Below are 55829 nucleotides of genomic sequence, written 5' to 3' on the forward strand. Positions count from 1 at the left end.
GCGCGTTAGTCCGGTCATGTTCCAGGTCTCGCGTCTCCCCGCCGCCGCCCGTCTCCTCGGTGCCGCCGCCCTGTCCGTCGTCACCCTGGCCTCTCTGGCCCCCCTGGCCACCGCGCACCCGGCCGCGGCCGGCGGCGGTGAGGCGCGGGCCGCTGATCATCTGACGATCACCGTCCGGGACGCCGGAGCGGGCGCGGACGGCACGTACGAGCTGTACTGCCACCCCCACGGCGGCAGCCACCCCGACCCGGACGGCGCCTGTGCCGTCGCCGAGCGCGACACGCGGTGGGGACAGGACACCTTCGCCCCCGTCCCGCAGGGCGGCGTCTGCACCATGCAGTACGGCGGGCCCGCCACCGCGCACGTCACGGGCACCTGGGCCGGACGCACCGTCGACACGACGTACGACCGCCGCGACGGCTGCGGGATCTCCCGCTGGGACCGCATGGTGCCGCTGCTGCCCGAGGTGGGGGCGCCAGGAGTGTCGTAGCCGTGGCGCGGTCGGTGCCCGGGCGTGGTCCATGCCCGGGCACGGTCCGTGGGCGGGGTGCGGTCCGTGGGCGGGGTGCGGTCCGTGGGCGGGGTGCGGTCCGTGGGCGAGGTGCGGTCCGTGGGCGAGGTGCGGTCCGTGGGCGGGGTGCGGTCCGTGGGCGGGGTGCGGTCCGTGGGCGGGGTGCGGTCCGTGGGCGGGGTGCGGTCCGTGGGCAGAGCGCGACCCGTGCCCGGGGCGGTCGTGAGTGCCCGGTCACACGTTCTACGTCACTTTCTCGTGCGACCTCCGTCGCATCCCACACCGCCCGCCGGGCCCCAACCCTTAGACTCCCTCGCGTGACACGCTGTAGGCCGATTGGCAAGATGGCCCAAGCGGTCGGCAAGTGCGGTAACAGGAGGGAAGCGTCTCGTGAGCAGCAGGCCATCCCGAGGCGCTGCTCGCCTCGCAGCCATACTGGACGCCCTGCCGGACGCGTTGGTACTGGTCAACGCCAACGGCACCGTCGTCAACGCGAACACCATCGCGCTGGAGGCCTTCGAGGCGCCCGGTACCGCGCTGGTCGGGCGCGGGCTGCTGGATCTGCTGCCGCAGTTCGACTCGCGGCTCATCCCCGGGTCCATGCGGCGGCCCGACCACATTGACCCGCGGGCGCGTACCAAGCCGACGCGGATGGTCGCCCGGCGCACCGACGGGAGCGAGTTCCCGGTCGAGGTCACCAGCGCCAACCTGGAGACCGGCCAGCAGGCCTACGACAACTACGGCTCCACCGGCGACGAACTGCTGATGCTCGTCGTCCGCGACCTCTCCGGCACCGTCGACACCGAGGCCGAGCTGGCACGTTCCCAGCGGCAGACCGAGATGATCCTGCGGGCCGCCTCCGAGGGCGTCGTGGGGACCGACACGGACGGGCGGATCGTCCTCGTCAATCCGGCCGCAGCCCAGATACTGGGTTACCGGGCCAGCGACCTCGGCGGACGCGAGCTGCACACCCTCGTCCTGCACTCGCGGGCCGACGGCTCCCCCTTCCCGTACGACGAGTCCCCGCTCGCCGACACCCTGCGTTCGGGCCGCAAGCACCGGGTGCGCGGACAGGTGGTGTTCGCCAAGAGCGGCGACCAGCTGCCGGTCGACCTGACGACCGCGCCCGTCCGCGACGGCGACCAGCTCGTCGGCGCCGTGATGACCTTCACCGACCGGCGCCCCTACGACGCGCTGGTCAAGGAGCACGAGGACGCGGAGCAGCGGCACGCCGAGGAGCTGGAGCGACTCGCCGAGGAGCACGCCTCCGAGCTGACCGCACTGCGCCGGCAGCACACGAGCGAGCTGGAGGAGCTGCGCGACAAGCACGCGGAGGAGACCGCCGCGGACGCCGACCGCTACGCCGCGCTCGGGGAGCGGGAGAAGGACCGTTACGAGGCGATCGCCGCCCGCCACGAGCAGCTGCTCACCCTCCTCGAGGGCTCCCTGCGCGGGCCCCTGGACGAGCTGCGCCAGGAGTTGGCCGCGCTGGCGTCGGACGACGCCGGGCAGTTGTGGCCCGAGGCCAACCAGGTGCTGCACCATCTGTCGGCCGGCTACTCGCGCATCACCACGCTCATCGACAACGTCCTCGGCTACCAGCGTCTCGACGTCGGCAACGAGTCGGTCGCCCGTACGAAGGTGATGCTCGACGCCGTCGTCACCGCCGGTGTCGACGGTGCCGTGGAACTGATCGGGCCGGGGCGGGTGCAGTTCGCCGTGCACGCGCCGCCCATCGAGGCCGAGGTCGACCCCCGGCTGCTGGCCACCGCGCTCGCCCATCTCGTCGCGGACGTGGCGGGTGTCGACGCCACCGGCAACTCGCCCGTGTCGGCGACCGGCGGCTACCTGGACAACACCGTCGTGGTCGCGGCGGCGCAGCGCGGTGCGGTCGTGCGCATCGAGGTGCGCGGGCCGTACGCCGGGGGAGACCCGGTGCACGAGCCGATCGTGCGCGGGATCGTCCGGGCGCACGGCGGCGTGCTGCAGACGCACGAGGTGCCGGGCATGAGCGGCAGCGCGTACGTGCTGGAGGTGCCGATCGGCGGCGGGGCGGGGGCCGTCGCGGCCCAGGCTCCGGACCCGGCCGGAGCACAGGCCGCCGTACGGGCACAGGCACAACCGCGGGCCGCCGAGCTCGAGGGCGCGGCGGGGACGGGCAGTGCCCTGGCCGTTCCGGAGCCGGCTCCCGGGGGCGGGCGGCGGCGCGCCCGGCGGGCGTCCGTGGACGCGTTCCTGGAGAGCGAGGTCGCGGGCGCGGCCGGCGAAGGAGCCGACGGGACCGTCGGCGGTGCCGCGGGCGGGGACGCCGCACCGACCGGGCGACGCAGGCGCCGTGCGGCCCAGACTCAGGAACAGGCCACCCAGGAACAGACCCAGGCCGCGCAGGGACAGGCCGCACAGGGACAGATCGCACAGGCCCAGGCCGCGCAGGGAACGGCCACGCAGGCACAGGCACAGGCACAGGCCGCCCAGGCTCAGACCTCGGCCCCGCTTCCGGTTCCCGCGCAGGCGGGGCCGGGCGAGGGGGCCGGCGGTACGGGGCGCCGGCGCGGGCGGCCCGCGGAGGTCACCGGGGGCACCGGTGACGCCGTCGAGGGTCTGCCCCAGGGGGCGGCCGGGGTGTCCGAGGGCGCCGTCGTCATGGCCGGCGAGCACGGCGGTGGGGCAGCGGCCTCCAACACCGGCCTCGGCGGGACCGTACCGCCGCAGGGCGTGCCCGGGCCCGGTGGCCGGCGCGCGCTACCGGACGGCGGCGAGCAGCAGGCACTGCCTCCGGCGCTGCCCGCGCAGGCCGGCGAGGCGGACCCGGCCGACGCGTCGCAGCCGACCGGGCGCCGGCGCCGTGCCCTGGCCTCCGCGAACGAGCGTGCGGCCGCGCAGGAGGCGGCGCCGCGTCAGGTGTTCGCCCTGCCGCCCGCCGACGCGCACCGGCCGTCCGACGAGGCGGTGGAGCCGCACGGCCGGCCGCACGAGGCGACGGACGGCGAGCCGCACGGTGCGGCGGATGCCCGAGGAGCGACGGACACGTACGTGCCGGCCGGGGACGTGACGGCCGGAGGCGTGACGGCCGGAGGCGTGACGGCCGGAGGCGTGACGCCTGCGGCGTCGCCCACCGGGCAGGTCCGGGTGCCCGGCCCGGCCGTTTCCGGTGACGCCCTGCTCGACGAGGGCCGGCACGACGCCGTGCCGCAGGACCAGGCCGACGACCACACCCCGCCGCAGCCGCACCCGGCCGAAGCACCCACGGGTCGGCGCCGCCGCGCCGGAGCCGCCCAGCAGGCCGAAGGAGCGGTGCCGCTGCCGGTGCAGGGTGGCCCCGCACAAGGGGCCCCCCCACAGGGAGCCCCCGGGCCCGCGCAGAACTCCGCGGACCCGGGCCTGCCCGCCCAGGCCGCACCGGCTTCCGAGCCGGCGCCCGGCCCCGCGGCGGCCGCTCATGGCCAGTCGCCCCGGCCCGCCGATGCGGCCGCCGACGGCGCGCAGCACCCTGCCGCCGGTCAGCCCGTCCCGCAGCCATGGCCCGCCGCGGCCTCGGACGCTCCGGGCGCCGGCGCCCCCGTACCGCCAGGCGGCGTCACCGGCCCCACGCCGACGGCCGCTCCCGGCGCCATCGGGCCCGCGCCCGCCGCGCCTGAGGCCTCGGCGCCCGCGCAGGGCCTCCCTGCCAACACGCCGAGCCGGGGCACCCCGCTGCCGCCCGAGAACGCTCCGGCACCCCGCGCGGCACAGCCCCTGCCCGCCGAGGCGTCCGCGCCCGTCGACCCGAACTCGCCCCAGGGGCAGGCGATCAGCGTGCGGACGCTGGGCCAGGGCGTGCCGTTCAACCGGCAGGCGGTCCAGGTGCAGCGGCCGTCGGCCACACCCGCCCCGCACCAGCCGGGCGGCTCGGGCCGGCGCCGCAAGCTGGGTACGCCGCCCGACCCGGCCGCCACGGGCTCGGAGCAGTCGGCCCGTCCGCATCCGCCGGCCGACCGGTCGCCCACCGCCCCGCAGCCGAGGAAGCAGCCGCAGCCCCAGCCGCACACCCAGGGGCAGGGGCAGCCGCAGGGGCAGGAGCGGCCGTCCCTGGCCGGTCACCAGCCCCGGCGCGCGCCGGTCACCGAGGGCGCCGGCCGGTCGTACGCCATAGGCGCCCCGGACAAGAACGCCGCCGAGGGGCCCGAGCCGCTGGACGGGCCCGGCGGTGCCGTGGAGGTGGCGGATCCGCCGCGTCCGCAGCCGATGGACGACGAGCTGCCGCCGGAGCCGCTGGACAACCCGCGCCGGCTGCTGGTGTGGCCCGCGCCGGACGTCTCCACGCAGCAGGCGCTCAGTGACCGCGGCTACCGGCCGGTGATCGTGCACTCGCGCGAGGAGGTCGACGCGCAGATCGCGGCGTTCCCCGCGGCACTGTTCGTGGACCCGCTGACCGGGCCGATCACCCGTACGGCGCTCCAGTCGCTGCGGCAGGCGGCGGTGGCGGCCGAGGTGCCGGTGCTGGTCACGGCCGGGCTCGGACAGGCCTCGCGCGACGCCGCCTACGGCGCCGACCCCGCCGTACTGCTGAAGGCGCTCGCACCCCGGGACAGCGAGCAGCACCCGCCGCGCGTGCTGCTGATCGAGGAGCACGCGGAGATCGCGCTGGCGCTGACCGCGACGCTGGAGCGGCGCGGGATGCAGGTGGCGCGGGCGGCGAGCGACGCCGACGCGGTGACGCTGGCGGGGCAGTTCCGGCCGAACCTGGTCGTGATGGACCTGATGCGGGTGCAGCGGGGACAGGCCGGGCACACCGGGATCGTCGACTGGCTGCGCGCGAACGGGCAGCTCAACCGCACCCCGCTCGTCGTCTACACCGCCGCCGTCGACCAGGCCGACCTGCCGCGGCTGGCCTCGGGCGAGACGGTGCTGTTCCTGGCGGAGCGTTCCACCAGTGGCGAGGTGCAGTCCCGGATCGTCGAACTGCTCTCGCGGATCGGGACCAACTGACGGTCGCAGTACGCCGCCGGTCGGTACACGCGCGTACGCCGGGTGGGTGGAGCCGGGACTCGGCTTCTCCCACCCGGCGTACGTGCCGGGCGTACACGCCCGGCGTGCGTGCCCGGCGTGCGTGCGCCCGGGCCGTCGTCGGTCAGAGCCGGGTGACGTCCAGGCCACCGTCGGCGTACTGCCTGCGCAGCACCTTCTTGTCGAACTTGCCGACGCTCGTCTTCGGCACCGCCTCGATGACCGTCCAGCGCTCCGGGAGCTGCCACTTGGCGATCTTCCCGTCCTCGGCGAGGAAGGTGCGCAGCGCCTCGAAGCCGACGCTCGCGCCCTCCTTGAGGACGACGGTGGCCAGCGGGCGCTCGCCCCACTTGTCGTCGGGGACGGCGACCACGGCGGCCTCGGCGACGTCCGGGTGGGACATCAGGGCGTTCTCCAGCTCGACGGAGGAGATCCACTCGCCGCCGGACTTGATGACGTCCTTGGCGCGGTCGGTGAGGGTGAGGAAGCCGTCGGGCGAGATGGTGCCGACGTCGCCGGTCTTCAGCCAGCCGTCCTCGCCGAACTTGTCGGCGGGGCGCAGCGGCTCGGCGCCGGGGCCGTTGTAGTAGGCGCCGGCGATCCAGTTGCCGCGGACCTCCAGCTCACCGGCGGACTCGCCGTCCCAGGGGAGCCGCTCGCCGCCGGGGCCGGTGAGCCGGGCCTCGACACCGGCCGGGAAACGGCCCTGGGTGAGGCGGTACGCGAACTCCTCCGGCGTGCCGACCGCGTGCGCCGGCGGTCGGGCGATGGTGCCGAGTGGAGAGGTCTCCGTCATGCCCCAGGCGTGGCAGACCCGCATGCCCAGTGCGTCGAACGCCTCCATCAGGGAGGGCGGACACGCGGAGCCGCCGATGGTGACCTGGGTGAGGGAGGAGACGTCCCTCGGCTTGGCGGTCAGCTCGGCGAGCAGGCCCTGCCAGATGGTGGGGACGGCCGCGGCGTGCGTCGGCTTCTCGCTCTCGATCATCGCGGCGAGCGGGGCCGGCTGGAGGAAGCGGTCCGGCATCAGCATGTTGACGCCGGTCATGAAGGTGGCGTGCGGCAGTCCCCAGGCGTTGACGTGGAACTGCGGAACGACGACCAGCGAGGTGTCCTCGTCGGTCAGCCCCATCGACTGGGCCATGTTGACCTGCATGGAGTGCAGGTAGATGGAGCGGTGGCTGTAGACCACGCCCTTGGGGTCGCCGGTGGTGCCGGAGGTGTAGCACATGGCGGCGGCGGCGCGCTCGTCCAGCTCGGGCCAGTCGTACGTGGCCGGCTTTCCCGCGATCAGTTCCTCGTACTCGTGCACCTGGACGGATGCCCCGGTCAGCAGGGAACGGTCGCCCGGGCCGGTGACGACGACGTGCTCGACCGTCTTCAGGTGCGGCAGCAGCGGGGCCAGCAGGGGGAGCAGCGAGCCGTTGGCGATCACGACGCGGTCGGCCGCGTGGTTCACGATCCAGGCCAGTTGCTCCGGCGGGAGGCGGAGGTTGAGGGTGTGGAGGATCCCGCCCATGGAGGGGATCGCGAAGTAGGCCTCGACGTGCTCGGCGTTGTTCCAGGCGAGCGTCGCGACGCGCTCGTCGCCCTGGACCTCCAGGTCCTCGCGCAGGGCGTGCGCGAGTTGTGCGGCGCGTGCGCCGATCTCGGCGAAGGAGCGGCGGTGCGGCTCGCCCTCACCGGTCCAGGTGGTCACCTGGGAGCTGCCGTGGATCGTCGACCCGTGGGTCAGGATCCTCGATATCAGCAGCGGTACGTCCTGCATCGTGCTCAGCACGGTGTCCTCCCGGGGCGACATTGCCTACGCGGCGGTAAGGGTTGCGCTGATTCTGCGCACATACCGCGTGGTATGTCACTACTCCCGGATGATCGATCAGTGCGGGGGGCCCGACAGGGCGCCCGGCGAGGTCGCCCGCCGACGTCCCGCAGACCGGCTCACTGTCGAACAAACCCCAGCTCAGGGTCCTCGCGGAGCTTGCCGAGCGCCCGGGACACCGCCGACTTGACCGTGCCCACGGAAACTCCCAGCACTTCGGCCGTCCGGGCCTCGCTGAGGTCCTCGTAGTACCTGAGGACGACCATCGCCCGCTGCCGGGCGGGCAGCTTCATGATCGCCCGCCACATCGCGTCGCGCAGGGCCTGCCGCTCCGCGGGGTCGTCGCCGGCGGACACGGGCTCCGGCTCCGGCAACTCGTCGCAGGCGAACTCGTCGACCTTGCGCTTGCGCCACTGCGACGTCCGGGTGTTCAGCAGCGCCCGGCGCACGTAACCGTCCAGCGCGCGGTGGTCCTCGATGCGTTCCCAGGCCACGTACGTCTTGGCGAGCGCGGTCTGCAGCAGGTCCTCCGCGTCGCTCGGGTTGGCCGTCAACGACCGTGCGGTGCGCAGCAGCACCGGCTGGCGGGCCCTCACGTACGACGAGAACGACGGGTACGGGAAGGTCTGCGTCCTCGCCGCGGCCATGGCCGGGCCCTTGGCTGTGGCCATGGCCATGGCCACGGCCACGGCCGGGGCCTTGGCTGTGGCCTTGGCTGTGGCGGCGTTCGAAGCACTGGTGCAGACGGGTGCGGTCATGACTCAACGCTATGAGCGCGGGGGTGTGCGGCGGATCGGCCGCAGGTCCCGAAGCCGAGTCCGCCTCAGGTTGTAGGGGTGGTGTTGGCTGCACCTCCTGTAGGTGGACGAGGGGAGGAGAGGTACTGCGGGTCCCTGCGGGTTCACCCCTGCGGGTCCGCTCCGACGGGTCCGCCCGGCAGGCTCTCCCTCATGGGGCCTCCCGGGGTTCTCCCGGGGTCTCGCCGATGTTCTTCCGGGAGTCTCGCCGAGGCTCCCCGGGAAATCCGCCCCCGGAGGACCCGGCCCTCTCCGGACGCACGCGAAAACGCCTGGGCGGCGATACCGAAGTACCGCCGCCCAGACGCCTTGCGACCCCATCAAGCACACCCGCACAGAGACTGAGGGGCCGACGCGGGAGCCCGCCCGCGCCGGTCCCTCAGCTCACCACCACAGCGGGGAGAAGCTGACGGCCACGTTCTCGTTGCCCTGGTTGATCGCCGTGAACGCGGAGCCGTCGACCTGCGCGGTGTTGCTCTGGTTCGAAGCCCCCGAGCCGACGGCCTGCTGCTGCGTGGTGGCCGAGTTGCCGAGGTTGTCGTCGCCGACGCCACTGCCGAGGATGCCCGCGTAGGCCTCGGAGGCGGTCGCGTTCGATCCGTCGTCCGCGAAGGCTCCGTTGTCCGCCGTCGCCACGCCGCTGAAGAGGGCGGCGGCGAGCGGAAGGGCGGCGACAGCGGCGACGACACGGGCGGTACGGATGCTTGCCATGTTGTTCCTCCAGAACAAGGGCGCACCGGCTTCCAGCCGACAACGCGAGAAGTACGTGAAGCAGAGCTGAGCAGAGCTGAGTGAAGCTGTAGAGCCGAGTACGGCTGAGTGGCACTGAAGTAGCGCTGGTGCCAAGGCAGTTGGCCGACCGCCTCGACGCTGTGCACGACGTCGCGTGATCAGAGTTGCCCACCGAATCCCCTGCGAACCACCCCGGAAGCCCTGATTCGCTCTCAAGCGTGATGACAAGTCGATAAACCCCTTCGCACCACTTCTGACCCAGCCCAGGGCAGTACGGACAGCTCCACCCCAAGCGCCGCAAGAGGTGAAGCGTTCCGGCACCTTTTCCGCCCACCCCTCCTCCCCGGCGCGTCGCGCGCAACACCCTTCCCTTTTTCGAACGCGCGTACGAAAATAGGGTCATGGCCACCACCGACCGGCAGGCCACGACGCTGGCCCTCGCACACGCCCTGTCAGCCGCCGAACGCGGACTGGCCGTCATGCCCCTGTCCCGGACGAAGCTCCCGGCCCTGCGCTCCCCCCACCACCACGACCCGGCGCCCGCCGCCTGCCACGGCGAGTGCGGCCGCTTCGGCCACGGGGTCTACGACGCCTCCACCGATCCGGCCCGCATCCGCGAACTGTTCGCCGCCGCACCCTGGTCGACCGGTTACGGCATCGCCTGCGGCCTGCCCCCGCACCACCTCATCGGCGTCGACCTGGACACGAAGGCGGAGACGGACTCCTCGACCGCCCTGCGCGAACTCGCCCTGCGCCACCTGTTCACGATCCCGCCCACGGTCGTCGTACTCACCCCCGGTGGGGGCCGCCACCTCTGGCTGAGCGGCCCGCCCGACGCCGTCGTCCCCAACTCGGCGGGCCGTCTCGCCCCGGGCATCGACATCCGCGGCGCCGGCGGCTACCTGGTCGGCCCCGGCTCCCGCACCCGGCACGGGGCGTACGCCGCCGCGCCCGGCACGGCCCACCTCGCCCCCGCCGCCTGCCCGCCCGCGCTCCTGCGCCTGTTGCTCCCACCGCCCCGCGCGCACCAGCAGACCCTCCTCCCGACCGAGGCGCACGGCCGGGGACTCGTCCAGTTCGTCCTCGCCGCCCACGAGGGCCAGCGCAACACCCGCCTGTTCTGGGCCGCCTGCCGCGCCTATGAGGACGGCATCGGCCCCGCTCTCGTGGAGCCGCTGGTCGAGGCGGCCCTCGGCATCGGCCTGACCGAACGCGAGGCCCGCGCGACGATCGCGTCCGCGGCCCGCATGACGGGCCACCACCCCTGACCCCGCCCTGACCGGGCCGGACCGCAGCGCACCGAGACGGGCCGCACCGAGACGGGCCGCACGGAGTCGGGCCGGGCAGGGCCGGGCTGATCCGGGTCGTCCGCACCCGGACCAGTACGCGGCCGCCTTCGGCCCAGTCGGGTGCTGCCGGGCCCTGACCTGCGTGGGCTACGAACCCCCGTCCGCGCCACGGCCGGAGGCGACTGCGGTCCCGTACCGGCTGGCACCACGTGACACCACTCGGCACCACTCGGCGCCAGTAGGCACCATCGCGCGCCACTTAGCGTCATCCAGCACCACCCAGCACACTCAGCACCCACGGGCGCCACTGGGCACTACCAAGCGCCGCCGGTCACCACTCCAAGCCGCCAACAAGCCGTTCACCTCATAGATAATCAGGTTCCCGCAGGTCAGAGGCGAGCGCTCGGCGATCGGCCCAGAAAAGCCATCCCACCACTTGCCCATGGCGCCATTCTGATGCCATGATGACGCCATGGACCTCACCCCGTATGTCGACACACTGCGCCGCGAACTCGCGGTGGCCGCCGAAGCCGGCGGGGAAGACGCCCGCGAGCTGGCCGAGAGGCTCACCGCTCCGCTGGAGTCGGCGACCCGGCTGACCATGCTCAACGTGCTCTCCGCCGCGATGGACGAGATCACCCGCGAACTCGCCCCCGGCTCGGTCGACGTACGGCTGCGCGGGCTCGACCCCGACTTCGTGGTGACACCGCCGCCCACCGATGGCAGCACCCCCGCGGAACCGGCCGCACCCGTCGAACCACTCAGCACCCCGGCCCCGGCCGACGGCGACGAGGGCGGCACCGCCCGTGTCAACCTGCGCCTTCCGGCCCACCTCAAGGCCCGCGCCGAGGACGCGGCGACCCGCGAGGGCCTGTCGGTCAACGCGTGGCTGGTGCGCACCGTGTCGGCCGCGGTCGACGGCACCACCCGGCCGCGTACGACGGAGAAGACCCGGACCGTCGGGCAGAGCTTCACCGGCTGGGTCCGTTAACCGCGCCCGACCCGCGCCCGCCCGGGCCGGCCGCACCACCTCACCCGCACCACCTCACCCACACCACGTCCCGTCAACGGGGACGTCCGGAAGACCCAAGAGGACGGGACAGCCATGCCTTCTTTCGACACTCCCGAAGCGATCTCGGCCACGGCGCGCGTGGAGGCCGGATCCATCCAGTTCACCGCGGGCGACCGCCTCGACACCGTCGTCGAGGTGCGTCCCCGCGACCAGAAGAAGGACCTGGACGTGCGGACGGCCGACCAGACCGAGGTCACGTTCGCGAACGGCGTACTGACCGTCAGGACCCCCAAGGCCAGTCTTCTCGGCCGCACCGGCGCCGTCGACGTGACCGTCGAACTGCCCACGGGTTCACGCGTCGACCTGACCGGCGCCTGGACCCAGGTGCTCGGCGAGGGCCGGCTCGGCGAGTGCCGGGTGAAGACCTCGTCCGGAGATGTCCGCCTCGACACGACCGGCCCGCTGAACCTGACCGCGTCGCACGGATCGATCACCGTGGACCGGGTCGAGGGCTCGGCCGAGATCGCCACCAGTTCCGGGAGCCTGCGCGTCGGTCTGGTGGACGGGCCCGCCGTCCTGAAGAACTCGCACGGCACCACGACCATCGGGGCCGTGACCGGCGAACTGCGTGTGAGGGGCGCCAACGGCGACATCGACATCGCGCGCGCCGAGGACTCGGTCACCGCCGCCACCGCCCACGGGACCCTGCGCGTGAGCGACGTGGTCCGCGGCAGCGTCCAGTTGGAGACCTCCTACGGAGCCATCGAGGTCGGCGTCCGCGAGGGTACGGCAGCCTGGCTCGACGTCCACGCGGGCTCCGGCCAGGTGCGCAACACGCTCACCGCCTCCGAGACCCCGCAGAAGTCCGAGGACACCGTCCAGGTTCGGGCCCGCACCCGGCACGGCAACATCGACATCCGCCGCGCCAAGGCCTGAGCGCCACATTCCCCCGGGCCGGACGCCACCCCGGGCCCCGGCCCCTCCTCACTTCTGCCTTCGACCGGAGAGCACCATGCCTTCACCTGTCATGCCCACATCTAGTCAGAGCAACGGTGACACGCCGCCGACCGCCGTCTCCGCCCTCGGTCTGCGCAAGTCGTACGGCGACAAGACCGTCCTCGACGGCATCGATCTGCGCATCCCGGCCGGGTCCGTGTTCGCGCTGCTCGGGCCGAACGGGGCCGGCAAGACCACCGTCGTCAAGATCCTCTCCACCCTCATCACCGCCGACGGCGGACAGGCCCAGGTCGCCGGCCACGACCTCGCCGCCACCCCCCAGGCCGTACGCGCCGCGATCGGCGTCACCGGGCAGTTCTCCGCCGTCGACGGACTGATCACCGGCGAGGAGAACATGCTCCTCATGGCCGACCTGCACCACCTGCCCAAGCAGGAGGGACAACGGGCCACCGCCGAACTGCTGGAGCGCTTCGACCTGGTGGAAGCCGCGAAGAAGCCCGCCTCGACCTACTCCGGCGGCATGAAGCGCCGCCTCGACATCGCCATGACCCTGGTCGGCAGCCCCCGCGTCATCTTCCTCGACGAACCCACCACCGGCCTCGACCCCCGCAGCCGCCACAACATGTGGCAGATCATCCGCGAACTCGTCTCCGACGGGGTGACGGTCTTCCTCACCACGCAGTACCTCGAAGAAGCCGACGAGCTCGCCGACCGCATCGCGGTGCTCAACGACGGCCGGATCGCCGCCGAAGGCACCGCCGACGAACTCAAGCGCCTCATCCCCGGCGGCCACGTCCGGCTCCGCTTCACCCACCCCGCCGCCTACCACAGCGCCGCCACCGCACTGGGCGGGGTCACCCGCGACGACGACGCACTCGCCCTGCAGGTCCCCAGCGACGGCAGCCAGCGCGACCTGCGCGCCATCCTCGACCGGCTGGACTCCGCCGGCGTCGAGGCCGACGAACTCACCGTGCACACCCCCGACCTCGACGACGTCTTCTTCGCCCTCACCGACAACACCGGCATCCCCGCCCAGCCCGACCAGCCCAACCAGCCCGACCAGCCCAAGGAGACCGCCCGATGAGCACCCTCGCCCTCGCCGCACGCGACTCGACCACGATGCTGCGCCGCAACCTCCTGCACGCACGCCGCTACCCGTCCCTCACCCTGAACCTCCTGCTCACGCCGATCATGCTGCTGCTGCTCTTCGTCTACGTCTTCGGCGAGGCGATGAGCGCGGGCATCGGCGACGGCGGCGCGGACCGCTCCGCGTACATCGCCTATCTCGTGCCGGGCCTGCTGCTGATGACCATCGGCAGCACCACCATCGGCACCGCCGTGTCCGTCTCCAACGACATGACCGAGGGCATCATCGCCCGCTTCCGCACCATGGCCATCCACCGCGGCTCCGTACTCGTCGGACACGTCATCGGCAGCGTCCTGCAGTCGGTCGCCAGCGTGGTCCTGGTGGGCGCCGTCGCCGTGGCCATCGGCTTCCGCTCCACCGACGCCACCGTCCTGGAGTGGACCGCGGCATTCGGACTACTGGTCCTCTTCGCCCTGGCGCTCACCTGGGTCGCCGTCGGCATGGGCCTGGTCAGCCCCAACGCCGAGGCCGCCAGCAACAACGCCATGCCCCTGATCTTCCTCCCGCTCATCTCCAGCGCCTTCGTACCGGTCGGCTCCATGCCGGGATGGTTCCGGCCCATCGCCGAGTACCAGCCCTTCACACCCGCCATCGAGACCCTGCGCGGACTCCTCCTCGGCACCGAGATCGGCCACAACGGCTGGCTGGCACTCGCCTGGTGCCTGGCTCTCACCGCACTCGGCTACTTCTGGTCCAAGTCGGTCTTCAACCGCGACCCCAAGTAGCCGGGACGACCACGCGGGCCACCCATGGAACGGAAACGGAGCGGCCGAGGCGACTCAGCCCGTCTCGTCCTTCCGCCAAGCCCGGACGCCCAGCTTCCCCGTGGTGCCGAGATCCAGGTTCGGCGTGACCACCACGGGGTCGGAGCCGGACTCGGCCCGGACCCTGACGTACGGCACGGTCACCGCCTCACCGAACTGCGTGGTGTTGCGCCACGCCAGACCCGACACGGCGGACTCGCCCGGCCGCAGCGTCACCGGCCGGGGCGGCGCGTCGTCGTCTCCGGCCATGGGGATGTCGTTGGTGCCGCGCAGGATGTCGATCCCGTCCACCGGCTGCAGGTCCTCGTCGAGCAACTGCAGTACCGGGTAACCCTCCAGGGAGTACGGGCGACTGCCGCAGTTCTCCAGGTGCAGCCCCACGACTCGCAGCCCCATGGCCGCGTCCCCCTTGTCGGCGGTGAGACGCAGCCCGGACGGCGGGCAGGAACCGGGGGGCGCGGGCGCCTCGTCGGTAGGCACCCGCTTCACGTCGAGGATCCGCACGTGCTCCGCGTCAAGGCGCCGGCTGCCCTGGTAACCGACGTGCTCAAGAGTGCGCCGCACGGTCCGCCCCACCCCCACGGCCGCCACCGTCTCCTCGACGCTCGACATCGCCCTTCCCTGGTCGTCCATCAGGGAGAAGGTGATGGTGTAGGTGAAGGGCTCGGCTCCCTGGTTGGTCACCGAGTACGCGACCACGCACGATGCCCCACCGCCCGCCCCACCGCCCGCGCCGTCGGACTCGCCGTCGGACCGGCCGATCTCCGGCAGCCCGGGAAGACTGTCCGCCGTGACGGACACACCAGGTCGCTCGCCCACCCTGACACCGGGTGAGGCACTCGCCCCGGCGCCGGACGACCCGGCGTCACCGGCCCGCTCGACCATCCCGGTGATCCGTACCGCGTCCTGCTCCTGCCCGGCCCCCGCGTCACCGCCGGTACCAGCGGCGGCACCGGCGCTCGGGCTGTCGCTGCCGCCGGACGCCCCCGCCCCACACCGATCCTCCGACTGGCCTTCCCCGCCCGTTCCGGACGCCGCGGTCTGGGTGCCGCAGGCACCGAGCAGGAGACTGGCGACGAGAGCGCCGGAGACCGCAAGCGGCGTGCGGAGCTGGGGGATACGCATCGCCCCACCCCACCAGCCCGGCCCCGCCTGGGCCGTGGCGGAAGCCACACTTCCGGTCACAGCCCTGTCACAGCCCCGCCCTGGCCTTCGGATACGAGGCCCGGTGATCCCCCGCGCTGCGGCGGCCCCACCGGAAGCGGGGGGACACACGAGATCACCGGTCGAGACCCCGAACTTGTCAGCACCCGAGGCCTCAGCAGCGTAGCCCGGTGCGGCCTGCCCCCCTCAGTGGATCTCACGGTGAAAGCGCATGTGCTCATGACGAAGGCCCCCGACCGTTACGCCTGGTCAGGGGCCGTCAAACACTGCGGTGGGTGTGGGATTTGAACCCACGGTGACTCGCGCCACGACGGTTTTCAAGACCGTTCCCTTAGGCCGCTCGGGCAACCCACCCACGCCCCGTCCACCAGGGACGGAGCGGGTACAGCGTACCGGCCCCGGTCGGTCGGCGGGGGCTGTGGCCCGTACGGAGGCCGCTTGACCCGTGTCCGGCCCTCCGGTGCGCCGACGCGTGGGTCAGTCGTCGCCGACCTTGGAGCCGAGGGTGAGTTCGGTCGTCTGCTGCTTGCCGCCGCGCTCGTAGGTGACCGTGACCTCGTCGCCGGGCTTGTGGGTCCAGATCTCGCCGATCAGCGTCGGGCCGCTGTCGATCACCCGGTCGTCGAGCTTGGTGATGAGGTCACCGGGCTTGAGGCCCGCGTCGGCGGCGGGGCCGCCCGGCTCGACGGGCTCGGCACCGCCCACGCCCTGCTCGGTGAGCTTGGCGCCGTTCGTCGTCTCCTCCAGGGAGACGGAGGCGCCGATCTTCGCGTACACCGGCTTGCCGGTCTTGATCAGCTGCTTGGCGACGAACTCCGCCTGGTTGATCGGGATGGCGAAGCCCAGGCCGATCGAGCCGGCCTGGCCGGTGCCGAATCCGCCGTTGCTCGTGGACTGGATCGCGGAGTTGATCCCGATGACGTTGCCCTGCGCGTCCAGCAGCGGACCGCCGGAGTTGCCCGGGTTGATCGACGCGTCGGTCTGCAGGGCGCTCATGTAGGACGCCTTGCTGCCCGCGCTGCCGTCGCTGGAGGCCACCGGACGGTTCTTGGCGCTGATGATGCCCGTGGTCACTGTGTTGGAAAGGCCGAAGGGGGCGCCGATGGCGATCGTGGAGTCGCCCACGGCCACCTTGTCCGAGTTGCCCAGGGCCAGCGGCTTCAGGTCCGAGGGGGCACTCTCCAGCTTGATGACCGCCACGTCGTAGCCCTGTGCGTGTCCGACCACCTCGGCTTCGTACTTCTTGCCGTTGGGGAAGGTCGCGCTGAGCTTTCCTCCGTCGACCGCCTCCGCCACCACGTGGTTGTTGGTGACGATGTGGCCCTGCTTGTCGAAGACGAACCCGGTGCCGGTGCCGCCCTCGCCGTTGCTGCCCTCGGCCTGGATGGTGACCGTGCTGGGCAGCGCCTTGGCGGCCACGCCGGCGACCGTGCCCGCGTCGCGCTTGACGGAGCCGCCGGTGTCCGAGGCGGAGACCGTGGTGGAGCCGGTCCCGTCGTTGTTCTTGGCCAGGGTGTAGCCGAGTCCGCCGCCCAGACCACCCGCGACCAGCGCGGCGACCAGGAGCGCGGCCACCACGCCACCACGGCCGCGGCTCGGCTTCGGCGCCGGCGGCTGGTACGAGGAGCCCCAGCCGCCGTAGCCCTCGCCGCCTCCCCCGCCGTACGACGGAGTGCCCGGCGGCGGGGGAGGCGGCCAGGAGGCGTCCGGGGCGTTGTGTCCCTGGGGCGCGGCCGAACCGTGCGAAGCAGTCGACTCATGGGAGGCGGCCGGGTGCTGGGGAGCGGTCGGGTCGTGGGAGGCGGCCGGGTCCTGCGGAGCGGGCTGGTTCGGTGCGTGGGTGGGAACGCCTGGAGGGCCGAAACCCTCGTGCGGCTGCGGTACCTCGGGCGTGTGGGACGGCGGCCGGTCCGCGGGCGGCGCGGCCGACGGGGCGGAGGTGGCGGGAGAATCCACCGGCACGGGGGGCGCGGACGGGGCCGGGGGTACCGCGGTGCCCTCGTTCTCGGTGCTCACAGCTTCTCTCCTCGTTCCACGGCTGTTTGTCGGTCACACTGCTCGCGCTCAGCCACGCTCACGCGCTGCTCCACGGTCCGGCGCGACGCAGATGTGCGGTGTTCTCGTATGCCATCAGCTTTTCCCACGGGCCGTCAGAGCACCATAAGCGGTTGCTGTGGGTCCACGATCAGCCTTTATATAGGTCATCCAAGACTAAACGGACGTGCCGCCGAGGACTCCGATGGCACGTCTACCCGCACGCGGTGGCACCATGACGCGGTGACCCACGCACGCCAGCACCGGATCCAGGTCGTCGCCCACCGGGGAGCCTCCGAGGAGGCGCCCGAGCACACGCTGGCCGCGTACCGGAAGGCGATCGAGGACGGAGCCGACGCCCTCGAGTGCGATGTGCGCCTGACCGCGGACGGCCATCTCGTCTGCGTCCACGACTGGCGTGTCAACCGTACGTCCAACGGCCGCGGCGCGGTGTCGGCGCTGGAGCTCGCCGATCTGGCCGCGCTGGACTTCGGCGCCCGCAGGACCCGGGAGTTCTGGCGGACGCGCGACGAGCAGCCCGACTGGGAGCACCGGCCCGAGGACCGGGAGGCAACCTCCGTCCTGACCCTCGAGCGGCTGCTCCAGCTGGTGTCCGACGCGGGGCGGCGGGTGGAGCTGGCCATCGAGACCAAGCACCCCACGCGCTGGGCGGGACAGGTGGAGGAGCGGCTGCTGGTGCTCCTGAAGCGGTTCGGACTCGACTCCCCGGCCTCTGCCGCCGACTCACCGGTCCGTGTGATGAGTTTCTCGGCCCGCTCGCTGCACCGGGTACGGGCCGCGTCGCCGACCCTGCCGACGGTTTATCTGATGCAGTTCGTCTCACCCCGGCTGCGCGACGGACGACTGCCCGCCGGTGTCCGGATCGCGGGCCCCTCGATCCGGATCGTGCGCAACCACCCCGCCTACGTCGAGCGCCTGAAGCGGGCCGGTCATCAGGTGCACGTGTGGACCGTGAACGAGACCGAGGACGTGGAGCTCTGCGCCGGTCTGGGCGTCGACGGCATCATCACCAACCGGCCGCGCGCGGTGCTGGATCACCTGGACCGTCTGGGCCACTGATTCGGCCCGGAGCCCTTGGCCCTGCGGGCCTCCGCCGCATTCTCCCGTCTCGGCCACACCGATGAGATCCAGCCATGTGATTACAGGGAGTGCTCCGGCGCGTTCGATGCGTGTTCGCCCGTGTCGAATGCGTCACTGGGCGGGGACCGGACGGTTTCCGGTTCAGGCCAGGGGGGCATCCACACCGTGGCGTGGGGCGAAGGAGGTCTCGGGGGTGGCGTTGGTGGTGGCACAGGAGGTGCCCACGTCGTCGAGCATGGCCGTGCCTCATGGCCCTGCGGGCGTGGGGAAAGCAAGGCACCGCATGCGCGATGAGCTGCGCAGCGGCGGCGTGTCGGAATCGGTCATCGACGACGCTGTACTGGTCCTTTCGGAGCTCTTGAGCAATGCGTGCAAGCACGGCCGTCCGCTGGGCGACGAGCTGGCCGGAGACGGTGACGTCCGCGCCGCGTGGCAGGTGGACGCGGGCGGCCGGCTGGTCGTGGAGGTCACGGACGGCGGCGGTCCCACCCGCCCCGCCCCGGCGACCCCTTCGGTCACCGCGCACGGCGGTCGCGGGCTGAACATCATCACCGCGCTCGCCGACGCCTGGGGCGTACGGGACGACGTCCGCGGAGAGGTCACCGTGTGGGTGGTCGTCCACGACGACGTCCACGACCCGGACGCCGGGCACCGTCGTGACGACTTCGCCACCCGGATCACCGCACCGGCGGTGTCGGAGATCCCCGGCCTGGGCTTCGCGGACGTCTTCGACGACCTGGGCTGACCCGGCGGCCCGCGCGCAGGGGGTTGAGGGGAGCGACTGGGCGGTGGCCGGCTCCAGGGGGGGGTTGCGGGGGCGCGGGCGGGCAGGGGCGACGCGGGGACGCCGAGGCCGCGAGCAGGCCCGCAGGAGATCGCGGGCCTGCCGAGGAAGCTACGGGCAGACCCGTGAGACCGCGAGCCTGCTCAGGGGACCACAGGAAGACCCTGTGAGACCGCGAGCCTGCTCGGGGGCCCGCAAGCAGACCCGTGGGACCGCAAGCAGACCCGTGGGACCACAGGCAGACCCGTGGGACCACAGGCAGACCCGTAGGCACCGCGGGCCCGCCGCCCAGGCGACCGCGGGGACACCCGGCGGGGCGCCGGGCAACCGCGACGGCAGCAGCCATGGGGAAGCCGGGGCGAGTTGCCCACAGGCGGCCCGTTGTCCACAGGGTCCCGTCGGCCGGGGTGGGAACGGCTAGGCTCGCGCCCGTACGAGATGAGCCGCAACCGGGAGACACCCACGATGGCCAAGAAGCGACCCCAGACGAAGGCCAAGCGCCCGCAGCCCGCCGGCGGTGCCCGTGCCGCAGGCGCTGACGGGAACTTCCCGGCCGTCGGCGCACGCGAGCCCTGCCCCTGCGGCAGCGGCCGCCGGTACAAGGCCTGCCACGGCCGGGCCGCCGCGCAGGCCACGACCGCGCTGGTACAGCGCCCGTTCGAGGGGCTGCCCGGCGAGTGCGACTGGGTGGCACTGCGCGAGCTGGTGCCGGCCGCCACGGTAGAACTGCCCCTCAAGGACGGCCTGCCCGAGGGCGTCCCCTCCGTCACACTGGCCACCGTGCTGCCGATGGCCTGGCCGGCCCTGCGCCGCGACGACGGCTCGGTCCTGCTCGGCCTGCAGAACGACACGGCGTCGGGCGACATCAGCCGCGACCTCGCCGACACCCTCCAGCGGGCGCTGACCGCTGAGCCCGGCACCCCGGTGCAGGGCCGCCGCGCACCGGCCGACGGTCCTCGGCTGCAGGACCTGCTCGCCCCCGAGGGAGCGTTCGAGCCGGACGTCCACGAGGGCTTCGAGTTCTGGGTCCCGGACCCGGAGAACGCCACGCCGGAGGTGACCGCCTCCCTGGAGCGGGCCAACGCCGCGGCCATCCCGACCGTCCGGCTCCAGGGCGTGGACGCCGCCTACTGGTGCGAGACGCCGGACAAGAACCACCTGCGCTGGGTCATGCCGCACGAGGAGGAGCGGCTTCTGGACGCTCTCGCCCGGCTGCACGCCGCGGGCCGGTCGTCACTCGGCGAGGGCACCCGCCTCGTCGGTTCCTTCCGCGCGCACGGGCTCACCGTGCCGGTGTGGGACCTGCCGAGCGAGATCACCGCGCAGGACATCGAGAAGCCGGCGGCCGAGTTCGCCGAGCGTCTCGCCGAGGCCCTGGCCACGGACGCTCCGCTCACCCCCGACGAGCGCCGGGCACGCGGCGGTCTGACCAACCGGCAGGTCACCCTCAGCTGACGCCCAGCCGTGGGGGGGCGGTCCTGGCCGACCGACCGGTCGGCCAGGACCGTGACCCGGACGGGCGTGACTCCGGTCACAACTCCCGCCGAAGACAAGCCAGTCGGTGACCGGAAAACAAGAGATCGAATTTGCTTACCGCCGATCTCTTGTTACCGTTCGAGTAGCCCGGTTGCTGGTGCATCCCCCGTCGCCAGCAACCGGGCCTTTCCATGCGTCCGGTCGCACACGCACCGCAGTCATGATTCAACTCCCCGTTCCCACAGGTGAGTTACCAAACTTCGCCGGTACCGCTCGTAGCGGGGCTGTCCTCCTCGACGGCCCTGCCGTCCCGGGCGGCCCCGTCGCTTCCGCCGCCGCCACGACCGCGCACGTCGTCGCTGTCGCGCTCGTCGCCACCGTCACTCCCGTCGCCGCCGCCATTGCTCCCGATGCGCAGCAGCAGCGGTGCGCTTCCGGCCCGTCCGCGAACTCCGCGACCGCGGTGTACGCCGCCGGCCCGCTCCGAGTGTGCTCTCCGGGCGTCTCGCAGATTCCCGGCGCGTCCTCGGTGCCCACCGCGCAGCGCAGTCCGCGCGCTGTGCCCGCCGGGCCCCATGAGGCTCACCGCGGATTCGAGCGGGTCGCCGGTCGCGTTGCGGCAGTAGGTCCACGCCCAGGTCTCCCCCCTCGGGTCCCGACGCAGGTATGCGCCTCGACACCCTCGGGCGAAGCGAGTGCGTAACCGCAGCGCACGGCGGTGGCCGGGCCGGGATACAGCGGCGAACGGGCGGGCGCGTCCGGGGCCTGTGCGTGACCGGCCCCGTCGGGTGCCTTGCCGTCGCCCCCGCCCTGGGAAAGGTCAGGCACGGCCGCAGGGGCACCCTCCGCATCGTAGCCCGGTGGCCCCGCGGACGCCACGGCGAACGGCAGGACGACCGTGCACACCACCGCGCCGGCGATCCCGTACAGGCGGACCCGCCCCCGGGCCCGCCTGCCGCGGCGCGATCCCGCGCGACGCGACCCCGCACGGCGCGGCCCGAGGTAACGACCCAGAGCGGTACAGCCCAGCACGGCACAGCCCAGAGCGGCACAGCCCAGCGCGGCACAGCCCGCAGCGGTATCGTCCGGCGGCGCGCTGCCCCCAGCATGGAGCGGCATGGGGCGGACGATAACGACACGGGCGTGCGCGGCCCCCCGCGCACGCCCGACACCCCTACAACTCGGGGGCACTCACACCCGTACGAGTGAGTGCGTCGACCACCGCGTCCACCACGGCCTCCACGTCGGGCACCCAGGGCGAGGCGGAACCGGGCAGCGGCGCCCGCTCCCAGCGCACGGTGCCCCCGCCGGTCTCGGACGGCGGCAGCGCGAGATAGCCGCCTTCGCCGTGGAAGCGCAGAGAGCCGGGGACGAAGTCCTTGGCGTAGAGCAACTCGCCCAGCTGCTCCATGGAGTACGGCTTGACCAGCAGCGACCAGCGGGTGGGCGAGGCGACGACCGGGCCGAGCCGCAGACCGGCGCGGTCGAGCGCGGCCAGGGCATGGGCGGCCGGCAGGGCGGGCAGCGAGACGGCGCACGGGGCGCTGTCACCGGTGGCCAGGACGATCGGCGCGGTGGGCCGGTTGGTCCACCACCAGCGCACCATACGTGCGTCGGTGGTGGCCGCGAGGAGCCCGGGGTCGAAGGGATGCGCGCCGGGCACCGTGCACTCCGGGTCGGGGCAGCCGCAGCGCGACCGCGCTCGCGGATCCGCCGCCACACCCGGGAGTACGGGCCACTGCCATTGTGTCGCGTAGGTCAGGGCCGCGCCGATCAGCTCAGGCCGCCCGTCGTCGTGCTGGGACAAGAGCCTGCGTCGCCTTCCGAGGATCTCGCGCATGAGCGCTCGTTCCTTTCCGTTGCACGCCTGGCAACACCGTGGTCACATCACACCATGTGTCGATCTCTTCGCTGTGCGTAGCTGGTGGCGCATCACACCCCGGCAAGAGCATCTCCGCCGAGGGCATCTCTGCCACGGGCAGGGGAAACCCCTGTGGGTCGAGCACTGACTGCGTCCGCGGCGGTTCCGTCCACACTGCGTCTGTCAAAAGCATGGGCGTGGCGCGGGGGTGGCGAAGTCTGGCGTTTACCGTCCCGCGTATTTCTCTCCGCCTCCGCCACGGGAGGATGGGGCACGGTCGTCGGTGGATAGGACGCCCGGGTCCGCCGCCAGGTTCCGGGTGGTCCCCAACCACCCCTGGCCTTCTCCGAGTACGTACCCATCACGACCGCTGTGACGCTCCGTAAAGCACCCCCAGTCGACCGCAACAAGCCGTCCTCCGGGGAAGTTTCAAGCCAATTTCGCTTTTCCGCAAGAGGTCGCGAAGGGGCCGCTCACACCCCATGGACACCAGGAATCCCGGCAGGACAATGCTGGACATCTCCTTACGAGTGCGTGTACATGTGGAGACACTGCTAGCGGCGCAGAATGACATGGGGGTTTGCGATGCTTTTGAGCAGTAACTGCCGGTCGGAAGGCCGGAGGCCATGAAGACCCCGCACCCTGCGAAAGTGGCCGGAATCGATTCAACGGTTCCGTCCCCCGCACACACTGTCGCGTCCGTTGCCCCGGGTACCTCCCCGGCCACCACGCCAAACGCCACAGAGGTCACAGACGCCACAGACGCCTCGGGCGCGCCATGTGCTGCCGGCGCCCTGCTCCAAGACCGGCTGGCCGGCTGGGTATCGGACCTCACGACCCTGCATGAGCTGACCGAACGCCTGGTCCGTACGGACTCCCTCTCCGAAGGCCTCCAGGAGGTGCTGCGCGCCGGAGCCGCCCTGGTGGGCGCCCGGCGCGGACTCGTCGTCCTGGAACCGGCCGACGGACTCGGACCGGACACCACCACCGGCCTCGGCCTGTCCCGCGCCGACCTCGGCCACCTCGAGACCGTCCCCCGGAGCTCCTTGCCCCACGGGCGGATTCTCGACGGACTGCCGGTCGGCGAGAGCGGGATCGCCGAGCCCGACCTGCTCGCGGAGACGGGCCTCGACCCCCGCCACCGCGAAGTCGCCACCCGCCTCGGCTACGCCGCCGGCTACGCGCTCCCCCTGTCCGCGGAAGACGCCGGTCGCCTGGGAGCCGCCGTATGGCTCTACGACGAGCCCGCCGAACCGGGTGAGCGGCAGCGCCACCTCGCCGGCCGCTACGCCCGGTGCGCCGCCCAGCACCTGGCCCGGCTCCTGGAAACCGAGCGCACGCGCGCGTGCATGGCGACGATGGCCGAGGAGCTGCTCCCCTCCCGCCTGCCGCGGGTGCCCGGCGTCCAGCTCGCCGTCCGGCACCGCACCGGTCCGCGTGGCGGCGGCGACTGGTACGACGCGCTGCCGCTGCCGGACGCCGCGCTCGGTCTCGCCGTCGGGTCCGTCACCGGCTCCGGGCCCAGCGCGGTCGCCGCGATGGGGCGGCTGCGGGCCTCGCTTCGCGCGTACGCCGTGATGGAGGGCGAGGACCCGGTCGCGGTCCTGTCCGACCTGGAACTGCTGCTGCGGCTCACCGAGCCCGCCCGCTCGGCCACCGCCCTGTTCGGCTACTGCGAGCCCGCGCTGCGCCGGATCACCCTGGCCGGCGCCGGCCACAGCCCGCCGCTGCTGATCGGGGAACGACGCACGGAGTTCGTCGAGACCTCCGTCTCCGCGCCGCTCGGCATGCTCGCCTGCTGGGAGGCGCCCAGCGTGGAGTTCCAGGCCGAGGCCGGGGAGACGGTGCTGCTGTACACCGACGGGCTGCTGCACCGCACCGGCGACCCGGCCGACCGCGCCTTCGCCCGCCTGCACGCGGCGGCGGCCGGCGTGCCCCGGGCCAAGCGCCACGACCCGGACGCCGTCGCGGAGCACGTCCTGCGCACGGTGCTGCCGGACGGGAAGGCCGACGCGGACTCGGAGGAGGACGTCGTCCTGCTGGCCGTCCGGTTCGAATAACGGGGCAATGACTCCCCGCACGTCATACATAGCGGACGGTAGCGCCTCCATGTAACAGGCCCTACGGCCCTGGGCCCCCTTCCGTACGACCGTACGATGGGGGGTGGTCCAGTGCCGTATCAAGGAGGATGACCGTGTCGGAGGAGCTCACCCCGGACAACCCGGAGACCCCGGAGAATGAGACCGAGGAGCCGATCAAGCAGCGCAAGAACGGCCTGTACCCGGGCGTGTCCGACGAACTGGCCGAGAACATGAAGTCCGGCTGGGCCGACACGGAGCTGCGCGACCTGGAGCCGATCGCCCAGGTCGCCGAGACCGCCGCCCGCCGCGCGGCGCTGTCCGCCCGTTTCCCGGGCGAGCGCCTGGTGATCCCCGCGGGCAATCTGAAGACCCGCTCGAACGACACGGAGTACTCCTTCCGCGCCTCGGTCGAGTACGCCTACCTCACCGGCAACCAGACCGAGGACGGCGTCCTGGTCCTGGAGCCCAGGGGCGACGGTCACACCGCGACGATCTACCTCCTGCCCCGCTCCGACCGCGAGAACGGCGAGTTCTGGCTCGACGGCCAGGGCGAGCTGTGGGTCGGCCGCCGCCACTCCCTCACCGAGGCGGAGAAGCGGTACGGCATCCCCGCCTCCGACGTCCGTGAGCTGGCCGGGAGCCTGCGCGAGGCCACCGGCCCGGTGCGCGTCGTACGCGGTTTCGACGCCGGCATCGAGGCGGCCCTGACCGACAAGGTCACCGCCGAGCGCGACGAGGAACTGCGCGTCTTCCTCTCCGAGGCCCGCCTGGTCAAGGACGAGTTCGAGGTCGGCGAGCTGCAGAAGGCCGTCGACTCCACCGTGCGCGGCTTCGAGGACGTCGTGAAGGTCCTCGACAAGGCCGAGGCGACGTCCGAGCGTTACATCGAGGGCACCTTCTTCCTCCGCGCGCGCGTGGAGGGCAACGACGTCGGCTACGGCTCCATCTGCGCCGCCGGCCCGCACGCCTGCACCCTGCACTGGGTACGCAACGACGGCCCGGTCCGCTCCGGCGACCTGCTGCTGCTCGACGCGGGCGTGGAGACGCACACGTACTACACCGCCGACGTCACGCGCACGCTGCCGATCAACGGCCGCTACAGCGAGCTGCAGAAGAAGATCTACGACGCCGTCTACGACGCCCAGGAGGCCGGTATCGCGGCCGTGCAGCCGGGCGGCAAGTTCCGGGACTTCCACGACGCGTCCCAGCGCGTGCTGGCCGAGCGCCTCGTCGAGTGGGGCCTGGTCGAGGGCCCCGTCGAGCGGGTCCTGGAGCTGGGCCTGCAGCGCCGCTGGACGCTGCACGGCACCGGCCACATGCTCGGCATGGACGTCCACGACTGCGCCGCCGCGCGCGTGGAGTCCTACGTCGACGGCACGCTGGAGCCCGGCATGGTGCTCACCGTCGAGCCGGGCCTGTACTTCCAGGCCGACGACCTGACCGTGCCCGAGGAGTACCGGGGCATCGGCGTCCGCATCGAGGACGACATCCTCGTCACCGCGGACGGCAACCGGAACATGTCCGCCGGGCTGCCGCGCCGGTCGGACGAGGTCGAGGAGTGGATGGCCGCGCTGAAGGCCTGATCCACGGTTCGATGATGGCCGGGTACCGCACGGGTACCCGGCCATCGGCGTGCCCGGGCGCCGCGTCCGTGTCTGCGTATGCGTCCGCGTCCGCGGACGGGCCCCGGGGTTCTGACGCGCCCAGGCGCCGGGGGACGCATTGCGTGGACGACTTCTGGTCCGGCATCGGTGTGGACCTGCGTATGAAGCCCGAGGCCGGGCAGGGGCGCCGGTCCGGGCTCGAACGGGCGCTCCGGGACGCCGTACGGGACGGCAGTGGCTGGCCCCCGGATCGCGGCTGCCGGCGACCCGGCGGCCGGCCGACCAGCTCGGCATCTCGCGGGGCAAGGCGACGACGGCGCCGCCGTCGTCGTCCCCCGGTCTCCCCGTCCCGTAGGTCCCGCCGGACCCGTCAGACCCGTCAGACCGCCATCAGCGGAGTGCCCTCGCGCCACTTGAGGATCTTGTCGAAGCTCACCACCGCACCGGCCCGGCCCGGCGCGCTGCCGATATGGACGTGGTCGGCGAGTTCCCGGATGAGACACAGGCCGCGGCCGTCCTCGGCGTCGTCGGACACCGGTCGGGCCACTCCCCCCGGGCGGCCCGGCGCCGCCGCCGGGAATCCCGGGCCCGTGTCGGCGACCTCGATGCGGCACCGCTCGCCGTCGAGGTAGGCCGTGACGCGGTACGCCTCCGAGGGGCCACCGGGTTCGTCGTCGCCGCCGTGCTCGACGGCGTTCGCGCAGGCCTCGCTCAGCGCCACGGAGAGATCGAAGGAGATGTCGGGGTCCACGCCCGCGGTCTCCATGGTGCCGATCAGCAGGCGGCGGGCCAGGGGCACGCTCGCAGCCTCGCGCCGCAAATGGAGTGACCACCAGATGCTCATGCTCCAGCCTCCCGGCCGCGGCTCGACATACCGATACGTATTGCCCCCCGCGCCGGGGCGTAAGCGCCGTCTTCGCGCGAGACCGTCCAGATGGCGGATGTGACCCTGCCGCCAATCGGTGTATGCAGGACGTCAGCGGCCAGAACAGGACGGCTCGCACCAAGAGGTGATCTTACGGTCCTCTCCCGGTCGTACGGCACCTTGTGGACCTGCCGTACGGCGCGGGGGGTGCCAGTGGGATGATGAGGCGGCCATGACTGCCCCCCACTCGCCCACGGCGCGCTCCGGGAACGACCTCCGGATCCTGCGGGCCGCGGTGTTCGCCGCGGTCTGCGTCGTGCTGGCCGCGGCGGGGCACACCCTCGCCTCCTGCGCCGCCGTTCCCCTGTGGTCACTGGGCGCCGGATTCCTCGGGACGGTCGTGGTCGCCGCACCCCTCGCCGGACGCGAACGCTCGCTGCCCGGCATCGCGGTACTGCTCATCCTCGGACAGACGGCGCTGCACTCCCTGTTCGGACTGGGCCAGCACGGCGCCACGGCGGTCACGGCGTCCGGTACGGCCGTCGCGTCCACCGGCGGGTCCGGCCCGCTGTCCGACGCCTCACTGATCCAGCAGGCCGCACGGCTGGTCTGCGGGACCACCGCGGCGGCGATCAGCCCGGCCCAGGCCCAGCGGATCCTCACCGACGCCAGGATCGCTCCGGACATCGCCGCCGGTCCGGCACACCACCCTGCCGACGCCCTGGCCACCGCCGGCTCCCCGGCCTCGCTGCTGCCGTCCCTGCCGATGCTGCTCGCCCACGTCCTCGCGGCCCTGGCCGCCGGCTGGCTGCTGCGACGAGGGGACCTGGCCCTGGCCCGGCTCGTCGAACTGTCGACGCACTCGGCCCACTCGCTGGCCGAGGCAGCGTTCGTACGCGCCCTGCGAGCGGCGCTCTCGCTGGTCCGCGCCCTGCACGCCGGGCTCGCCGGGGCCCCCGGGACTGGCCCGCGCCTGCCGCACGCCCCCCGACCGGTGCCGGCGCGGTCCCGCACCACCGCACTCCAGCACACGGTGATCAGGCGCGGCCCGCCGAGCGACGCTTTCTTCCTCGCCGCCTGACACGACGCGACCACCACCCCACTTCGGCCCATCGGCCGCTGTCCGGAGGGGCCGCCGTCGTGCGGCACGCGCGCGTGCGCGCATCCCTCCAGTCACTCGTCACCGGCTCAGCACCGGTGCCCCACTCGAAGTGGAGTGCTCGTCCATGAAGGCTTCTCGTATCGCCGCCGCCGGCGCCGTCTCCGGCATCGCCGTCCTCGCCCTGTCCGCCCCCGCCTTCGCGCACGTCAGCGTGCAGCCCGAGGGCGCGGCGGCCAAGGGCGGCTACGCGGTCGTCGGCTTCAAGGTCCCCAACGAACGCGACAACGCCTCCACCACCAAGCTGGAGGTCAACTTCCCCGCCGACCACCCGCTGGCGTCCGTGATGCCGCAGCCGGTCCCCGGCTGGAAGGCCGTCGTCACCAAGTCCAAGCTGGACAAGCCGCTCGAGTCGCACGGCAAGCAGCTCACCGAGGCCGTCACCAAGGTCACGTGGACCGCCGACGGCAAGGGCATCGAGCCCGGCTACTTCCAGAAGTTCCCGGTATCCGTCGGCGCTCTGCCCGAGGACGCCGACCAGCTGGTGTTCAAGGCGCTCCAGACGTACGACAACAAGGAGGTCGTGCGCTGGATCGAGGTGCCGCAGGAGGGCCAGGAGGAGCCCGACTACCCGGCACCCGTGCTGGAGCTGGCCGCCGCCGAGGGCGACGCCCACGGATCGTCGGGCGCGAAGGCCGGGGACGACACCGAGGCGGCGGCGCGGAACACCGCCGCCGACACCTCCGCCTCGTCCGACTCCGGCTCCGGTGACAGCAGCGACACCACCGCACGCGTCCTCGCCGTCGTCGGCATCGTCGTCGGCGCCGCGGGCGTCGCCTACGGCGTACTGGCCGGCCGCCGGCGCGACTCCGGTGCGTCCGCGTAACAGCGCCCGCGCCGGTGCGTCGGCGTAACAACGCCGACGCATCCTCTCGTCCGGTACGCGCCGGGCATCCTCCGTCGGTCCGACGGACCCCGGCGCGCACCGGAGCACCTCACATCTGGGACATTTTTCTATGCGCAAGAAGACGTTCGCCGCGGCCGCACTGCTCGCCGCCGCCTCCCTGACCCTGTCCGCGTGCGGCAGCGGCGCCGACAGCGACAAGCCCGTCACGATGGTCTCCGAGGACACCAGCCGGCAGGCCGCCACCGTCCTCGACAAGCCGTTCGAGAAGCCCGACCTGGTCCTCACCGACACCGAGGGCAAGGAGTACGACCTCCGCGAGCAGACCGCCGGCAAACCCACCCTGATCTACTTCGGCTACACCCACTGCCCCGACGTCTGCCCCTTGACCATGAACAACATCGCCGTGGCCAAGAAGCAGCTGCCCCAGGCCGAGCAGGACAAGCTCCGCGTCGTGTTCGTCAGCACCGACCCGGAACGGGACACCCCGGCCGCGCTCGGCAAGTGGCTCAAGGGCATCGACCCGCAGGTCGTCGGCCTGACCGGCGACTTCGACACCGTCCAGGCCGGCGCCCGCACCCTCGGCATCTCCATCGACCCACCGACCAAGGACAAGAACGGCAAGATCGTCTCGGCGCACGGCACCCAGGTCGTCGCCTTCTCCCCGAAGTCCGACGCGGGCTACGTCCTCTACGGCGAGGACGCCACCGTCCAGGACTACACCAAGGACCTCCCCAAGCTCCTCAAGGGAGAGAACCCGTGAGCAGCCGCCCCGCTCTCGCCGCCGTGACGATGATCGGCGCCCTGCTCCTCGCGGGCTGCGGCGACTCGGACTCCGGATCCGGCTCCTCGGCCGCCGGTGCCGAACTCTCCGTCGACGCCGCCTACATACCGCAACCGGTCTCCGACTCGATGGCGGCCGGCTTCCTCACCATCACCAACGAGGGCGACGCCGAGGACGAACTGACCTCCGTCACCAGCGAATCCGGTGACGTCACCGTGCACGAAACCGTCGACGGGACCATGCAGGAGGTAGACCGCCTCCCGATCCCCGCACACGGCCGACTCGTGCTCGAAAGCGGTGGCAACCACCTGATGTTCGAAAAACTGAAGCAGCGGTTCGAGGAGGGACAGACGGTCCCCGTCCAACTGCACTTCGCCCACTCCGACCCCGTCACGGTCAAGCTGCCCGTGAAGGCGGCCACATACCAGCCGACCGACCACTCGGAACACTCCGGACACTGAGGGAGGGACCACCTTGACGCAGACCATCGCCCCGCGCGTCCGGACCCTGGTGCTGCTGCTTCTGGCCGCGGCCTGCGCGCTGCTCGCCGGCGCGGGGCCGGCCTCCGCGCACGCCGCACTGACCGGCAGCGACCCCCGGCAGGGGGCGGTGGTCGACAAGGCTCCGGCCCAGGTGTCGCTCACCTTCTCCGAGTCCGTCTCCATGGACGACGACTCGCTGCGCGTCCTCGACCCCAAGGGCAAGCGTGTCGACGACGGCAAGCCGTCCGGCACGGGCGGCACGGCGTACTCCGTGAAACTGCACACCGGGCTGCCCGACGGCACGTACACGGTGACCTACCAGGTCGTGTCCGCCGACAGCCACCCCGTCGCCGGCGCCTACACCTTCTCCATCGGCGCCCCGTCCGAGACCTCCGTCTCCGTCTCCGCCACGGAGGCGGGCGGCGGGGCCGTCGGCTGGCTGTACGGCCTCGGACGGTACGTGTCGTACGCCGGGTTCACCGTGCTGGTGGGCGGCGCCGCCTTCGTCCTCGCCTGCTGGCCGCGCGGCTCCGGAGTACGGGCCGTACAGCGGCTCGTCGTCTCCGGATGGCTCGCGCTGACCGCCGCCACCCTGCTGCTGCTCCTGCTGCGCGGCTCCTACACCAGTTCCGGGAAGCTCGGCGACGTCTTCGACCTGAACCTGCTCGGCGACGTGCTGCAGACCAAGACCGGCGCCTCACTGGTCTCCCGGCTGCTGCTGCTCGCGGCGGCGTCGCTGTTCGTCGCCGTACTCTTCGGCGCCTACGACAAACGGGAGGACGACGAGAAGCGGGACCTCACCTTCGGGCTCGCCGTCGGCGGGGCCGTCGTGGCAGCCGGACTCGCGGCGACCTGGGCGATGTCCGAACACGCCTCCGTCGGCCTCCAGACCGGTATCGCCATGCCGGTCGACGTCGTCCACCTGCTCGCCATGGCCGCCTGGCTCGGCGGGCTCACCGCCCTGCTCGTCGCCCTGTACCGGACACCCGCGGACACACCGGTCCCCGCCCTCGCCGTACGGCGGTTCTCGCGCGTCGCCTTCACCAGCGTGGTCGCGCTCGTCGTGACCGGCACCTACCAGTCCTGGCGCCAGCTCGGCTCCTGGACGGCCTTCACCGACACCCGGTACGGACAACTGCTCCTCGGCAAGATCGGGCTCGTGGCGGTGCTGGTCGGCATCGCCTACCTCTCTCGACGATGGACGGCACAGCTGACGGAGGCGGTGCCCACCATCGCCCGTCAACGGGAGAGGGGGCAGGACAGGACCTCCTCCGTCACTACGGCCGAGAAGACGAAGAGCGCCGGGAAGGCGACCGGCGCATCGGAAGCCGCAGGAAAGACGGCCGGGACGGCCGGGACCTCCAAGACCGCCGGGAGAACGGCGGAAGACTCCGAGAAGGCGACCGGGACCGCGAAGGCCGTCGAAGGCACATCCGGTGCGGGTACGCCGGACAGTTCCGGCACCTCCCGGCGGGCCGCCCAGCTCGCCCGGCAGCGCGCGGCCGTGGACGCCGCCCGGCAGAAACGGCAAAGGGACGCCGACCCCCACCGCTTCGGTCTGCGCCGCTCCGTACTCGCCGAGGCGGGCGTCGCCGTCGTCCTGCTCGCCGTCACCACCGTCCTGACCCAGACCGAGCCGGGCCGGACCGAGGAGGAGGCCAAGACCGCCGACTCGTCCTCCGCCTCCACCTCCGCCCCCTCCACCGGGGCGGTCACCCTGGACATCCCCTTCGACACCGGCGGCCAGAACGGCGAGGGCGTCGTACGGGTCGAACTCGACCCCGCGCGGGTGGGCGCCAACGACATGCACCTCTATGTCGAGGGCCCGAGCGGAAACGCCTTCGACATCCCCGAGGTGAAGGTCGCCTTCACCCTGAAGGCCAAGGACATCGGGCCACTGCCCGTCGTCCCCGACCACATCACCACCGGACACTGGTCGGCGAGCGGGGTGCAGGTCCCGATGGCCGGCGACTGGGAGGTCGCCGTGACCGTACGGACCTCCGACATCGACCAGGTGACCGTCTCCAAGAACGCGCAGATCGGCTGAACCGCACCATGTCTGACCAGTCCATCCCGGAGGCCCGTGGCCCCGAGGCACCCCACGGGTCGCCCGGCGGTCCCGAATCCCGCGACGCCGAAGACACCACCGCCCGCGAGGGCATCTCACGGCGGCGACTGCTCGGCACCGCCGGTGCGACCGGGCTTGTACTCGGCGCGGCGGGCGCTGCCGCGGGTTACGCCGCCGCGCCCTCGTCCGCGGCCACGCCGCTCACCGCGCTGGGCAGCGAGCAGGTGATGTTTCACGGGAAACATCAGCCGGGCATCACCACGCCCATGCAGTCCTGCGGCCACTTCGTCGCCTTCGACCTGGCGGCGGGCGCCGGCCGCAAGGAGGCCGCCGCACTGCTGCGCCGCTGGACCGAGACCGCCCGGCGGCTGATGGCGGGGAAGCCCACGGGGGCCCGTGACACGAGCGTGGCCCGGGACGCGGGGCCTTCCTCGCTGACCGTCACCTTCGGGTTCGGGCACAGCTTCTTCGGCCGGACCGGTCTGGAAGAACAGCGCCCGGTCGCTCTCGACCCGCTGCCCGACTTCTCCTCCGACCACCTCGACAAGAAGCGCAGCAACGGCGACCTGTGGGTGCAGATCGGCGCCGACGACGCCCTGGTCGCCTTCCACGCCCTGCGCGCGATCCAGCAGGACGCGGGATCGGCCGCCCGTGTCCGCTGGCAGATGAACGGCTTCAACCGCTCGCCGGGCGCCACCGCCCACTCCATGACCACCCGCAACCTCATGGGCCAGGTCGACGGAACCCGCAATCCGAAGCCGACCGACGCCAACTTCGACCAGCGGATCTTCGTCCCCGAGAACCCCGGGGCGAACGAGGCGTACCAGAACGGGCCGGCGTGGATGGCGAACGGCTCCTACGCCGTCATACGCCGCATCCGCATGCTGCTCGACGACTGGGAGAAGCTCTCCGCCGGGGCGCAGGAGGACGTCATCGGACGCCGGAAGTCCGACGGGGCGCCGCTGTCCGGAGGCACCGAGACGACCGAGATGGACCTGGAGAAGACGGACAAGGACGGGAACCTGATCGTCCCGATCAACGCCCATGCCCGCATCACCCGCCCCGACCAGAACGGCGGCGCGGCCATGGTCCGGCGCCCCTTCTCCTACCACGACGGATTCGACGCGGACGGTGTCCCCGACGCGGGCCTGCTCTTCGTCTGCTGGCAGGCCGACCCGCTGCGCGGCTTCGTTCCGGTACAGCGCAAGCTGGACCGTGGGGACGCGCTGTCGCGGTTCATCCGGCACGAGGCGAGCGGTCTTTTCGCGGTGCCCGGCGGGGCAGCGGAGGGAGAATACGTGGGGCAGCGGCTGCTGGAGGGGTGAAACCGGCTGGAGGTCACCCCTCGGAGCGTGGTGCGCGGGACACGTGAGCCGGGTCTCCCCCGGGCCCATTAGGGTGAGGACATGCCAGCCAGTTACGCGTATCTCGGTCCTGAAGGCACCTTCACCGAAGTCGCCCTGCGCACGCTTCCGGAGACGGCGACCCGGGAACTGGTCCCGTACGTGTCCGTCCAGTCCGCGCTCGACGCGGTGCGCAGCGGCGAGGCCGAGGCCGCGTTCGTGCCGATCGAGAACTCCGTCGAGGGCGGCATCACCACCACCCTCGACGAGCTGGTCGCCGGCCAGCCGCTGATGATCTACCGCGAGGTGCTGCTGTCCATCACCTTCGCGCTGCTGGTCCGCCCGGGCACCAAGCTGTCGGACGTCAAGACGGTCACCGCCCACCCCGCCGCCCAGCCCCAGGTGCGTAACTGGATCAAGAAGCACCTCCCGGACGTCGCCTGGGAGTCGGCCGCATCCAACGCGGACGGTGCCCGACTGGTGCAGGAGGGCCGGTACGACGCCGCGTTCGCCGGCGAGTTCGCCGCGGCCCGCTACGGCCTGGAGGTCCTGGAGGCCGACATCCACGACGCGGAGAACGCCCAGACGCGCTTCGTGCTGGTGGGCCGCCCCTCCCGGCCCGCGGCGCCCACCGGCGCGGACAAGACCTCCATCGTGCTCTGGCAGCGCGACGACCACCCCGGCGGCCTGCGCGACCTCCTGGGCGAGTTCGCCACCCGGGGTGTCAACCTGATGCTGCTGCAGTCCCGTCCCACCGGTGCCGGCATCGGCAACTACTGCTTCTGCATCGACGCCGAGGGGCACATTTCCGACCGCCGGGTGGCCGATGCCCTGATGGGCCTGAAGCGGACCTGCCTCCAGGTGCGCTACCTGGGTTCGTACCCGCGCGCGGAGGTCGAGCCGGCGGATGTGGGCGCACTGCGGCCGGGCACCTCGGACGAGGCGTTCGTCGCGGCGGCGGACTGGGTGACGCGCTGCCAGGACGGCCGGTTCTGACGGCCGGAATCGGCCGTCGACCAGTCGCACCAGTCGCACCAGTCGATTCGCGTTATCCACAGAAGTTATCCACAGGTCTGCTTCTCGACCTGGGGACAAGTCGACAACGAAACGGTATTCAGTCGACATATCCCCCTACAGCCCCCACTCCGTACACAGGCCTTCAGGCAACCCTGCGTCCACCCGTTTCCCGCTCTCCATACTCCGGAGTGACGCCGAGCGCCCGGTTTCCACTCGAAAGTGGGGCCGCAGAGGGTTTGAACAGACCACTCGGGAGTTGGGAACGGGTCGATTTCGCGAGTCCACAGATCTTGCACACAGCCTGTGGATAACTTTTCCGGATCGAGCGCTCCTGTGGACAGTCGAACGCGTCCGGCTACTCAAGTCCGCCTCTTCACAAGGAGATTCGGTCAACCCCCGGCGACCCGCCGTCGACCCGCCGTCCGGACCGTTGGCCCGTTCCGGGGAGGGGAACGCTCTTGACCGACAGGGAGAACGTGGAGCACACGAGGGTCACAAAAGGCTCAATTTCCGCATAACGGAAACCGAAACCCTCGATCGGCAATAGTGAGTCGAGACCCGTCACCGCGCACCGGTAGCCTTGACCGCGTGATTGACCTTCGCCTGCTCCGTGAGGACCCCGACCGTGTGCGCGCGTCGCAGCGCGCCCGTGGAGAGGATGTCGCGCTCGTCGACTCCCTCCTCTCCGCCGACGAGCGGCGCAGGTCGTCCGGCGTCCGCTTCGACGAGCTGCGCGCCGAGCAGAAGGGCCTCGGCAAGCTCATCGGCAAGGCCACCGGAGACGAGAAGGCCGAGCTGCTGACGCGGGCGAGCCGGCTCGCCGCCGACGTCAAGACGGCCGACGCCGAGCGCGACGCGGCCGACGCCGAGACCCAGGAGCTGCTCCAGCGGCTCGGCAACCTCGTCCACCCCGACGTACCCGTCGGCGGCGAGGAGGACTTCGTCACGCTGGAGACGCACGGCACGCATCGCGACTTCGCCGCCGAGGGCTTCGAGCCCAAGGACCACCTGGAGCTCGGCCAGCTGCTCGGCGCCATCGACGTCGAGCGCGGCGCCAAGGTCTCCGGTTCGCGCTTCTACTTCCTGACCGGCGTCGGCGCGCTCCTGGAGCTCGCCCTGGTCAACGCGGCGATCGCCCAGGCCACGGCGGCCGGCTTCACGCCGATGCTGACCCCGGCCCTGGTACGCCCGCAGTCGATGGCCGGCACCGGCTTCCTCGGGCAGGCCGCCCAGGACGTGTACCACCTCGACAAGGATGACCTGTACCTGGTCGGCACGTCCGAGGTGGCGCTCGCCGCGTACCACATGGACGAGATTCTGGACGCCGACCGTCTGCCGCTGCGCTACGCCGGCTTCTCGCCCTGCTTCCGCCGCGAGGCCGGCTCGCACGGCAAGGACACCAAGGGCATCTTCCGCGTACACCAGTTCGACAAGGTCGAGATGTTCTCGTACGTCCTCCCCGAGGACTCGCAGGCCGAGCACCAGCGCCTGCTGGAGTGGGAGAAGCAGTGGCTGACGTCGCTCGGGCTGCCGTTCCGGGTCATCGACGTCGCCTCGGCCGACCTGGGTTCCTCGGCCGCGCGCAAGTACGACTGCGAGGCGTGGATCCCGACCCAGGGCAAGTACCGCGAGCTGACCTCGACCTCTGACTGCACCGAGTACCAGTCGCGCCGGCTGTCGATCCGGGTCCGTGAGGACAAGAAGGTGCGCCCGCTGGCCACGCTCAACGGCACGCTGTGCGCCGTGCCGCGCACGATCGTGGCGCTCCTGGAGAACCACCAGCAGGCCGACGGTTCGGTACGCGTGCCAGAGGTGCTCCGTCCGTACCTGGGCGGCCGGGAGGTCCTGGAACCGGTGGCCAAGTGACTGACACCCTCTCCGCCACGGGGCCCGACGCCGGTTCCGCCGGGAGCTTCCCCTACCGGCTGATCGCGACCGATCTCGACGGCACGCTGCTGAGCAGTGACGACTCGATCTCGCGGCGCACCCGTGAGGCGCTCGCCGCGGCCACCACGGCGGGCGCGGCACACATCGTGGTCACCGGCCGCGCGGTCCCGTGGACCCGGCACATCCTCGACGACCTCGGCTACGACGGGCTGGCCGTCTGCGGTCAGGGAGCGCAGGTCTACCACGCCGGGGAGCACCGGCTGCTGACCTCGGTCACTCTGGACCGTCAGCTGGCCGGGGTGGCGCTGGCCAAGATCGAGGCGGAGACCGGCCCGCTGTACCTGGCGGCGAGCCGCGACGGCCTGGACGGCGACGTGCTGGTGGGGCCGGGTTACGCGGTCGGGGGCAACCTTCCGGCCGTGCCGTTCACCGACGCCTCCGACCTGTGGTCGGCGCCGCTGAACAAGATCTACATCCAGCATCCGACCCTGTCGGACGACGAGCTGGCCGAGGCTGCCCGGCGCACCGCGGGCGGCTTCGTCACGGTGACCATGGCCGGCGCGGGCATCGTCGAGCTGCTCCCCCTCGGCCTGTCCAAGGCCACCGGCCTGTCCCTGGCGGCGCGTCGGCTCGGTCTGAAGGCCGCGGACACGATCGCGTTCGGTGACATGCCCAACGATGTCCCGATGTTCGGCTGGGCGGCACGGGGCGTGGCCATGGCCAACGCTCACGAGGAGTTGAAGGCGGTGGCCGACGAGGTGACGTCCTCGAACGACGAGGACGGCATCGCGGTGGTGCTGGAGCGCCTGGCGTCCTGAGCTCGCGCCCGGGGACGCCGACATCTCGGGCGCCGGACCTCTGAGGCCACCGCTCCAGGAGGCGGGGAGCACAGCCGACCGCACGGTCCGGACGGTGCCGACGTCCCCGTCGGTCGGCCCACGCGAGGCGTCCTCACGTGCTCGAAGCGGCCGTCCGATTCGTCGGCCCCGTCCGGCCTCGTGCATCACCACAGTGCCGGTACGGAAAGCCGGGCGCCACTGATTAAAAGCGGACGTACGCCGCGTCAGCGGCGGCGCCACCCGCGACGCCGGCCCTTGCCGAAGAACCAGCCCGCAGGCGGCTCGTCGGAGCGCCACGGCTGCGGCTCCGGCTTCTCGTCGTGCCAGCGGGCGGCGAGCATCCGGGCGCGGGCCGAAGGCTCGGAGGCCCCGGCGCCGCGTATGAACTCCTCGTCCAGGAGGAGGCCGTCCCCGGTGTCGGCGGCGGCCCCGGCAGCGGCCTCGGGGACGGTTTCGGGAACGGCCTCGGGAACGGTCTCGTCCTCCAAGCCGTCTCTGGTGGCGTCCCCGGCTCTGTCGTCCGGTTGCTCGCGGCCGTCCCGCTGAGGTGTATGGCCCGCCATTCCGGTTCCTCCCAGTCGTGCGCCCCGCCGTTTCCCCCGTGTGCTCCCAGGCCGGCCCCGGCCGGCCCCCTGTGCCTGGGCCGGGGCGGCGGCCCCGTCAGGATCGGGGCCTTCGGTCACTCCTCCCCGGCGAGCGTGAGCGACCGCAGCTTCTGGCCGGCGAACCAGGTCGCGAGCACGGTCACCCCGGCGAGCAGCACCGTCGCGGTCGTCAGGCCGACGTCGGAGGTCACCAGGTTTCCGTCGGCGACCTTCTGGGCCACCGCCAGCGACCACTGCTGGACGCTCAGGGTGCGGGCGCCGGGCACCAGCGAACCGAACAGCGCCTCCCAGACGAGGGCGTAGACCAGCCCGAAGACCACCGCGTGCCGGGACACCGTGCCCAGCAGCAGGAACAGCGCGGCGTAGGCGATGGAGGCGACGAGCGCGGCGATCGTGTAGGCGACGGCGACCTGCTGGCCGTTGCCGTTGAGGATCAGGCCGGCGAGCAGCGTGGGTACGGCGGAGAAGACCATCGTCACGGCGACGGCGACGATCAGCTTGGTGAAGATGATCGTCGGCCGTTTGATCGGCTTGGACAGCAGGTACACCACGGAGCCGTCGTCGATCTCGGGGCCGATGGCTCCGGTACCGGCGATGACGCCGATGATCGGCACCATGGTGGCGAGGGCGAATCCGCCCAGCACGTCCGCCGCGGTCTGGTCGTCGGCTCCGGCGAGCGCGCGCACCGCCACGGCGATGACGAGCAGCAGCAGGGGCAGCGCGCCCAGGATGAGGGCCCGGCGGCGGCCGAGCAGGGCTCGGTAGGTGAGCCTGGCGACTGTGGGGTCGTACATTCTTCGGCCTCCTACGCCGCGACGAGATACGAGAAGACGGACTCGAGGGACTCGTCGGACGGCGAGACCGTGAGCAGCCGGATGCCGTGGTCGCGGGCGACCTTCGGCAGCAGGGCCGTGAACCGGCCGAAGTCGACGGCCTGGATGCGCAGTGCGCCCTCGGCGAGGTCGACCTCGATGCCGGAGGTCGACGGATCGGCGATCAGCGCTGCCGCGAGGGCCCGGTCGTCGCTGGAGCGCACCAGGTAGCGGTGCGGCCGGTCGGTCATCAGGCGGCGGATCTTTCGGAAGTCGCCGCTGGCCGCATGGCGTCCGGCGACGATGACCTCGATGTGCCAGGCGAGCTGTTCGACCTCTTCGAGGATGTGTGAGGAGAACAGCACTGTGCGGCCCTCGTCGCCCATACGCCGCAGCAGGTCCATCAGCTGCATGCGCTGGCGCGGATCCATGCCGTTGAACGGCTCGTCGAGCAGGAGCAGGGACGGCTGGTGGACGAGGGCGGAGGCCATCTTCACACGCTGCCGCATGCCCTTGGAGTACGTGGCGATCTTCCGGTCCTGCGCGTACTCCATCTGCACGGTGGCGAGCGCTTCGTGGGCCGCCTTGGCCCCGAGGCCGTGCAGTTCGGCGTTGGCGAGGACGAACTCCCGGCCGGTGAGGAAGTCGTACATCGCCTCCCGCTCGGGGACGATGCCGATGTGCTTGTAGATGGTCTCGTTGCGCCAGACCGGCTGGCCGTCGAGGGTGACGCTGCCGGTGGAGGGGGCGAGGAAGCCGCCCATCATGTTGATGAGGGTGGACTTCCCCGCGCCGTTGGGGCCGAGGAGGCCGGTGACGCCGGGGCCGATCGTCATGGTGATGTCATTGACGGCGACCACGTTGCCGAACCAGCGGGAGACGTGGTCGATGTTCAGCGTGGTCACAGTCCCACCTTCGTGTAGCGGCGCATCAGCAGGCCGTAGGCGCCGGCGATCAGGCCCAGGGTGACGAGGACGTAGACCGCACCCTCGCCGTTGCTCGGGCCGACCCCGCCGGGGAAGGCCGAGGTGGCGCCCAGGAAGGCCGACTGCACGCCGTCGATGAGGGTGATCGGTGAGAACAGGCCGATCCAGGCGACGGCCCCGGAACTGCCCTGGACGTCCGCGATGGCCTGGAGCGTGGACACCGCGCCGTAGGTGATGGTCAGGACGGCGATGACGGCCGCGATGCCGAAGCCACGGCGCGGGGTGACCGACGCGACGACCAGGCCGAGGCCGGCGAAGAGCAGAGAGAGCAGTGCCACGGAGACGAGTCCCTGTGCGAACCCCTTGGTCTGGTCCGCGAAGTCGAGTTTGGCGAGCAGCGCGCCCACGTAGAGCACCAGCAGCGGTGCGGCGGTGAGGATGAACAGGGCCGAGGCCAGCGACGCGTACTTGGCGCGGACGTAGTCGGAGGTCTCGATCGGCCGTGAGAAGTACAGCGGCACGGTCTTGAAGCGCAGGTCGCGCGAGACGGACTGGGGGGCCTGTGAGGCGACGTAGAGGCTGATGACGGCCTGCATGACGATCGCGTAGCGCGTGTAGTCGACAGGCAGGTCGTTCGCCTTGGTCGCGACGGCGACGGCGACCATGATGGCCGCGGGCAGGCACATCACCACGAACAGCAGCATCGGCAGCACCTTGGACTTGGCCGAGCGGCCGAGGCCGTAGGCGCCGCGCAGGGACTGCGAGTACAGCGAGCGGCGGGCGTAGGCGCGGCCGAGGCGGGGGCCGTCGTAACTGCGGTAGCCGATGTTGTGGATGCGGGTCTGGTCACCCGCCGCGCGGGCTACGGGCTGCTCAGTTGCCATGGCCGACCGCCTCCTTCCGTTCTGCGTCGCTGTCCGTGAAGACCTCCGAGATGTGGTGCCGGCGCTGTTCCATGCGCACCAGGCCGAGGCCGAGGCCGGCGATGACGTCCCGGACCAGGTCGTAGGTCTCCTCGCCCGCCGAGGTGAGCAGCAGGACGTGGCCGGCGCCGGGCAGGCCGCTGCCGTCCTGGACGGTCACCCCGCGCGCGTCGAGAGCGTCGCGCACCGCGCGGGTGCCGTCGGGGTGCTCGTCGGTGTCGGTGACCTCGATCGCGAGGGTCGTCGTGTTCTGGGTGAAGTCCGTGGTCGAGCTGGAGCGCAACAGCTTGCCACCGTCGACGACGACGACGTGGTCGCAGGTGCGTTCCAGTTCGCCCAGCAGGTGCGACGTGACCAGGACGGAGATGCCGAAGTCGGTGTGGATGCGGCGGATGAGACCGAGCATCTCGTCGCGGCCGACCGGGTCGAGGCCGTTGGTGGGCTCGTCGAGGAAGACCAGCTGGGGGTCGTGGACGAGTGCCTGCGCGAGCTTCACGCGCTGCTTCATGCCGGTCGAGTAGCCGCCGATGGGCCGGTACCGCTCCTCGTAGAGGCCGACGTGGCGCAGGGTGTCGGCCGTGCGTTCGCGGGCGGCGGTGGGCGGCAGGCCGGACATGCGCGCCATGTGGACGACGAACTCGGTGGCCGAGACGTCCGGCGGCAGGCAGTCGTGTTCCGGCATGTAGCCGACCCGCTCGCGGATGTCGGCGCCCTTGGTGGCGACATCGAGTCCGAGCACTTCGGCCCGGCCCTCGGTGGCGGGGGACAGACCCAGCAGGATCTTGATCAGGGTGGACTTGCCGGCGCCGTTGGCACCGACGAGTCCGGTCACACCGGGTCCGATGTCCACGGAGAGCCGGTCGAGCGCGGTCACCCGGGGGAACCGCTTGCTCAGGCTTTCGGTCGCGATCACAGTCACATCCATGACAGTAGTGACGCCCGCCACTCGGGTCGTCAGACCGGAGAGCCGTCTTGGCATCAGCCTCGAGTAGTACGGGCCCGTAGGGGATGCCGTACCTGAGAGCCACCGGAGCGGCTTTCCGGGCCGCGCGGACCTATTGACGCTAGGTCTAACAGCTGGGAGATTCGGCGTCGCCACATGACGAGCGAGCAGCACGGTCGGCACGGACCGCTGAGTTCCGCTGCCACTGCCGCTGTCGTGCCACCTACCCCGTCCCGCCCGTCCGGTGCGAGAGCGCCTTCCGGGTGGACGACGATCTGCCGCGCACGCGGCGCTGGACGGAGGAGAGATGACGGTGCTGGACGGGGCCAGGGAGCGCCGGGTGCGCACGGGCGGGGTCGAACTGTGCGTGGCCGAACTGGGTGACCCGCGCCGTCCCACGGTCGTCCTGGTGCACGGCTATCCGGACAGCAAGGAGGTCTGGTCCGAGGTGGCCGCCCGCCTCGCCGGCCGTTTCCACGTGGTCCTCTACGACGTCCGGGGCCACGGCCGGTCCACCGCGCCGAGCCCGCTGCGCGGAGGGTTCACGCTGGAGAAGCTCACGGACGACTTCCTCGCCGTGGCGGACGCCGTCAGCCCCGGCCGGCCCGTGCACCTGGTGGGGCACGACTGGGGCTCGGTCCAGTCGTGGGAGTTCGTCACGGTGAGGCGCACCGAGGGGCGTATCGCCTCCTTCACCTCGATGTCCGGACCGTCCCTCGATCACTTCGGGCACTGGATCAACAGACGTCTGAGGCGCCCCACCCCGCGTCGGGTCGGCCAGCTCCTCGGCCAGGGCGCGAGGTCCTGGTACGTCTATCTGCTGCACACCCCCGTACTGCCCGAACTGGCCTGGCGCGGCCCCCTCGGCAAGCACTGGCCGGGCATCCTGCGAAGGGCCGAGAAGATGCCCGGCGGCGACTACCCGACGCCGTCCCTGCCGTCGGACGCGGCGCACGGGGCATGGCTGTACCGGGACAACGTCCGGCCCCGGCTGCGCCACCCTCGCGACGACGCCCACGCGCACGCGCCGGTGCAGCTCATCACGCCCCTCGGCGACGCGTTCCTGTCGGAACGGCTCCACGACGAACTGGAACTGTGGGTGCCGCGACTGACCCGCCGCACGCTGCCGGCCAAACACTGGGTGCCGCGCACCCGGCCGGACCGGCTGGCGGACTGGATCACGGATTTCGTCACCGCCGTCGACAGCGGCCGGCCCGGGACCGCGGCGAGCGGGGAGCACGCCGACCGCTTCGGCGGGCAGCTGGTACTGGTGACCGGGGCGGGCCACGGTATCGGGCGGGCGACGGCGTTCGCCTTCGCCGAGGCCGGCGCTCGTGTGGTGGCCGTCGACCGGGACGCCGAGTCCGCCGACCGCACCGCGGAGCTGTCCCGGCTGGCCGGTGCGCCGGCGGCCTGGGCGGAGACCGTCGACGTCTCCGACGAGCGGGCCATGGAGAAGCTCGCGGCCAAGGTCGCCGCCGAACACGGCGTGGTGGACATCCTCGTGAACAACGCAGAAATCGGCATGTCGGGCTCTTTCTTCGACACCACACCGGAGGACTGGAAAGAGGTCCTCGACGTCAACCTGTGGGGTGTGATCCACGGCTGTCGCCTGTTCGGCAGGCGGATGGCCGAGCGCGGGCAGGGCGGCCACATCGTCAACATCGCGTCTGCGGCGGCCTGCCAGCCGTCCAGGGCACTGCCCGCCTACAGCACCTCCAAGGCGGCCGTGCTGATGCTGACCGAGTGCCTGCGCGCGGAGCTGGCCGGTCAGGGCATCGGTGTCACGGCTGTCTGCCCCGGCCTCGTCAACACGGACATCACCTCCACAGCGCGTTTCGGGGGCGTCGACGCCGACGAGGAGAAGCGACGGCAGCGGCGCGCGGCGCGGCTGTACGGGCTGCGCAACTACCCGCCGGAAAGGGTTGCCGACGCCGTGCTCGAGGCGGTCGTGCACAACAGGGCCGTGGTCCCGGAGGCGCGCGGCGCCCATCTCTTCTCCCGCTTCGCACCGAGAGCGTTGAGGCGACTCGCACGCGTGAAACCGCCTCTGTGATTTCCACAGTTGCACCCAACCAGCCTGTGGATAACCCCGTCTGACTGTGGATCAAACCTGGACGGCGGAATCGATCGCGTGATGTGTGTCGCTCTCGGCACGCTGGCCCTCGGCCACGTGGCCGACACCCGGCTGAGGCCGATGAACCGGCACGACGTGCGCCTCTCGACGGGTCGCGAGACCGCGAACCGGGTCGGTGCCCCCGACGCGACCGACCGGTCGTGCTGTCGGTGGACGTCACCGCCATGCACCGCGACGGACATGGCTTCCACATCAGCGCGAACGAGGTCTGGCCGACGAAGGACCTGCCACCGAGGTATTTACGCTTCCCCGCTCGGCACTGAACCCGCATGATCGGTGGCATGGAGCAGCTGCCCACCACCCAGGCCGCCATCACCGCTCTCCGCGCCATCGCCGCGGAGTACGCGCTGGAGATCGAGGTCACGGACGACATCGGCGCCGACCAGACCTCCCGCCGCAGCGCCGCGGGCGTGGGCGTGACCACCGACGCCGACGGCTCCCTGCCCCACGAGGCGTTCGTGGAGTTCGGCGGAGTGCCCCGGGTGAGCGTCCGGCTCTTCCCCGAGGGCGACGCTCTGATCACTGTCGAGGACGTGGAGTTTCCCGACACCCCACGCGACGACGTCCCCGCCTTCCTGCGCTCCGTCCTCGGCGGTCTCTCCTACGTCAAGGGACGTCGTTTGACCGTTCCGCTACCGGGGGACCGCACGTACCGGGAACTGGTGCCGATGCTCCTCCTCACCCCGTGGCTGAGCAGTCGCGTACGGTGACGCCGGTGGCCGTTTCACGTGAAACCGACGTCGGCCACATAGGCTCGAAGGCATGAGTCTGCGTCTGAGCACCGTGATCCTTCCGTACCGCCGCTGGCACGAAGGCGGCCGTTCGACCTGGATGCGTGCCGAGCAGCTCGGTTTTCACACCGCGTACACCTACGACCACCTGTCCTGGAGAAGCTTCCGGGACGGCCCGTGGTTCGGCGCCGTGCCGACGCTCACCGCTGCCGCGGCCGTCACCGAGCGGCTGCGTCTGGGCACGCTGGTGACCTCGCCGAACTTCCGGCACCCGGTGACGCTCGCCAAGGAACTGATCTCTCTCGACGACATCTCCGGTGGCCGGGTCACGCTCGGCATAGGAGCGGGCGGCACCGGCTTCGACGCCACCGCACTCGGCCAGGAGCCGTGGACGCCGCGTGAGCGGGCCGACCGGCTCGCCGAGTTCCTACCGCTGCTCGACCGGCTGTTGACCGAGGACGCCGTGTCGTACGACGGCGACTTCTACTCGGCGCACGAGGCACGCAACATCCCGGGCTGTGTGCAGCGGCCCCGGCTGCCCTTCGCCGTGGCCGCGACCGGTCCGCGCGGGCTGCGGCTCGCCGCGCGCTACGGGCAGGCATGGGTGACCACCGGCGACCCGAAGCTGTACGAGAACGGCACTCCCGAGCAGTCGGACCGGGCGCTGCGGCAGCAGAGCGACAAGCTGGCCGACGCCTGCGCCGCGATCGGCCGGGACGTGAGTGAGCTCGACAAGGTCCTGCTCACCGGCTTCACACCGGACCGCAGCAGGCCACTGGAGTCCGTGGACGCGTTCGTGGACTTCGCCGGACGGCACCGTGATCTGGGCTTCACCGAGCTCGTCGTCCACTGGCCGATCCCAGAGTCGGACTTCACGGCGGACGAGAAGATCTTCGAGCGGATCGCCATGGAGGCGCCGGCGCAGCTGATGGGTTGAGGGCCGTAGCGGTTGAGAGCCGTAGCTCACAGATGTGCGGACTGACGCACACTCGTGCGGGCATATGCGTGACAATGACCGGGTGACCTCAGCGACCCGCCAGCCCGAGCCCCCGGCCGCGACCACCCGCCCGCGGCTCATCGCCACCGACCTCGACGGCACACTGCTGCGCGACGACAAGTCGGTCTCCCCGCGTACGGTCGCCGCGCTGGCCGCCGCCGAGAAGGCGGGCATCGAGGTCTTCTTCGTCACCGGCCGTCCCGCCCGCTGGATGGACGTCGTCAGTGCCCACGTCCACGGTCACGGCCTCGCCATCTGCGGCAACGGCGCCGCCGTGGTCGATCTGCACGGCGGTCCCGGAGCACACCGGTTCGTGAAGGTCCGGGAGCTGGCCCGGGAGAACGCGCTGGACGCCGTACGGCTGCTGCGCGAGGCGGCGCCCGGCACGGTGTACGCGGTCGAGCAGACGTACGGCTTCCACCAGGAGCCGGCGTACCCGAAGTTGCACATGGAGGTCCCCGAAGACCTCGCGCCCGCGGAGGAGATTCTGGCGCCGGGTGGTCGTGCCGCCGCCGAGCCGGTCCTGAAGATCCTCGCTTTCCATCCCGAGCTGGACCCCGACGGCTTCCTCACGCTGGCCCGCCTCGCCATCGGCGACCGGGCCAACGTCACGCGCTCCAGCTCCAGCGCCCTGCTGGAGATCAGTGGACCGGAGGTCTCCAAGGCCAGCACGCTCGCCCTGTGCTGCGCCGAGCGCGGCATCTCGCACGAAGAGGTCGTCGCCTTCGGCGACATGCCGAACGACGTCGAGATGCTCACCTGGGCGGGACGGTCGTACGCGATGGGCAACGCGCACCCGGACGTGATCGCGGCCGCGTCGGGGCGGACGGTCGCCAACAACGATGACGGCGTGGCGGTCGTGATCGAGCGGCTGCTGGCGGACCTGCCCTAGGAAGTGTTCCCGCGGGGCGCCCGGAGTCGTCAGAGCGGCACCCCGCGCCGCGACAGCCACGGCACCGGGTCCAGCGCCGAGCCCATCTCCGGTGTGACCCGTACTTCGAAGTGCAGGTGCGGCCCGGTGGAGTTACCGGTGCTGCCCGACTGCCCGACCCACTGGCCGGCGCGGACCCGTTCGCCCTGGTCGACGGCGACAGCGGCGAGGTGGGCGTACTGCGTGTAGTAGCCGCCCGCGTGCTGGACCACGACCTGGATGCCGAACGCGCCGCCGCACGACACCTTCACCACCCGGCCCGTTCCGACCGACCGCACCGGCGTCCCGACCGGCACCGCGAAGTCCTGTCCGGTGTGCCGGTTCGCCCACCGCGACCCACCGCTGCCGAAGGACGCCGACAGGTCGTACGTCTCCACCGGGGACACCCACGGCCGGCCGAGGTTCACGTCCGGCTGGTCGAGGCGGACCGCTCCGGGACACGAGCCGGCCGCGACCGAGACGTCCGCCTGCCCCTCCAGCCGCGACCGCGCCGCCTCCAGCTTGCCCTCGATCCTCTTCTTCAGCCTGGCCAGTCCGGCATTGCGTTCCTCCAGCGCCTGCCAGGCCGCCCGTGCCCTGGCCTCGTCGACGGCGAGCCGGTCCTCGGCGCGCAGGCTCTTGCCGATGGCCTTGTCGACGGCCAGGTCCACGCGCGAGACCGCCCGTTGGCCACGCATCAGCTCCTCGGGGTCGTCCGCGAGGATCACCCGCGCGGTGAGCGGAAGCCCACCGCCGCCGCGGTACTGGGCACGGGCGAACCGGCCCAGATCCTCGTGCATGGCGTCGATCCTCTGCCGCTGCCGGTCGAGCCGCTTCTCGTACTCCAGGGCCTTCGACCGCTGCGCCTCGGCCTCGCGCCGACCGTCCTCGTACTGCCGGGTGGCGTTGGCCGCGTCCTCGTAGAGCCGCGCCACCTGAGCACCGGCACCCCTGCCGGTCCCACCGTCCTCGTCCGTGGCGTCGGTGGGGCGGGCCGCCAGCACGGCGAGCGCGCACAGCAACACCGGAACGGGCAGCGTGTGTCGGCGAGGTGAGCGCATGTCAGTGATCCTGGCCCGGATGGGGACGCACGGCCCTGTCCAGGTCGTACGAGTGGGGGACCCGTTGCTGCACACGGCTCAGTGCGGCTGCTGCACATGGGGCAACACGGCACCGGCAGCGTTCAGTACGGTGCCTCCCACAGCACTGTCGCGCCACCGCCGTCCGCCCCGATGCCCGGCCCGAGCCGACTGGTGCCGCCCACGGTCTCGGCACGGCGCTCCAGGTTGTGCAGGCCGCTGCGCCGACCGCTCTCGGGAATGCCGACTCCGTCGTCCGCGACGGTCAGCCGCACGCCCCGCCGGCCGTCCGGCAGGATCACCGCCGCGTCGACGACGACCTCGATCCGGGCCGCGCGGGCGTGCCGGAAGGCGTTGGACAGGGCCTCGCGCAGTGCGGCGATGAGGTTCTTGCCGGTCAGGTCGTCGACGGCGGTGTCGACCGGACCGACGAACCGGTGCGAGGGCGTGAAGCCGAGCGGCACGGCCGCCATGGCGATCTCACGCAGCACGCGTGTGCTCAGTGCTGCGGAGGGCTCCACCGGGTGCCGCAGCGCGAAGACCGCCGAGCGGATCTCCTGGATGGTGACGTCGAGTTCGTCGACGGCCCCGCCCACGCCGTCGCGTACCTCGGGCACGGCCGACCCGCGCTGGGCGCTCTCCAGCATCATCCCGGTGGCGAACAGCCGTTGGATGACGAGGTCGTGCAGGTCCCGGGCGATGCGGTCGCGGTCCTCGTACACCGCGAGCCGCTCCCGGTCGCGCTGGGCGTCGGCCATCATCAGCGCCAGCGCGGCCTGCGAGGCGAACCGGTCACCGAGCGCGCGTTCCGTTCGCGTGAACGGGCGCTCCCCCGGGGCGCGGGGCATGACGAGGCTCCCCAGGACCCGGCCGTCCCGGGACAGGGGCAGCAGCATGACCGGTCCGTACGCGCGCACCGGCCCCGCCTCCAGGCGCGGGTCGGTGGCGGCGTCGTCCACGAACACGGGACGCCCCGCGAGGAGTTCGACGACGATCCCGTTCTCCGGCGGGATGACCGTGCCCAGGGCGTTCACGGGGTGCTCCGCTGCCACGGCCACGATCTCCAGGCCGCCCCCGTCGGCCGGCAGCAGCACGATGCCTGCCGACGCTCCGGAGAGCCGTCGCGCCTGTTCGGCGACGATCTGGAGGGCGTCGTCGATGTCACCGCCGGACAGCAGCGCGGTGGTCACGGCGACCGACCCGTCGATCCAGCGCTCCCGCTGCCGGGCCGCCTCGTGCAGCCGCGCGTTGCCGATGGCGATGCCGGCCTCCGCGGCCAGGACCCGGACCATGGCGAGGTCGTGGTCGTCGAACGGCTCCGCGGCACGTTTGTCGGTCAGGTAGAGGTTGCCGAACGTCTCGCCCTGTACGCGGATGGGGACCCCGAGGAAGCCGCGCGTCGGCGGGTGGTCCTCGGGGAAGCCGCACGAGCGCGGATCCTCGCTCAGGGCCGCGAGCCGGTCCGGCTCCGGGGCCCGGATGAGGGTGCCCAGCAGGCCTGTGCGTCCATCGGGCAGGCGGCCGATCCGTCGGACGGTCGCCTCGTCGACGCCGTGGTGCACGAAGTCGACGAGGCCCTCGCCGTCCTCGCCGATGACGCCGATGGCCGCGTACCGGGCGTTCGCCAGGTCGGCCGCCGTCTCGCAGATCCGGTTCAGCGTGGAGTGCGGCTCCAGTCCACTGCCGACGGACCGCATCGCGTCCAGCAGTTTCGGCACCCGTGCCAGGAACTCGGCCGAGGCTCCCTCACGGCGGTGTGAGGGGCCGGGGGGTGGTGCTGGAGGCATGACACGAGCCTAATGAGTCCTTGTTGTCATGGAAAGTCGGATTCACCTCCGCTCGGAAAGCCGGTTCGTCGAAGAGCTCGTCGGAGCTCTGCGGAGCTCCGCCGGGAGCCGCCGGTCACTTGGCCCCCACCAGCAGTTCCGACGCCGCCTCCCGCTCGGCCATCGCCCTCAGCGGCCCCGGCACGGCGGTCAGCTCCGCGTACGTCCCCCGCTGCACGACGCGGCCCTCGTCCAGCACGACCACCTCGTCCACGGCGTCCAGACCCGCCAGCCTGTGTGTGATCAGCAGTGTCGTACGGCCCTCGGTGGCGGCCAGCAGATCGGCGGTGAGAGCGTCGGCGGTCGGCAGATCGAGGTGCTCCGCGGGCTCGTCGAGCACGAGAACCGGGAAGTCCGCGAGCAGCGCCCGGGCAAGTGCCAGCCGCTGCCGCTGCCCGCCGGACAGCCGTGCCCCGTGCTCCCCGACCAGTGTGTCCAGGCCAGCGGGCAGGCTGTCGGCCCACTCCAGCAGCCGGGCCCCTGCCAGCGCGCCGCGCAGCTCGCCCTCGGTCGCGTCCTTCCTGGCCAGGAGCAGGTTCTCGCGCACCGAGGTGTCGAAGATGTGCGCGTCCTGCGCGCACAGCCCGACGAAGCGCCGTACGTCGTCACCCGCCAGGGCGTAGGCGTCCACGCCGGCCAGGGTGTAGGAGCCCGCGTCCGAGTCGAGGAACCGCAGCAGGACCTGGGCCAGGGTCGTCTTGCCGGAGCCGGACGATCCGACCACGGCGATGCGGCGGCCTTCCGCCAGCGTCAGGCCGACCCCTGCCAGGGCGTCCCGGTCCTGTCCGGGGTGGCGTGCGACCAGTGCCCTGAGAACGACAGGGAACGGCGACGTGGGCGCCCGCCGGGGCGTCTCCGGCTCCCGTACCGGCTCGGGGGCGTCCAGCACCTCGTACACGCGCTCGGCGCTCCTATGCACCCGCTGCCGGTACTGCACGGCCAGCGGCAGCCCGAGCACGGACTCGAAGGCGGCCAGCGGGGTGAGCACGACGACGGCCACGGCCACGCCCGCGAGCCGGCCGTCGGCGACGGCCTGGACCCCGGCGACGGCGGCGCCCGCTACGGTCAGGCCGGAGATCAGCGCGATGAGCCCGTCGCCCAGCGCGGTGGCGGTGGCGGCACGCGAGGCGATCCGGGTGAGCGTGCCGTCGGCCCGGCGCGCCTCTGCTGCCCGCGCGGGCAGGGCGCCGGCGACGGTCAGCTCGGCGGTACCCGTGAGCAGGTCGGCCACCCGGGTGGCGAGCACCCCGCGGGCCGGGGCGAGCCTGCGCTCGGCCCGCCGTGCCACGGCACCGGTGACCAGCGGGACCCCGGCTCCGGCCGCCAGCAGGCCGACCGCGAGGACGACACCCGCCTCCGGCAGCAGCCAGGCCGTGAAGCCGACCGACGCGGCCGAGACGAGCACCGCGGACACGGCCGGCAGCAGCCAGCGCAGCCAGTAGTCCTGCAGGGCGTCGACATCCGCGACGAGCCGGGACAGCAGATCGCCCCGGCGGCTGCGGCGCAGTCCTGTGGGTGCCAGCCGCTCCAGTCGCCGGTACACGGCGACCCGGGTGTCGGCCAGCATCCGCAGCACGGCGTCGTGCGACACGAGCCGCTCGGCGTAGCGGAACACGGCCCGCCCGATACCGAAGGCGCGCGTCGCCGTCACCGCCACCATCAGATACAGCACCGGCGGCTGCTCGGAGGCGCGCGAGATGAGGTATCCGGAGGTGGCCATCAGGCCCACGGCACTGCCGAGGGCCAGGCTGCCGAGCAGCAGGGCGAGGCCGAGCCGCCCGCGCCGGGCGGCGGACATCGCGCGCACCCTGGCGAGGATGCCGCCTCGTACCGCCACCGAGGGAGCGAGGTCGTCGGAGCGAACCGGAAGAGTGGCTCCAGGAGGTTCCTCGGTAGAGCGGGCGGCCGAGGCCCCGTGGGAACCGCCGGACACGGCGGTGGGTGGCGGCTCCTCCAGCCGTACCACTCGGTCGGCCACCTCCAGCAGGGCCGGCCGGTGCACCACCAGCAGCACCGTCCGCCCCTTGGCCAGCCTTCGCACGGCGGCCACGATCTCCGCCTCGGTCGCCCCGTCCAGGGCGGCCGTCGGCTCGTCGAGCAGCAGCACCGGCCGGTCCGCGAGAAACGCCCGGGCCAGTGCCAGCCGCTGCCGCTGCCCGGCGGACAGCCCGGCCCCGTCCTCCCCGAGCACCGTCCGCGCCCCGTCGGGCAGCGCGTCCACGAACTCCAGCGCGCCCGCGTCCAGCAGCGCCCGCCGTACGGCGGTGTCGTCGGCCTCGGGCCGGGCCAGCCGCACGTTCTCGGCGATGGTGCCGGCGTACAGGTGCGGGTGCTGCGGCACCCAGGCGACGCGGGCGTGCCACTGCGCCAGGTCGAGGGAGGTGAGGTCGGCTCCTCCGACGCGGATCCGCCCCCCGGCCGGCCGCACGAAGCCGAGGAGGGAGTTGAGGAGCGTCGACTTGCCCACCCCGCTCGGGCCGACGAGCGCGACCGTCTCACCGAGCTCGACGGTGAGGCTCACGTCCGTCACGGCGTTCGCGGCGCGTCCGGGATAGCGGACGGTCACGTCCTCGAAGGACAGGGCACCGTCCTTCGGTACCGGGCCGGTCCCCGAGGCCGGGACGGGCCGCTCCAGCACCTCGAAGATCTCCTCGGCGGCGGCAAGCCCCTCGGCCGCCGCGTGGTACTGCGCCCCCACCTGCCGCAGCGGCAGGTAGGCCTCGGGCGCCAGCACCAGTACGACCAAGCCGTCGTACAGGGCCATGTCTCCGTGGACGAGCCGCATGCCGATGGTGACGGCGACGAGCGCCACGGAGAGGGTGGCGAGCAGTTCCAGTGCGAAGGACGACAAGAAGGCGATCCGCAGCGTCCGCATGGTCGCCTGCCGGTATTCGCCGGTGATGCGCTTGATCGAGTCGGCCTGGGCCTTGGCCCGCCCGAAGACCTTCAGCGTCGGCAGCCCGGCGACCACGTCCAGGAAGTGCCCGGACAGCCGGGACAGCAGCCGCCACTGGCGGTCCATCCTGGACTGTGTGGCCCAGCCGATCAGGACCATGAAGACCGGGATGAGCGGCAGGGTGCCGACGATGATGGCCGCCGAGACCCAGTCCTCGGTGACGATGCGGGCCAGCACCGCCACAGGTACGACCACCGCGAGTCCCAGTTGCGGCAGATAGCGCGAGAAGTAGTCGTCGAGGGCGTCGACTCCGCGGGTGGCCAGGGCGACCAGCGACCCGGTCCGCTGTCCGCTCAGCCAGCCGGGGCCGAGCGCGGTGGCCCGCTCCAGCAGCCGGCCCCGCAGCTCGGACTTGACTGCCGCGCTCGCCCGGTGCGCGGCCAGCTCGGTGAGCCAGCCGACCAGTGCGCGACCGCAGGCGACGGCCACCAGGAGCAGCAGAGGAGTGCGCAGTTCGGCTGCCGTCATGCCGTGCTGGAAGGCGCCCACCACCGCCTCGGCGATGAGCATCGCCTGCGCGACGAGCAACCCGGCGCCGACCGCGCCCAGGACGACGACCGCCGTCAGGAAGAACCGGGTGGCTCGGGCGTACCGCATGAGCCGTGGATCGATGGGTTTCACGTGAAACAGGCCCTCCCGTCCGGACTCAGTGCGCTGGTTCGGCGATGTGCTGGGTGCCGATCCGCTTGCGGAACACCCAGTACGTCCAGCCCTGGTAGAGCACGACGACCGGGGTGGCGACCGCGGCCAGCCAGGTCATGATCTTCAGGGTGTAGGGGCTGGACGAGGCGTTGGTGACGGTGAGGCTCCAGTCCGCGTCGAGCGTGGACGGCATGACGTTCGGGAAGAGCGTCAGGAAGAGCATCGCCACGGCGGCCACGATGGTGACGCCGGAGAGCGCGAACGACCACCCCTCACGCCCGGCCTGGTTGGCCATCAGGGCCACGACCAGCGCCGCCACGGCGACCACCAGGGCGACCAGGCTCTTGCCGTCCCCGCTGTCGACCTGGGTCCAGACCAGGAAGGCCAGGGCCAGCACGGCCGTGAGCAGGCCGACGCGCAGCGCCAGCGCCCGGGCCCGCTCGCGGATCTCACCGACGGTCTTGAGCGCGGTGAACACCGTCCCGTGGAAGGTGAAAAGCGTCAGCGTGACGAGGCCGCCGAGGAGGGCGTACGGATTGAGCAGGTCCCAGACGGAGCCGACGTACTCCAGGTCCCGGTCGATCTTCACCCCGTGGACGATGTTGCCGAAGGCCACGCCCCACAGGAACGCCGGCAGCAGCGAGGTCCAGAAGATCGCGGTCTCCCAGTTGCGCTGCCAGTTCTCCTCGGGGCGCTTCACCCGGTACTCGAAGGCGACACCCCGGACGATCAGACAGACCAGGATGACCAGCAGGGGCAGGTAGAACCCGGAGAAGAGCGTCGCGTACCACTCGGGGAAGGCCGCGAAGGTCGCGCCGCCGGCCGTGAGCAGCCACACCTCGTTGCCGTCCCACACGGGACCGATGGTGTTGATCAGCACCCGCTTCTCGGCCCGGTTCCGGGCGAGCAGCTTCGTGAGCACACCGACCCCGAAGTCGAAGCCCTCCAGGAAGAAGTAGCCGGTCCACAGGACAGCGATCAGGACGAACCAGACGTCGTGCAGTTCCATGACTGTGCAACTCCCTCGGGCCTAGTACGAGAAGGCCATCGGCTTGTCGGCGTCACGGAGGTCGCCGCCGATCTTCGTGGGCGGGTTCAGGTCGGCCTCGGTGAGCTCGGGCGGGCCCGCTTTCACGTACTTGGCGAGCAGCCTGACCTCGATGACGGCGAGGATGGCGTAGAGCGTGGTGAAGACGATCATCGAGATGATGACCTCGGCCTGGGAGACTCCGGGAGAGACCGCGTCGCGGGTCTGCATCACGCCGTAGACGACCCAGGGCTGCCGGCCCATCTCGGTGAAGATCCAGCCCCAGGAGTTGGCGATCAGCGGGAACGCCATCGTCCACAGGGCCAGAAGCCAGTACAAGCGGGTGAGTCTGGTGCCGAGCGGCTTGCGCAGCAGTACCAGGTGCGGCACCTCGTCCTCACCGGTGCGCATGGCGGCCGGCAGCAGGAACTTCTTCCGCGTCAGCCACAGGCCCAGCAGGCCCAGGGAGAAGGACGCCATCCCGAAGCCGATCATCCAGCGGAAGCCCCAGTAGGCGACGGGAACGATGGGCTTGTAGTCACCGGGGCCGAACTTCTCCTGCAGCGCCTCGTTGGTGTCGTTGATGCCGGGCACGTACGAGTCGAAGTCGCTGTGGGCGAGGAAGGACAGCAGTCCGGGTATCTCCAGGGCGACCTTGTTGTGCCCCTCGTCGACGTCCCCGTAGGCGAACAGGGAGAAGGGCGCCGGCTCCTCGCCGTCCCACAGGGCCTCGGCGGCGGCCATCTTCATCGGCTGCTGCTCGTACATGACCTTGCCGAGGGTGTCGCCGCTGACGGCGGTGAGCACGCCGCCGACCGCCAGGGTGACCAGGCCGAGCCGGAGCGACGTCCGCATCACCGGGATGTGCTTCTTGCGCATCAGGTGGAAGGCCGCGATGCCGACCATGAAGGCGCCGCCCGTCAGGAAGGCCGCCGAGAAGCTGTGGAACACCTGGTTGAGGGTGGTGTTCTGGGTCAGGACCGCCCAGAAGTCGGTGAGTTCGGCGCGGCCCTTCTCCTCGTTGATCCGGTAGCCGACGGGGTGCTGCATCCAGGAGTTGGCCGCGAGGATGAAGTACGCCGACAGCAGCGTGCCGATCGAGACCATCCAGATGCAGGCCAGGTGGATCTTCTTGGGCAGCTTGTCCCAGCCGAAGATCCACAGGCCGATGAAGGTGGACTCGAAGAAGAAGGCGATCAGCGCCTCGAAGGCGAGCGGGGCGCCGAAGACGTCGCCGACGAAGCGGGAGTAGTCGGACCAGTTCATGCCGAACTGGAACTCCTGCACGATGCCCGTGACGACACCCATCGCGATGTTGATCAGGAAGAGCTTGCCCCAGAACTTGGTCGCTCTGAGGTACTTCTCCTTCTCCGTGCGGACCCAGGCGGTCTGCAGTCCGGCCGTGAGGGCGGCCAGCGAGATCGTCAGCGGGACGAACAGGAAGTGGTAGACGGTCGTGATGCCGAACTGCCATCGCGCCAGTGTCTCCGGCGCCAGAGCCAAGTCCACGTCGTCAGTCTCCTTACATCGCCACATCGCCGTGGTCAGCGGCGTTTTGCGCGTGTATGTCACACCTATCTCGGGCGCAACCGGGACACGCTTGTGAACGCGTTCACATTCACAAGCAATTATGACGTACAGCTTTTCGACACCGGAAGGGGGGTCCCCTGTGACGTCAACCCCCGTGGCGAGGACTTCGACGCCTTGTTGGATCAGCCGCACGACGGAAGGCGTGGCCCATGAAGGAAAGGCATGACTCCTGGGGTGAAGAGAACACTTCGGCCCAGTCGTGGGGGGGGGGGGGGGGGGGGGGAAAAACACCCCCCGAGGTCCAGACAACACCACGCCCAAACACACCCCACACCACCCCCGGCGCGATAGGCGGGTAGCGGGGGGCGCCACACAACG

42 protein-coding genes, 1 tRNA gene and 2 pseudogenes are annotated in these 55829 nt (G+C 71.9%); 27 read left to right on the plus strand and 18 right to left on the minus strand.

What is annotated here, in order from left to right:
- Positions 1–16: 16 nt before the first annotated feature.
- Together ACH4NX_RS28145 and ACH4NX_RS28150 are read left to right on the plus strand one after the other, a co-directional pair.
- Complete coding sequence (locus ACH4NX_RS28145) at positions 17–490, plus strand: SSI family serine proteinase inhibitor (protein ID WP_398129095.1); 474 nt, start codon at positions 17–19, stop codon at positions 488–490.
- Positions 491–901: 411 nt separating this feature from the next.
- Complete coding sequence (locus tag ACH4NX_RS28150; protein ID WP_398129094.1) at positions 902–5479, plus strand: PAS domain-containing protein; 4578 nt, start codon at positions 902–904, stop codon at positions 5477–5479.
- Positions 5480–5621: 142 nt separating this feature from the next.
- Here the strand turns inward: ACH4NX_RS28150 and ACH4NX_RS28155 are convergent, their stop codons facing one another.
- The 3 genes from ACH4NX_RS28155 to ACH4NX_RS28165 form a co-directional block, all read right to left on the minus strand.
- Complete coding sequence (locus tag ACH4NX_RS28155; protein ID WP_398129093.1) at positions 5622–7298, minus strand: long-chain fatty acid--CoA ligase; 1677 nt, start codon at positions 7296–7298, stop codon at positions 5622–5624.
- A 137-nt stretch (positions 7299–7435) separates the two neighbouring features.
- Complete coding sequence (locus ACH4NX_RS28160; RefSeq protein ID WP_398129092.1) at positions 7436–8074, minus strand: SigE family RNA polymerase sigma factor; 639 nt, start codon at positions 8072–8074, stop codon at positions 7436–7438.
- Between the two features lie 423 nt (positions 8075–8497).
- The gene (locus ACH4NX_RS28165) at positions 8498–8824 is read right to left on the minus strand and encodes a hypothetical protein (protein ID WP_351398130.1); all 327 of its coding nucleotides are present in this window, start codon (positions 8822–8824) and stop codon (positions 8498–8500) included.
- A 422-nt stretch (positions 8825–9246) separates the two neighbouring features.
- Between ACH4NX_RS28165 and ACH4NX_RS28170 the strand changes: the two genes are divergently transcribed.
- The 5 genes from ACH4NX_RS28170 to ACH4NX_RS28190 all read left to right on the plus strand — a co-directional run bounded on the left by ACH4NX_RS28170 (position 9247) and on the right by ACH4NX_RS28190 (position 13975).
- A complete protein-coding gene (locus ACH4NX_RS28170; protein WP_351398132.1) occupies positions 9247–10113 on the plus strand; it encodes a bifunctional DNA primase/polymerase in 867 nt (288 codons plus the stop codon).
- 493 nt (positions 10114–10606) lie between these two features.
- Positions 10607–11125, plus strand: coding sequence for a hypothetical protein (locus ACH4NX_RS28175; protein ID WP_351398134.1), 519 nt, complete (start codon positions 10607–10609; stop codon positions 11123–11125).
- A 114-nt stretch (positions 11126–11239) separates the two neighbouring features.
- A complete protein-coding gene (locus tag ACH4NX_RS28180) occupies positions 11240–12082 on the plus strand; it encodes a DUF4097 family beta strand repeat-containing protein (protein WP_351398136.1) in 843 nt (280 codons plus the stop codon).
- Between the two features lie 91 nt (positions 12083–12173).
- The gene (locus tag ACH4NX_RS28185) at positions 12174–13187 is read left to right on the plus strand and encodes an ATP-binding cassette domain-containing protein (protein WP_398129091.1); all 1014 of its coding nucleotides are present in this window, start codon (positions 12174–12176) and stop codon (positions 13185–13187) included.
- Positions 13184–13975, plus strand: a complete 792-nt coding sequence (locus tag ACH4NX_RS28190; RefSeq protein ID WP_398129090.1) for an ABC transporter permease — start codon at positions 13184–13186, stop codon at positions 13973–13975. Before ACH4NX_RS28185 ends, ACH4NX_RS28190 begins: the two co-directional genes overlap by 4 nt.
- Before the next feature lie 54 nt (positions 13976–14029).
- Here ACH4NX_RS28190 and ACH4NX_RS28195 read toward each other — a convergent pair whose 3' ends face one another.
- The 3 genes from ACH4NX_RS28195 to ACH4NX_RS28205 all read right to left on the minus strand — a co-directional run bounded on the left by ACH4NX_RS28195 (position 14030) and on the right by ACH4NX_RS28205 (position 17194).
- The gene (locus tag ACH4NX_RS28195) at positions 14030–15139 is read right to left on the minus strand and encodes a DUF4232 domain-containing protein (protein ID WP_398129089.1); all 1110 of its coding nucleotides are present in this window, start codon (positions 15137–15139) and stop codon (positions 14030–14032) included.
- A gap of 308 nt (positions 15140–15447) precedes the next feature.
- Positions 15448–15532 (minus strand) — tRNA-Ser (locus ACH4NX_RS28200).
- 123 nt (positions 15533–15655) lie between these two features.
- Positions 15656–17194, minus strand: coding sequence for a trypsin-like peptidase domain-containing protein (locus ACH4NX_RS28205; RefSeq protein ID WP_351400468.1), 1539 nt, complete (start codon positions 17192–17194; stop codon positions 15656–15658).
- Positions 17195–17455: 261 nt separating this feature from the next.
- On the opposite strand from ACH4NX_RS28205, the gene ACH4NX_RS28210 reads away from it, so the two are divergent.
- The 3 genes from ACH4NX_RS28210 (at position 17456) to ACH4NX_RS28220 (ending at position 20552) form a co-directional block, all read left to right on the plus strand.
- Positions 17456–18292: a glycerophosphodiester phosphodiesterase gene (locus ACH4NX_RS28210; protein ID WP_351400469.1), complete on the plus strand. Its 837-nt coding sequence runs from the start codon at positions 17456–17458 to the stop codon at positions 18290–18292.
- A gap of 214 nt (positions 18293–18506) precedes the next feature.
- Complete coding sequence (locus ACH4NX_RS28215) at positions 18507–19058, plus strand: ATP-binding protein (protein WP_351400470.1); 552 nt, start codon at positions 18507–18509, stop codon at positions 19056–19058.
- 504 nt (positions 19059–19562) lie between these two features.
- Positions 19563–20552 (plus strand): DUF5926 family protein, encoded by a 990-nt coding sequence (locus tag ACH4NX_RS28220; protein WP_351400471.1) that lies wholly within the window; start codon positions 19563–19565, stop codon positions 20550–20552.
- Between the two features lie 1195 nt (positions 20553–21747).
- Here ACH4NX_RS28220 and ACH4NX_RS28225 read toward each other — a convergent pair.
- Positions 21748–22413 carry a bifunctional DNA primase/polymerase gene (locus ACH4NX_RS28225; RefSeq protein ID WP_351400472.1) on the minus strand — a complete coding sequence of 222 codons (666 nt, stop codon included), beginning with the start codon at positions 22411–22413 and terminating at the stop codon, positions 21748–21750.
- Between the two features lie 647 nt (positions 22414–23060).
- Here ACH4NX_RS28225 and ACH4NX_RS28230 point away from each other — a divergent pair.
- The 3 genes and pseudogenes from ACH4NX_RS28230 to ACH4NX_RS28240 all read left to right on the plus strand — a co-directional run.
- Complete coding sequence (locus ACH4NX_RS28230) at positions 23061–24494, plus strand: PP2C family protein-serine/threonine phosphatase (RefSeq protein WP_398129088.1); 1434 nt, start codon at positions 23061–23063, stop codon at positions 24492–24494.
- A gap of 134 nt (positions 24495–24628) precedes the next feature.
- Entirely contained in the window at positions 24629–26098 is a 1470-nt protein-coding gene (locus ACH4NX_RS28235; RefSeq protein WP_351400474.1) for an aminopeptidase P family protein, read from the plus strand.
- Between the two features lie 143 nt (positions 26099–26241).
- A pseudogene (locus ACH4NX_RS28240) lies at positions 26242–26438 on the plus strand (PLP-dependent aminotransferase family protein); the annotation flags it as partial.
- A 60-nt stretch (positions 26439–26498) separates the two neighbouring features.
- Here ACH4NX_RS28240 and ACH4NX_RS28245 read toward each other — a convergent pair.
- Entirely contained in the window at positions 26499–26963 is a 465-nt protein-coding gene (locus ACH4NX_RS28245) for an ATP-binding protein (RefSeq protein ID WP_351400475.1), read from the minus strand.
- Between the two features lie 253 nt (positions 26964–27216).
- On the opposite strand from ACH4NX_RS28245, the gene ACH4NX_RS28250 reads away from it, so the two are divergent.
- From ACH4NX_RS28250 to ACH4NX_RS28290, 9 genes are all read left to right on the plus strand, one after another.
- On the plus strand, positions 27217–28065 hold the full coding sequence (locus ACH4NX_RS28250) for a hypothetical protein (RefSeq protein ID WP_351400476.1): 849 nt from the start codon (positions 27217–27219) through the stop codon (positions 28063–28065).
- 145 nt (positions 28066–28210) lie between these two features.
- Positions 28211–28969 (plus strand): YcnI family protein, encoded by a 759-nt coding sequence (locus ACH4NX_RS28255; RefSeq protein WP_398129087.1) that lies wholly within the window; start codon positions 28211–28213, stop codon positions 28967–28969.
- 130 nt (positions 28970–29099) lie between these two features.
- Entirely contained in the window at positions 29100–29750 is a 651-nt protein-coding gene (locus ACH4NX_RS28260) for an SCO family protein (protein ID WP_398129086.1), read from the plus strand.
- A gap of 29 nt (positions 29751–29779) precedes the next feature.
- On the plus strand, positions 29780–30232 hold the full coding sequence (locus ACH4NX_RS28265; protein ID WP_351400496.1) for a copper chaperone PCu(A)C: 453 nt from the start codon (positions 29780–29782) through the stop codon (positions 30230–30232).
- A gap of 13 nt (positions 30233–30245) precedes the next feature.
- Positions 30246–32300, plus strand: coding sequence for a copper resistance CopC/CopD family protein (locus tag ACH4NX_RS28270; protein WP_398129085.1), 2055 nt, complete (start codon positions 30246–30248; stop codon positions 32298–32300).
- 8 nt (positions 32301–32308) lie between these two features.
- Positions 32309–33646 carry an iron uptake transporter deferrochelatase/peroxidase subunit gene (gene efeB, locus ACH4NX_RS28275; protein ID WP_398129084.1) on the plus strand — a complete coding sequence of 446 codons (1338 nt, stop codon included), beginning with the start codon at positions 32309–32311 and terminating at the stop codon, positions 33644–33646.
- A gap of 81 nt (positions 33647–33727) precedes the next feature.
- Positions 33728–34660: a prephenate dehydratase gene (gene pheA, locus ACH4NX_RS28280; RefSeq protein ID WP_351400481.1), complete on the plus strand. Its 933-nt coding sequence runs from the start codon at positions 33728–33730 to the stop codon at positions 34658–34660.
- A 609-nt stretch (positions 34661–35269) separates the two neighbouring features.
- Complete coding sequence (gene serS, locus ACH4NX_RS28285) at positions 35270–36547, plus strand: serine--tRNA ligase (RefSeq protein WP_351400482.1); 1278 nt, start codon at positions 35270–35272, stop codon at positions 36545–36547.
- Positions 36544–37386: an HAD family hydrolase gene (locus tag ACH4NX_RS28290; protein WP_351400483.1), complete on the plus strand. Its 843-nt coding sequence runs from the start codon at positions 36544–36546 to the stop codon at positions 37384–37386. The genes serS and ACH4NX_RS28290 overlap by 4 nt, the downstream gene beginning before the upstream one ends.
- Positions 37387–37631: 245 nt before the next feature.
- Here ACH4NX_RS28290 and ACH4NX_RS28295 read toward each other — a convergent pair whose 3' ends face one another.
- From ACH4NX_RS28295 to ACH4NX_RS28315, 5 genes are all read right to left on the minus strand, one after another.
- Positions 37632–37895 carry a hypothetical protein gene (locus ACH4NX_RS28295; protein WP_398129132.1) on the minus strand — a complete coding sequence of 88 codons (264 nt, stop codon included), beginning with the start codon at positions 37893–37895 and terminating at the stop codon, positions 37632–37634.
- A gap of 191 nt (positions 37896–38086) precedes the next feature.
- The gene (locus ACH4NX_RS28300; protein WP_279565196.1) at positions 38087–38806 is read right to left on the minus strand and encodes an ABC transporter permease; all 720 of its coding nucleotides are present in this window, start codon (positions 38804–38806) and stop codon (positions 38087–38089) included.
- A gap of 11 nt (positions 38807–38817) precedes the next feature.
- Positions 38818–39729 (minus strand): ABC transporter ATP-binding protein, encoded by a 912-nt coding sequence (locus tag ACH4NX_RS28305; protein ID WP_351400484.1) that lies wholly within the window; start codon positions 39727–39729, stop codon positions 38818–38820.
- Entirely contained in the window at positions 39726–40634 is a 909-nt protein-coding gene (locus ACH4NX_RS28310; protein ID WP_351400485.1) for an ABC transporter permease, read from the minus strand. Before ACH4NX_RS28310 ends, ACH4NX_RS28305 begins: the two co-directional genes overlap by 4 nt.
- Positions 40624–41598 carry an ABC transporter ATP-binding protein gene (locus ACH4NX_RS28315; protein ID WP_351400486.1) on the minus strand — a complete coding sequence of 325 codons (975 nt, stop codon included), beginning with the start codon at positions 41596–41598 and terminating at the stop codon, positions 40624–40626. Before ACH4NX_RS28315 ends, ACH4NX_RS28310 begins: the two co-directional genes overlap by 11 nt.
- Positions 41599–41923: 325 nt before the next feature.
- Here ACH4NX_RS28315 and ACH4NX_RS28320 point away from each other — a divergent pair, with 325 nt between their 5' ends.
- The 5 genes and pseudogenes from ACH4NX_RS28320 (at position 41924) to ACH4NX_RS28340 (ending at position 46373) form a co-directional block, all read left to right on the plus strand.
- Positions 41924–43672 (plus strand): SDR family oxidoreductase, encoded by a 1749-nt coding sequence (locus ACH4NX_RS28320; protein WP_398129083.1) that lies wholly within the window; start codon positions 41924–41926, stop codon positions 43670–43672.
- A 132-nt stretch (positions 43673–43804) separates the two neighbouring features.
- A pseudogene (locus ACH4NX_RS28325) lies at positions 43805–44016 on the plus strand (RNA 2'-phosphotransferase); the annotation flags it as partial.
- 6 nt (positions 44017–44022) lie between these two features.
- Positions 44023–44463 (plus strand): hypothetical protein, encoded by a 441-nt coding sequence (locus ACH4NX_RS28330; protein WP_351400488.1) that lies wholly within the window; start codon positions 44023–44025, stop codon positions 44461–44463.
- A gap of 52 nt (positions 44464–44515) precedes the next feature.
- Positions 44516–45421, plus strand: a complete 906-nt coding sequence (locus ACH4NX_RS28335) for an LLM class flavin-dependent oxidoreductase (RefSeq protein ID WP_398129082.1) — start codon at positions 44516–44518, stop codon at positions 45419–45421.
- A gap of 64 nt (positions 45422–45485) precedes the next feature.
- Positions 45486–46373 (plus strand): HAD family hydrolase, encoded by an 888-nt coding sequence (locus tag ACH4NX_RS28340; protein ID WP_351400490.1) that lies wholly within the window; start codon positions 45486–45488, stop codon positions 46371–46373.
- A 29-nt stretch (positions 46374–46402) separates the two neighbouring features.
- Here ACH4NX_RS28340 and ACH4NX_RS28345 read toward each other — a convergent pair whose 3' ends face one another.
- From ACH4NX_RS28345 to ACH4NX_RS28365, 5 genes are all read right to left on the minus strand, one after another.
- The gene (locus ACH4NX_RS28345) at positions 46403–47452 is read right to left on the minus strand and encodes a M23 family metallopeptidase (protein WP_351400491.1); all 1050 of its coding nucleotides are present in this window, start codon (positions 47450–47452) and stop codon (positions 46403–46405) included.
- A 122-nt stretch (positions 47453–47574) separates the two neighbouring features.
- Entirely contained in the window at positions 47575–49257 is a 1683-nt protein-coding gene (locus ACH4NX_RS28350) for a GAF domain-containing protein (protein ID WP_398129081.1), read from the minus strand.
- Positions 49258–49372: 115 nt separating this feature from the next.
- Positions 49373–52873: a thiol reductant ABC exporter subunit CydD gene (gene cydD, locus ACH4NX_RS28355; protein WP_398129080.1), complete on the minus strand. Its 3501-nt coding sequence runs from the start codon at positions 52871–52873 to the stop codon at positions 49373–49375.
- Positions 52874–52898: 25 nt separating this feature from the next.
- Positions 52899–53903, minus strand: coding sequence for a cytochrome d ubiquinol oxidase subunit II (cydB, locus tag ACH4NX_RS28360; protein ID WP_398129079.1), 1005 nt, complete (start codon positions 53901–53903; stop codon positions 52899–52901).
- A 21-nt stretch (positions 53904–53924) separates the two neighbouring features.
- Entirely contained in the window at positions 53925–55430 is a 1506-nt protein-coding gene (locus ACH4NX_RS28365; RefSeq protein ID WP_398129078.1) for a cytochrome ubiquinol oxidase subunit I, read from the minus strand.
- Positions 55431–55829: the final 399 nt, after the last annotated feature.

Origin of the sequence: Streptomyces sp. NPDC017225 (assembly GCF_044331465.1) — a bacterium.
Taxonomy (GTDB): domain Bacteria; phylum Actinomycetota; class Actinomycetes; order Streptomycetales; family Streptomycetaceae; genus Streptomyces.

Excerpts from the sequence above, each read along its gene's own strand:
- ACH4NX_RS28225 (WP_351400472.1), bottom strand. The coding sequence starts at position 22,413 with ATGCGCGAGATCCTCGGAAGGCGACGCAGGCTCTTGTCCCAGCACGAC.
- efeB (WP_398129084.1), top strand. The coding sequence starts at position 32,309 with ATGTCTGACCAGTCCATCCCGGAGGCCCGTGGCCCCGAGGCACCCCAC.
- ACH4NX_RS28315 (WP_351400486.1), bottom strand. The coding sequence starts at position 41,598 with ATGGATGTGACTGTGATCGCGACCGAAAGCCTGAGCAAGCGGTTCCCC.
- cydB (WP_398129079.1), bottom strand. The coding sequence starts at position 53,903 with ATGGAACTGCACGACGTCTGGTTCGTCCTGATCGCTGTCCTGTGGACC.
- ACH4NX_RS28165 (WP_351398130.1), bottom strand. The coding sequence starts at position 8,824 with ATGGCAAGCATCCGTACCGCCCGTGTCGTCGCCGCTGTCGCCGCCCTT.
- ACH4NX_RS28265 (WP_351400496.1), top strand. The coding sequence starts at position 29,780 with ATGATCGGCGCCCTGCTCCTCGCGGGCTGCGGCGACTCGGACTCCGGA.
- ACH4NX_RS28170 (WP_351398132.1), top strand. The coding sequence starts at position 9,247 with ATGGCCACCACCGACCGGCAGGCCACGACGCTGGCCCTCGCACACGCC.
- pheA (WP_351400481.1), top strand. The coding sequence starts at position 33,728 with ATGCCAGCCAGTTACGCGTATCTCGGTCCTGAAGGCACCTTCACCGAA.
- ACH4NX_RS28340 (WP_351400490.1), top strand. The coding sequence starts at position 45,486 with ATGCGTGACAATGACCGGGTGACCTCAGCGACCCGCCAGCCCGAGCCC.
- ACH4NX_RS28350 (WP_398129081.1), bottom strand. The coding sequence starts at position 49,257 with ATGCCTCCAGCACCACCCCCCGGCCCCTCACACCGCCGTGAGGGAGCC.
- ACH4NX_RS28345 (WP_351400491.1), bottom strand. The coding sequence starts at position 47,452 with ATGCGCTCACCTCGCCGACACACGCTGCCCGTTCCGGTGTTGCTGTGC.
- ACH4NX_RS28180 (WP_351398136.1), top strand. The coding sequence starts at position 11,240 with ATGCCTTCTTTCGACACTCCCGAAGCGATCTCGGCCACGGCGCGCGTG.
- ACH4NX_RS28160 (WP_398129092.1), bottom strand. The coding sequence starts at position 8,074 with ATGACCGCACCCGTCTGCACCAGTGCTTCGAACGCCGCCACAGCCAAG.
- ACH4NX_RS28260 (WP_398129086.1), top strand. The coding sequence starts at position 29,100 with ATGCGCAAGAAGACGTTCGCCGCGGCCGCACTGCTCGCCGCCGCCTCC.
- ACH4NX_RS28320 (WP_398129083.1), top strand. The coding sequence starts at position 41,924 with ATGACGGTGCTGGACGGGGCCAGGGAGCGCCGGGTGCGCACGGGCGGG.
- ACH4NX_RS28155 (WP_398129093.1), bottom strand. The coding sequence starts at position 7,298 with ATGTCGCCCCGGGAGGACACCGTGCTGAGCACGATGCAGGACGTACCG.
- ACH4NX_RS28255 (WP_398129087.1), top strand. The coding sequence starts at position 28,211 with ATGAAGGCTTCTCGTATCGCCGCCGCCGGCGCCGTCTCCGGCATCGCC.
- ACH4NX_RS28175 (WP_351398134.1), top strand. The coding sequence starts at position 10,607 with ATGGACCTCACCCCGTATGTCGACACACTGCGCCGCGAACTCGCGGTG.
- ACH4NX_RS28190 (WP_398129090.1), top strand. The coding sequence starts at position 13,184 with ATGAGCACCCTCGCCCTCGCCGCACGCGACTCGACCACGATGCTGCGC.
- ACH4NX_RS28185 (WP_398129091.1), top strand. The coding sequence starts at position 12,174 with ATGCCCACATCTAGTCAGAGCAACGGTGACACGCCGCCGACCGCCGTC.
- ACH4NX_RS28250 (WP_351400476.1), top strand. The coding sequence starts at position 27,217 with ATGACTGCCCCCCACTCGCCCACGGCGCGCTCCGGGAACGACCTCCGG.
- ACH4NX_RS28335 (WP_398129082.1), top strand. The coding sequence starts at position 44,516 with ATGAGTCTGCGTCTGAGCACCGTGATCCTTCCGTACCGCCGCTGGCAC.
- ACH4NX_RS28245 (WP_351400475.1), bottom strand. The coding sequence starts at position 26,963 with ATGAGCATCTGGTGGTCACTCCATTTGCGGCGCGAGGCTGCGAGCGTG.
- ACH4NX_RS28300 (WP_279565196.1), bottom strand. The coding sequence starts at position 38,806 with ATGTACGACCCCACAGTCGCCAGGCTCACCTACCGAGCCCTGCTCGGC.
- ACH4NX_RS28230 (WP_398129088.1), top strand. The coding sequence starts at position 23,061 with ATGAAGACCCCGCACCCTGCGAAAGTGGCCGGAATCGATTCAACGGTT.
- ACH4NX_RS28195 (WP_398129089.1), bottom strand. The coding sequence starts at position 15,139 with ATGCGTATCCCCCAGCTCCGCACGCCGCTTGCGGTCTCCGGCGCTCTC.
- ACH4NX_RS28220 (WP_351400471.1), top strand. The coding sequence starts at position 19,563 with ATGGCCAAGAAGCGACCCCAGACGAAGGCCAAGCGCCCGCAGCCCGCC.
- ACH4NX_RS28145 (WP_398129095.1), top strand. The coding sequence starts at position 17 with ATGTTCCAGGTCTCGCGTCTCCCCGCCGCCGCCCGTCTCCTCGGTGCC.
- ACH4NX_RS28330 (WP_351400488.1), top strand. The coding sequence starts at position 44,023 with ATGATCGGTGGCATGGAGCAGCTGCCCACCACCCAGGCCGCCATCACC.
- ACH4NX_RS28310 (WP_351400485.1), bottom strand. The coding sequence starts at position 40,634 with ATGGCAACTGAGCAGCCCGTAGCCCGCGCGGCGGGTGACCAGACCCGC.